A 52,303-nucleotide genomic window follows, 5' to 3' on the forward strand; every position below is an offset into this window, starting at 1 on the left:
GCCACTTGTCGAAACCTTGACGATTTCGCTCCAACACTGGCTAAGTCGATGGGTTTTGACTATATTGCCGTTTCAAACAGGCGGGTGTAGTTCAATGGTAGAACTTATAACGCCGCTGCACGCCGCGTATTATCTGGCCTTCAGAGCCTCCCCATCTCACAAAAGCCGTTTCATCTCACAAATCATCACTTGGCGGGCCTGATCATCTGCTTTTTCCGGCGGTAGTGTTTCCGTGTCATTGCCGGGTCAGAGTGGCGCAAAAGCTCCTGGGCACGCGCTTCATTTTCGGCATCACTGCCTGCCTTGGCTCGCAAATCATGCCTGGTAAATGGCACCTCTAGATCGGTCTCTTTGATGGCCTTTGCTATAGACCCCCGCCATGCCCGGTCGAATGATTCACAGCGACCATTGGCGCCCACGTAGCAACCGCCATTGCTATTCGGGAACAGGTAAAGCGACGGCTTGGGCTTGGCTGCCCGCGCCTGGTCGATGGCCTCCCTGAGCGCTTCTGTCATTTCAAAGGGGTCATCCTTTCCGGTCTTGCTGTCCTGGACGTGAAGCGCGTCCTTTCCAATATGGGCCTCCATGATCCGAAGGGTGTCGGCCTTTCGGGTGCCGATAAGCAGCACAAGGGCCGCAAATGCCACCTGCTGTGGTTTCGCCACCGATAGCCATGCAGCAAGCTCCCAGTCCTGAACATAGCGGTCACGCTCTTTCTTGAGCCCGTCCCGCTTGCCGAAATACTTCACTTCACCGGTGATCTGGTTCTGTTCGATCACCCCCCAGCGAACACAATGGCGCAGCACCTGGTTCAATACCTTCAAATCAGTATTTGCCAGGTTCATGCTTCTGGCTCTGGATACGTTATCCATGTACTGGTACACCAGCTGCGGCTTGATCATTACCACCTTGTTATGGCCCAGGCCCTGCCGGATGCGCTTCAGGGCCGCGCTGTACGATGCCTGGGTTTGTGGCTTCAGGGTGGGCAGAACCTCCACCGTGTAGCGATCAACGGCGGAAGCGAGCACCTCTCCCGCCTCGATTTCCTTGATTGAGGCGAATTTGCGCAGCGCCTTCGGGTAGGTGTCGCCCAGCCGGTACCAGCTTTTACCATCAAACAGGTCTTTTTCGGATGGGTGGGGCCGGTAGTAGTAGGCCCCGAATTTGAACGCCCATCGCTTTGGTAGTCCGTTAGCCATAGAGGTTCTTCAGAAAGTCCGGATCAATGGTGCCCTTTTTCTCATCGGGCTCTTCGCCAGCCAGCTTGGCCAGCGCCTGTGGGAATACTACCGGCCATCCCTCATCGTCCATCGCGTGCGGAACTCCCATGGCCCGGAGGGCCTCAAGCTGTTTCGCCTTCCACGACCTGCCGGTTAACTCTTTCACCTGCTCTCTGCTTAATCGCAAGCCCATATCGTCTCTCTCAATCCAGTTTGCCGCCACGGCGGACGGCCTCGCCCTCATCCGGGGCGGCGGTGTGCTGTCGGGTGCTGGCGGTCTCAACGAAATACACAGCCACCCACTGCCGGCGGAATTTCTCCACCACCATCTGCTCAAAGTCATTGTCCGACTCAGGCACTGGGGCGCCGGATTTCCGGCGAACCACGGTATTGGTGACAGCCCAGAACTGGCAGGCAAGGCACTCTGCACAGGTCTGACTTCTGGCCTGCTGGTGGGCTTCATCTGCATGCGATCGGCCCCATCCAATCATGTCATCCATCAGCTGATTCTGTTCAGCGGTGGTCTGTGGTTGCAGCTCAGGGGGCAGGGGGAGGGTGATTTTAATGCTCATCGATGCGCCCCTTCCGTTTAATGATCTTTTCCATTCCCTTGGGCATGGCAATCAGGCCCTCATCCTCTATCAGCTTGTGCACCAGATCCCGGCTGACGGTCACAGTCAGCTCTTTACCCTGCAGGATGTGAGTGCTCGCCTTTTCCGCTTCCTTGCGTGCCTTCATATACCCCCAGCAGTGCCCCAGACTGAATGCCCAGACACATGAGAAAATCAAGGCAAGGGTCAGGTCATCCATGGGGCGCCTCCATGTTAGTAAGAGCATCTAAATGGTCCGCCCACGAACAAATTTGAATTCGCCGGGAAAATTGCAGCTTCTCGCCCTGCAGAATTTCGCGAAGTATTCTGGTGCTCTCAGCAAGCGCTGTTTCCAGAGCCAGAGCTCGATCTGTAGTGGCCGTGACCAGTTCCAGCCGGTCACTAGCCAGCTGCTCAAGGTACTCGAGCTGAGCAGTTAGCTGGGCATTGGCCTGGCGCTCCGATTCAAGAAGTTCTGGCTTGCTCTCATCGCGTAACCGCTGGGCTTCCTTCATTTCTTGGGTGCTGGCGGATCTGGCCGCATCCATACCGTTTCGAGCGGCTTTTGCTTGCTTGGCCAGGGTGGCGTCAACTACATCCGCCCGCCGGTACTCGATGGCATCTTTCGGGTCCATCCCCAAGCCGGGCGCGGGGTCGTCGCACCAGAGGTGGCCATGCTCGCTATCAGGGATCAAGTAAATCGTCTCAGGCGTCTCCACAATCAACCTCCTTGCCCGGGGTGCGTACGGGCACATAGCCGTGGGCTGACCGGTGAACATTGATCCCGATGACCGCAATGTCATGCTCACCAGGGCCGTATAGCGCCAGCATGGTGGCCTGCACTGACTCTGGGAGCTGGCTGACCGGCTGGCGGCTGAAATCCCGCACAGTGCTGCTCAGGCGGTGTTTCTTGCCATACCCACGGGAGAGGGTGGCCGGGCGACCGGGATAGCAGTTCTTTTCGTTCCAGCGCGGCCCATACAGGCGGTATTCGTTTACCTTGCTGCCATCGTCAAAGGCGTCGTAGTGCTCGGCCTTCAGGGGGATGAATAGGGGTTTCATTGGGCCTCCTTTCTTGAGCCTGAAGATGCAGAGGAAGCGAGAAGATCACGCTGTTTCAGCCTGTAAATCCAGTTTTTCCCAACCTGGATTTCGTCGGTGCTGGATTCCCACCAGGAAAGATTCTTTCGGCATCGCTCAATGGCGTCCCAGCTAACTTCTTTGCGTTCTGCCTGGTATCTCATGTGCCAGTTGCCGGGGATTTTGCTGTTCCCGCTTTTGTGCCCTACGTACCACAGCTCCCAGCCTGATTTTATGAGGCCCTTTATTTCGGATGCTTTGGTTATCATTTCCCCTCCTGTTTCTTACGTTTGGCTCTGGTCAGCTCTCGACTGACGCGGGGCAACCTTCCAAGCATGTCTTCTGGCAGCAGCCCTTCATTGCAGTGGGGGCAGCACGGGGTCTGGTCTTTGGTTCGCCAGATGGCATCGAGGGCTTTGACGGCACGGGAGCGGGCCGCTTTCGTCTCTGCCTCTTTCAGCGACTGCTCACGCTGAATAAGCCTCTTTACATGGCTATCCATGTTCTCGGTGATCACCTTGAAGGCATCGAATGGCTCAATTTCCTGTTCGCAGTCTTCGCACCAAATGCGCCGCTCTTGGGTGTCGTAGACCATGCTTCGATGTCGGCATGATTCGTATGGGCGTCTGGTCAGCCCTCTTGCTATCCGAACGTCGCCAATATCCACAACATCAACACCGTGAATGAAGTGGCCAGGTTCTATGGGCTTGTCGCTCATAAATCCTCCCAATAACGACCACCAGCGGGATCCAGCATGGCCATGCCAAAGGCCCAGATGCCGGACCCGAGCAGAATCACCAGCATCATTGCCAGGAAGGCCCAGAACAGGATCATCATTTCTTCTCCAGTAGGGCGGCGGCGCGGTCTTCCCCAAGGGCACGAAAAAGTCTGTCGCACAGCGTTTCTATGTCGCTAAACCACACCGTGTCAGTTACTGCTGGATCATTTTTAATGGCTTTGTAGGCATCTGCCGCGGCTGTCTCCAGCTCTGCAATGCGGGCCTTGGCTGCGGTGAGTTCGTCGGATTCGGCACGGGAATTCCATTTCTTCACCGCTTCCGCATGGCACCACTCGTGACTAAATCTCAGTGCCCCGACCGTCACTCCTTGTGTGCATCCTGGCGCTTTGCACCGGATTGTGACTTTTCGCCGTCTTGTATTGTCATTGCCAATAAAGACCGGCTCTGCGGCTTCAGACCCACAAAACGGGCACGGCTTCAGCTTATCCATCACTCTTCCTCGCTGGTGGGGTTGGCGATTGGTTCATAAACGGTGTCCAGCATTCCGCGCACAGCGAATCTACGAAGGGCAGACCGCAGCATCATCGTTTCGGATCGTTTATTTGCATCGAACGGCCTATCGGTTACCCAGATCGTGTTTGGTGGGAAGCCATGCACTTTCTTTATCGTTTTTGGGTAGCAATAAAGCAGGCCCCAGCCATTCGGAAGATCATCAATCGTTACCACACCGGGCGGGCATAGATAAAAGCGCCAGTCGCCCATTCCCTTTTCAGGCGACTCACGAAATAATTTTTTCTTGTCGGCATGGAAGTCGGCGCGACTGCTCTTGCACTCAATTAGGCAAGAGATGCTGTCTCTCCACCCAATAACGTCTGGCTGTTCGCCGTAGGCTGTAAATGCACGAAATTTGTCGTGCAGGGTTACGGAGAATCCTTGTTGTTGCAGCCACCTGTTCCCGCGAAGGCAAAGCTCATCATGCGTCATCACTCCACTCCCTCGCTATCGTCGCCATCAGATGACTGGCGGAGGCGGGCGATAAACTCTTTGAATCTCCAGCGCGGAATCTCAATGTATTCTTGGTCGTCGTACTCAGGCAGGAAAAGGCCACATTCAGCAGCGAACTGCTCTAGCGCCCCTGTCTCCGCCTCCCGCTTGGCATCACCAAAACCAGCAGCGATGTGCTCTTCAAGTGACACCAGGTCACGCCACCAATGCTGATCATCGTGTGGATAGTCAAAGCGACAGCACAGGGATGCATGAAACGCCTTGAAGGATCCATTCGGCAGGCCGACCATGGCGTCATCTATTGGCCGAGAATTTTCTGTAAAGGGCTTGGCATCACCAGAGCCGCTGGTCACATCCGAAATCACCAGTCCTGCAAACACGGCCAGCTTTTCTGTCATCTCATCGGGCGACATGCCGGCAGCCTGCGCTTTCTCTTGCAGGTATCTCGTCATTATGTCGTTTGCTTCCGGCCATTCTTTCTTGGCATCACCAGAAGGCACGGCGGTGAGAGAGATAATCCAGTCTTGAAGCTCTCGCAACTGCGGTGACCAGTACGCGCTTTCCACATAGGTGAACAACTTTGGGTAATCATGCTGCTTGCGCGTAATGAACTGTTCCGCCCCGGCTTGAGTCAGGTGCGTTGAAACAACCTCCTCGATCTCTTGGACAGGAACTCTTCTTAACTCTTCGGGCAGATCATCGCAGTCCAGGTCAAAGTGGCATTCGATGGCTTCTTTCCAGTCATCGTCGTGATTCTCTTCCGCCCACTGCTGACACCACTCTTCGTGGTTCTCGATAAGATATTCGTGTAACTCGCAAAGAGGGCGGTCTGAACGATATACAACACCATCATCACCGCAAATCTCGGTATGATGCTCTGAGCAGCCCTCAAGTGTGGGAAGGTAGCGATTGCACCGAACCTGCCAGAATGGGTGTGAGGTCATTCTGTTGGGCTGCTCTCTCATCTGCTTTGACATTTCAAGCAAGAAATCCGGCACAGCTACACGGGGTTCCATATCACCCTGCGCGGATTGCAGGGCGGCTTCATTATCCAGCAGCACGGCAATGGCATCGCGGGTATCGTCGTTATCATTGACGCCAAACCGCTGGGCCTTGCCTTTTTCGTCTCGAATATTATCGCGCAGCGTTTGCAGCGCCTCTCGAATCACATCAGTCATCGTATTGCTCCTGAAACTGGCGCCATGCCTGCTGCACGGCTTGGAATTGTTCGGTGGTGCCGCCATGGTCCGGGTGCGTGCTCTTGCGCTTTTGCTGGTAGGCAGCTCGCACGGTGTCGAAGTCAGCGCCCTGGGTTACACCAAGAACAGCCCACCAGGAGCTGGCATTGGTGCTGGCGGAGCTGGGCAGCTCCTTGAAGCCAGCGGTGGCCCGCTGCAGAATCTTGGCGCCCCCCCAGCGCTCAACGGCTCGCAGGGCATCCAGCGTCCCGGCGATTGCTGCGAGGTTGTCACCCAGGCGGTTGTACTGATCGATTGCGATGCACTGGTATGCCTCGGAATTCTGATCCGGACGCCAATACACGGCGGCACCGGTATCCTCCGGAGGGCGACGGCCTGAGTAGGGAAGGCCATCGCCGCGAACCGCCATGTTCGTGCTGATAATCACGTTCCAGGACGGGACGCCCATCTTGCGTAGGGCCTCCAGAACACGGGTGATGCCGTCAGCGATAGTCAGCCGGCGCCCCTGGTGTTTGAAATTGGCGTCCTTCTGGTCGCTGCTGGCGGTTCTGGACCAGCCAGCAGGCCAGTGGAGAGGGTGGTTGCTCACGTTCATTGCTGGGCTCCGCCGATCCACTGATACCCATCACCGCTGCGGAACTCAGAAACCAGACCTTCGCGCTGCATTTTTTCGATAAGTCTGGCAGCCCTGTTGTATCCGATTCTCAGCTTGCGCTGGATACGACTGATTGAAGGCTTTTCCTCGCGAGCAATCGTTATTGCTTCGTTCCACATGGATTCGGAAACATCTTCCGGTGCCGGCGGCAGAGGCTCCGGCTTCGATTCATGCTGCGCTTCGAAATATCCGTAAAGCCCGTCCAGAGCATCACGCAGGGCTTTGCCTTGCAGGCTGATACGGGCCTGAAGTTCTGCCACGACATCATCAGCGTCCAGCGCATCGATGTTCTCTTGCAGCAGGTCCAGCGCCCGGATGCGCTTGATCTCCAGCTTGTCGTTCACATCCAGTTCCAGGCTGTCCTGCCAGCAAAGGTTGATGCGAGTGGCCACCATGCCGGTTTCCAGATAGGCCAGGTTCTCTTCCTGAACCAGGTCAACGCCGGTGAACTTCACGGCGGCACCTTCGTCTTTGGTCCCCTTCAGGTCTCCGCGATCACCCAGGGTGAAGCCGTCCGGAATCAAGGCGGTGTCACGTAGCCAGTTGCTGAAGCTGGTGTGGGGTGCAGACGTGGGGGCCGGGTAGGCCACCGGCAGGGAGCCAAGGGCCTTGCGAAGTGCCGCCACCGCTTCTTCCGCACGGCTGGCAGAAGCAGAGTCCACCAGCAGGCGCTGACGCTCTTTGTCGATGAGCAGGTTGATCCGGCGAGACTGGGTGAATGCCCGGGGCATCAGCTCGAAGACGATCTGCTCCTTCAGTTCGGCTTTTTCTTTGCGTCCGACCTTGCGCCCTTCCTCTTGCTGGATCTGCTCAACCTTCTCATCGAGCATTTCCTTGATCACAGGCCCGGGCAGCAGGCGGGTGGTCTCCTGGTGGGTCAGAAGAATGAAGCCGTCCACTTCATAGGCCATGGCGTCATGGCCCTTAATCGGAGGAACAAAGCCATCAGTGCGAAGGGACTGGCTGCCGCAAGGCTGGCACTGGTTCTGGTACAGCTCTTCTTCCAGTTCGGCCACCGAGAAGGAAAACGGCTCATCAGCCAGGAAAACGATCAGGTTCTTAATCCACATAAGTCACTCCACACTCTGGGTTTGGTATTCGGGACGTTCGGCAGTCAGGATCACCACAGAAACCGTGGTGCCCTTGAATTCATTGGTGTAGATGCGGGACCACTTCATGTCCCAACCGGACAGGAGAGGCTGCCCCTTGGCGCTGGCGGGCAGGATGGCCACCAAGCGGCCATCTCTCTTCACTACTTTGCTGGCGGCCAGCAGGTGTTCTTGCCACCGGCCCTGGCTGTACGGGGGATTCATCACTACCCGGTCGTAACCGCCGCCGCGGTATTCGCCAGCCAGTTCAAGGAAGTCCAGGCATGCCATTTGGCGAGGAGGCCCAACATGCTGGTACCCCTTTGCCTTCAGCACTTCGCAGTGCAGCTGGCTGATCTCATAGCAGGTAACGTGCGCGTCTTCCGGCATGTGATCAGCCAGGCTGCCAATGCCGGCGCTTGGCTCAAGCCAGTTCATCCCCGGGGTGGCACCGGCAGCTGCGATTTCCACAGCATCCCGAGCAATGTTCTCGGGGGTGGGGTAGAACTGGTGTGTCTTCTGATCTGGCACGCAGCCGGCGGCCACGATCTCCCTGATTACCTCTGCCGGGTCATAGTCGAACCGGTAGTGGTCTCCCTCCGGGACACCGCCAATGCTTTCCAGAATCCGGACAGCTTGCTGGCGAACATGCTTGTCCAGTTTCTGGCTGTACTGGAATGCCCGGGTGTTGGGGATTCTGATGATGCGATCGCCATGGGGGTCACCGATTTTTCTAGCTTCTTCCATGCCTGTCAGAGCGCCAATCACAGCGAACGGCAGGGGCTGCATGATTTCTTTCCAGACCTTTGACTTGGCCCGCTTCACAGGCTTTCTGCGCAGGCTTTCTGGAATGGCGGAAGGGTAGAGGGTGGCCAAGATAGAGTTCAGCCGCCAAGCCATATCCGGGTGCACCTCAAGATGGGCGGTGCCCTTGAAGTACACACGAATGCGAAGAGCGCCACCGTCCACCAGCATCCAGTCGCCCACCTGCTGGTAAGCGGCATCAATAACTGCCCTGGTCGTGCCATGACGGGGCTCATCCCGACCCATGAACTTGGCGATAACCGCGCGCAGATCGTTCAGGTGTCCTTCAGACTTCCAGCATGTCAGGCCGATGCTGTCCTTCACGTACATGATCATTCGCTTGCCGAATGCCTGGGGGCAGTTAGTAACGTGCTCTCCGGACAGTGCCCGGAACATGCCGTCAACCTTCTCGGCCAGAAACTGGCTGCGCATGTTGAGCAGATCCATAATGGTTGGGCGCACCGTCTCTTCATCGAAGTCAGGGGCTTTCTGTTCGCGGATTTGGTCGTTCCAGTCATCCCGGCGCTTCTGCGGCATGTAGTCGTACACGTCCGTCATATTCAGCGCTTTTGCCCAGTACCGACTGTTCAGAGCGGCAATGGCGCCCTCTGCCGCAAACAGCTTGCCCGTATTCGTCGGCAGGCCTCTGGTGCGGTCAGTGTTCCCGTCGATAAACAGCGGCATCACCTGGGCCACTTCCGGGCCGTTGACGAACTCGGCAGCCTGTTCAACCAGGCTCCGCTCGCGCTGGTACTGAGCCAGAAGGTTGTCGAACAGGTCAGAAGAGGCGGGGGCAAAGAACTCTTCGCCTTCAATGAGAGACCCAGTATCAATGTGTGCTGTCATGCGGCACCTCCGAAGAGATCCATCTGGCCGACCATTTTGTTGGCGTCAGCAATATGGTTTCTGCGGCGATCAGCAGCCCAATTCAGCAGGGTGGCGCGGAAGCTGCGCTGGAATGGGTTGCCCCGGCGCGCACGGGCCTGTTCGATGAAAACGCGTGCCATGTATAGATCGTTCACCGTGCACCTCCAGGCAAAGCGATAGCGGTGGCAATATCCCGGACCCACACCGGAGTACTGCTCAAAATGAAGGTCTCACCGGTCATGGCCAGCAACATGGTTTCGGCCATAACAGAGGCGATGGCTTGGGCTGCCGGCGGCGGTACCGCGTTGCCGATACGCTCCCTCCAGGCGGAATCGCTGAGGCCGTCCAGCTCCAATTTCTCTACCGGATCCACCAGCCCCTGCAGGGCTGCCAGTTCAAGGGTGGTGAAGGGGCGGTGCCAGGTGCCGTCCAGGGCGCGGATCATCGCGACAAGGCGGTCGGTCTGGGCTGGAATAATTTCGGAATAATTTTCATCACTTTCTGTAAAGCGCGGGTCGGCTACTGACCACCGGCCATTGTCGTGGCTGGCAAAGCCGGACACGGCGCCGCAGCTTGCCGCCCAGGGCACAACGCCGTAGTGGCCACCGGTCAGGTAGTGGTCACCACGCTGGCGCTGGATGCCCGGGCGCGGGTCGGCCACGGCAAAGGCTCCCTGACCGGTGGTGCTACCCGAAATCACGGTACCGGCGGGACCGTTGAAGTCGGTGACCCGGTATTTGCCGGTGAAGCTGTTGCCGCGGGGATCGGCTACACACTGGCCGCTGCCGTGGGCGCTGGTGACGGCGCCGCATTCACGGGACCAGGGCACCACACGGAAACAGTTGCTGTGCTTGGCCGGGCCGTGGTGGCGAGGGTCCGCCACGCTGAAAGAGCCTTGGCCGGGGGACTGCTGGCCGGTGACGGTACCAGTGGGGCCATCCCAGCGGCGCACACCGTAGGCTTGCCCCTCGTTCCACTTGCCGCTGACAGCGAAACGCGGGTCGGCCACGGAGAAACTGCCGTTACTGGGTGTGTTGCGCCCGGCGACGGTGCCCATGGATTGCTCCCAGCCGTTTACGCCCAGGTACCCGGCCCGGTATTCGGGAACAATCAGATAGTCACGAAGGTTGCCATCTTCAACTGCCAGCTTGTTCAGGCTGCGCCAGTCGCTGCCGGCCTCGACAAAGGCCAGCCGAACCCATGTCTTCCACTGCAGGCGCGGGATGCGATGCATCGGTCCTGCCATGCCGTCACCGGGCATAGGCATATCGCCCAAGATGTCGCCCACGGCGCGAAGCGGGCGCTTCACCGGCTCGTACAGGAATGCCGGCACCTTCTCCTGGTGACGGGCCACCAGCAGGAAGCGTTTACGGCTCTGGGCCAGTCCGCCCAGCTCACCGCAGTCATGGGTTGTTTCTGCTACGGCATAGCCGTAGGCCTGCAGCAGGGCGCAGATCTGGTCCAGCAGCGGCCGGCCACGGTTTTGAATCCTTGGGACGTTTTCGAAAACAAAGAGCTCAACCGGATCATCCTTCCAGGCTTCCAGAGCCAACCACATGCCACGTAAAGTCAGTCCGTTCAGTGCCTGGTACTTCGGGGTCGCGCTCTTGCTCTGAGAAAGCAGGCCGCTGAAGCCCTTGCAGGGGGCGGAGAGGAAGACAATGTTGGGGTTCTCGCCACCGGCAGCGGCCCGGATGTCTGCCGGTGTAGCTTCCTTCCAGCCCTTGGGCGGCTCTTCGCCGTGAAAGATGGTGTATTGCTCACGGTCGAACATATCCAGAACGGTGCCCGGGACGCCGGCCAGTTTCTTGAAGTCGCGGATAGCGCCGGCATCCACATCCACGCCACCGATGCAGCGGAATTTTGCCTCAAGGGAGCCCACACGGGCGTGGCCCTTGTTGAAGCCGGCAGCACCGCCGCCAAGCCCGCAGAATAAATGAAAATGCTTAAACTCAATTTGCTTCATTTTGCGTCCTTATTCTGGATTCTCTGCTTTACTGGAATGGAAATACGCTGGCCCTCAAGCCGGTAATCGAAAGTGCGTTTGCGGCATGCAGAAGGCAGCCATGGGAAGCGCTTCTTAAGCGAGGCCTGCAATCTGGAGCTGTTTGCGTGGCGGAAGTGGCCCTCATAGCTGGCCGCGATTGCCTGAATAGCCCTGAACTCATGAGGGGTGGCGCTGATCTGGCCATCCTTGATGTGTTTTTGCTCCCACTCTGCGAATGCCCTACGGGCATGTGACAAGACGCGCTTTCGCACCAGGGTGTGGGAAGGTCGAACGATGTAGCCCAGGAAATCTATCCCATCGCTCAGTGGGCGAAGGCGGATGTCAGGCTTGAGCCGTAGGCGCAGCTCACGAGCGATAAAATCCTCAATTTCTGACTGCCACCGAGCTAGCTGCTCTCGGTCGTGGTGCACCAGTACGAAATCATCGACGTAGCGCAGGTATCGCTCGGCCTTTAGGTTGTGCTTAACGAACTGGTCCAGCTTGTCGAGATAGACATTGGCGAAGAACTGGGAGCTCAAATTCCCAATTGGGAGTCCGCATCCGTGCGCTGCGTTCTTCAGCCGCTTGTGGTGAGGCACCAGAGCGCGCTCTTCCTTGGTCCCGTGGTATTTCACGCCGGCATGCAGCGGGGGCCGGCGAAGCAGGGCATGCGTGGCTCGCATAACCTGCTCGGACGCGCCGGCCTGTGCCAGCTTCCGCTTCATGATCGCCCACAGAGTGGGGCGGTGGATTGAGTTGAAGAAGTTGTGAATGTCCAGTTGCAGATACCAACCGCCACCTTGACCGCTGTGCACCTGCCTCACGAACTTCTGAAGCCGATTAACGGCTGAATGGCTGCCTTTTCCCCGCCGGTTAGCGTAGCTATCGAAGATGAAGGCAGGCTCCCACAATGCCTCTAGTTGTGGCACCAGCCAGTGATGCACAACACGATCAGCAAAGTCAGGAGCGTGAATTTCCCTGGCTTTGGGGCGAGTGGCCACAAAGCAGGCGCTACGGCCTGGTTCCCAGGTGCAAGCATTGATGCTGCGTTGTAGATCCAGAAGGCCATCGGTCCACTTGGCATCGAAAGACAACTGGTTCTGGCTGGGCTTCTTTCCTGCTCTGGCTTTCCGCCAGGCGTCATAAAGGGCTCGTAATGTAACTGCCCCGTCACCGTGATACTCACCGGAACGAACCGCCCGAACACACGCGTTGTTGTTGCGGTGGTTGTTGTTGACATTGCCGTTGTTGAAGTTGACGACCCAAACAGCGGTTTTGCCACGCTCTTTCGACCCTGCCGGACAGCCTTGTTGGTAGTGCGACATCGTCATGATTTGGCCCCCGCATGACTGCTTGAGGCGGCGTGGCCACTCAGTATCTGAGCACGCTCCGGAGAGGCTTCGCCCTCCGGATTCTGGCTCTTTCGGTGAATCTGACGCTTCCAGCCGCCCGCACACCGGCCTACTTCCTCGGTGGCACGAATCAGCGACTCGAACTGCTTGAAGCTTTTGAAGGCGCGAAGCTGGCTGCCCAGTTGCAGGCTCAGCTTCAGTTCATCTATCGCCCATACCAGCTCTGAAACCCAATGTGACTGTCGATTACGATCACGCCAGGCGCGATGACACATGCGCACCACAGTCATAGCTTGGGCGCGCATATCATCGCCCAGCGTGTATTTGTGGTATCTCACGAATCCACGGACAACTTGCTCTATATCAACAAGCAGGCGCTCCGACTTTTTCGCAATTTCAGGCAATCGTTGAGTCGTCATAGCATCACATCAAAAATCAAAGAGTTACTGACCGGAACGAACCGCCCGAACACACGCGCCGTCGTTGCGGTGGTAGTAGTAGACAAGGCCGACGCCGAAGAGGACGACCCAAACAGCGGCGTCGTTAAAGGCGCAGGGAGTTGAGGTCCAGTAGCCACGGCTGCGGGTGTCAGGGAATTTTTCGGTATCAATAGCCGGTTCGTCGCGTGACAGATCAAGCAGCGGCTCCAGCTCCTGGCGAGTCGGCAGGCGCCAGCCAGGGCCAAGATCTGCAATCGCTTTCTCTGCCTTCTCGTAAGTGACGGCGTCACCGTCTAGGAGGGTATGGCTCCATTCCAGATTGCCTTGCGTGGCGGCTGGCTCGGAACGGTCCACCGTGATGGACATGGCCTCTCCAAAAAGTCCGATTTCAACGGATCGTTCCGGGGTTTTGATGATTAGCTTTTCCATGGTTATCTCCGCTATGGATGTTTTTTACTGCTTGCTTAGAAACTGAATTCCCATCGGTACCCGGCGGTGACCACGTTGAATCCGTGGTCTTTACCGGTCTCGATTGAACTGACGTGCTGGGCTTCGATCAGGAAGCCGCGGTATTCCACGCCGGCGACGAAAGAGCCAACGGTGTCGGGCAGATCCATCTTGTGGACGCTCTTGCGGCGCTCGCCTTCGTAGGTCCAGCGTTCCGTCATGCCGATCTGGTAGCCCAACCCTCCCTGCAGGTAGAGAGTTGGCTCAGCCACGGCGAAACAAGGAATAATGGCAAGCAGGGCTAAGGGAATTTTCATTTCGGGATCTCCCAATATCGCTACGCGACTTCCTTAAGTATTTCTTGGCTCATGCCAAGCACCCACTCGGCAGCGGTCTGCACGTTGACACCAAAGCGGTCAGCGATAACGTGCAGCAGCATCATGTCGCTGGGGCGCTCCGTTTCGGTGGATTCCGCCTTATATTCGGCGCGGGGCTCGCTTTTCACATGGGCGGGATTTTCTGGCTCAGGCGTAGTGACGGGGGATTCAGCAAGCTTGCGAGCCATTGATTCAGCCTCGGCCTGCTGCTGCGCTTCGCTCTCTGCTTTGGCCTTTTCCTCGGCAGCAATGCGCTGGCGCTCAGTTTCCAGGCGGCGCTCTTCTTCCTGCTTGTGGTTGCTGATTCGGTTTGCCACTTCCAGCTTCACCAACTCGCTGTCTTTCAGTGCCAGCTGCTGCCGGTCGGCAAACAGGAATTCATAGCCAGCGTCGGCAATAGTATTGGCGTTGGCGCGAATCAGGTCGGCAGCTTCATTGATAGCAATTTTTGCGCGGGCTACTTCGTTGTCCGCTGCATCCTGCAGGGAGGTGATGGTGCGCTTGCCCTTCATGGCAGCATTGAAATCGGTATCGACACGGGGCAGGGCGTAGCCGTCCAGCGTGGCCTGAACCTTGGCGCCGTGTTCTTCGACGGCCTGCTTGCCCTGCTGGGCAATTTCCAGTTTGATGGCCTGCTTCTGGCTCTTAACCAGTTTCTCTGCCATCAGGCGGTTATCGCGGGCCAGCTTGTGCAGCATGTCCTTTCGGCGCTTGGCGTTGTCCACGGCTTCAACCTGTGCCAGCAGTTGGGCTTCGGCGGAATCCAGGGCGTCTTCCGCCTTCTTCAGCTGCTTCACCTGGTTGTCCAGATCGGCAAAGTCCTGGTCGTTTTTCGGGTCCCGTACCAGCACCTCGTCAATGAAGTGTTTCAGGGCAGATTCAAAGCGGTCGAAGTTGTCCACGATGGACAGTTCGCCGCTTACCTGAACGGATACCGCCGGCAGGTCTTGAGTGGTGGCACCGGTAACTTCCGGCGCCGTCTCGCGGGGCTGGTATTCGGCCAGATCGGCCCGGAACTGCTCCCATCCAGATTCCAGTGCAGCAAAGCGGGACTCATCGCGCTCAATCCACAGGTGCTTGCAGTTTTCCTTGGTGCCATCAGAAGCCATGAACAGGATCCGTTCGGCACCGGAAAGGGCGAACTGCTGATCAAGCTGGATCCGGTAATGCTCGTCCAGCTCGCCGGCGTCAATCTGGGCGGCAAGGTCAGCATTCAGCCACTTGTGTTCCCAGCCGATTTTGCGGCACATGGTCAGGCCATCCATGGATGCGAGATACCCGCCCTCGGCATCATCAAGCACCACCGGGTACAGCTCGTCATCAATCATTGCGTCTGCAATGGGACGCGCTGCCGCTTCGGCCTTGTGGCCCTTATCGAACGCCTTTTGCTGGCGCTCGCTGGGCTCAGGAACCACGCCAGTGGCTTTCTGATCCATCAGGCCATTGCGAGTCTGGTATTTGCTCTTGCCCACCATCGCCGGCGCCTCACTGGCCGTGTCACGCTCTGCGCGCAGTGCCAGCCACTCCGGGGATCCCTGCTCAACTTTTACGAGTTTGCCGAGATTGAATTTCATGCTTCTGCTCCTTGCTTGAGGCCAAGAATTTGCTGGCGCTGGGATTCGGCCAGGGTGTATTTGGATTCCAGGAAGCCAATGATGTCTTGAGGGTCGGTGCCGCCTTCCACGCTGGCGCTGAAGTCGGGCAGCTTCTGCTCAAGGCGCCCCTGTGGGTATTCGGGAAGCTCTGACGCCTGCGCATCACGAGGCGGCGTAATGTCCCGTTCTTCAGGAATGTCCCGCGCCTCTTCGACCGTAATCAGGCCGCCCAGGGCATCGGCGAATTTGTCCCGCAGGGCATAGCCACGAGCACGCCACATCAGCATCCGCTTGGGGTACTGTTTCCATGGGCCTTGCTTATCCCAGAGGTTCGCTTTTTGGGCATCTGCCTGGCTGAAGGAAACGGTGTGCTTCTGTGCGTCACCCTTACGCCAGACGGTGCAAGTGGCTGTCATGGTCTGCTCGTCAAAGCTCTCTTCATGGCCGCCAAACTTCGGATGGTTCTGAACCAGCGCCAGAAGGGCATCGCCATAAATGGCCGGCTTCCCGTTAATGACGGCGATGTTCTGCAATGCCTGGATAGGGTTCAGGCCCAGCTCACTGCCCATCATCATGGCCACCAATGTGTCCTGTGGTTTGCGCTGGTAGTTCTTCGGCACCATTTCGCTGCCTGACAGCATTTCCGCCATCTGCATGGCTTCCTGCATACTGTTTGGCTTCAAGGCGAAGCCGTTGGTCTGCGCAATCGCGTTCATGTTTTTCTCCTGGCAAGGAATCAAAAAAAACAAAGAATTACTGACCGGAACGAACCGCCCGAACACACGCGTAGCTGCTGCGGTGGCCGTGGTAGACACCGCCGTCGTCGAAGTAGACGACCCAAACAGCGGTGTCATTCCAGGCACACGGCGTACTGGTCCAGTAGCAATCGTTCTTGGTGTCCGGAAAGGCGTCGGAGTCGATAGCGGGCTCGTGTTTGCTGTGATCTACCAAGGAGAACAGCTCGTCTACGGTGGGCAGGCGCCAGCCTTTCCCCAGGGCTTCTACTGCCTCCTGGGCTTTCTCAAAGGTCACGTCCTCGGCCACTGTGGCCTTCGTCCACTGCAAGCCGGTTTTGGTGTCTGTTACTACGCTGTGATCAATGAAACGCTGCATTTGAAATGCCTCTTTGCTTGAACAAAAAGGGGCGGGGAGCCCCGTGAAACAACAGATCAGCGCTGTCGTTCTGTTAACTGTTTCCAGAAGCGGTGGAAGCGATTCGGGTGGCGTGCCCGACGGGCTGCTTCCTGAATGTTTCGCTCACGCGCTTCGTGGGCATCGGCCAACAGTTGGCGGCCAACGGCGTTATCTGGGACTCGGGTTACCAGGCTCATGCGTCTGCTCCTTCAGCTGCTTTCTTGCGCTTGTTGATCGATGTGAAGCTGCTTTTGCCGGTGACGCTGCTGGTTACGCCGAACTTGCGAATGGAGCCGCCGGCAGCCAGGAAGGCTTCTGTCTGCTCCTGAATACGCTGGCGTTCCATGCGCTTGGCGAAAGGGGCCGTCTCTTTCATGCAGCCTCCTGGGGATAGATCATTAAATCCGCAGGCATCGGGGTAGGAAGACCAAATAGGTTGTTGATGGCTGCGGTAATAAGCGTCTGCCCTCGGTAGCAGATCAGGGTGACGGGGTGGCCGTGTCCGCAGAGGTGGAGAGCCAGCAGCCACCGACCACGCCATTCACCTTCTATTTTTTCGGCAGCGCGGCGGTCTACATTCGGATTGCACAACGCGCTTGCTTCCAGCACGGCAGTGCCTGTCAGGCGCTCAATGGCCATAAGTTCGTTCATGTCTGTCTCCTTGGATCCGCGCTGTTGTTGTCGTGTTGTTTGAGTAACGTGAGGCTAGTATGAGAAATCTCATAAGTGGTGTCAATGAGATAACTCATAAAAAATATGAGAAATATAAAGTAGGCCCAAAATGACCGGTTGAGGAGCAGCGGAACAAAGCTCAAATATCTGAGTCGAAGCCGACGGGCCCGGAATATCTGTGTTCTGGATAAAGTTCGCTAGCGAACTCTGTGCGGAGGGTGTGCCTGGTAGGGGAGGGTTGTGCTAGAACAATATGATGGACACAAAAAAGCCCGCTGAAGCGGGCTTTTTTGTGTGCGGCTGAGCTTAAGCTGCTTGCTTGGGCTCTTCTAGGTCTGCTACCGCGTGAAGATGTTTTTGGTAGGCAGATTCCAGAGTTGAATTAACTGACTCAATCAGAGACAGCGCTTCATTTAGCATCCCTTTTTTGTCGGTTTTTGTCATAGAAACGACCTCCTAGTTAATTGATCCAATTGATCTTGTAGTTCGCTCTCGTCCCCTTTGACTATGGCTGCAGCGATCTGTTTCACATGCATTGCATAATCTCTGGCTTTTTGAGCGGTCATATCACCGTCTTCATCGGCCAGCACTTCTAGGACTTGGCAAATCTTTTCAAGGTGATTAGCCACTTCATCGTACGAAGGGTTTTCCTTCTGCAAAATCGTGATGTGGAAATTCGAGCAATTTCTAAGCACCAAGTTAGCGGTGTGAAGTATACCCGAGTAAAGTTTATCCACAAGATCCGCGATTTCCTTATCTGTCATCTATACCAACCCTTTTTTTATAGTAAGTCTACTGAACGAAAGTACAGCGGTTCCATTCTTTAGGAAAAACAATAGGTTATGCTTTTTATTGTTTGTAAAAAAAACACGCCATAGCCAGAAATGACGATGAAGATGGCCATTTTTTCGACAGACGGACAGCGTGCTGTCCTACAATCTCTGGCAGCGAATTCGCTTAGTGCGAGATTTCGCGGCGAAAAATACTAGCAGAGAGCCTCGTGCCTGCCAAAGATATTGAGCCAAAAATAAGAAATAATCATTAGCCGCCTTTGTGCTGCCAATCCTGTGGCTAGTATCTGGCACCCGTCATAGCACCAAACACCATAGCGACGGCAAAGCCGAATAGAGCCAAGATCATCAGTGCGGGGATAGAGGCAAGCGACCATTTGACCATAAAGGTCACCATGGAGCCGAAAGGCATATCTATATCCACCACCTTTACGCGCTGAGCCTGGACCTCCGGTAAGTCACTGGTTTCGCCGGAAGCCTTCTCGGTTTGCGCCTTTGTCACGCCCCAGGCGATCAGTGCAACAACAGCAATGACGATCAAAACGGTCATTAAGCTCATGGTATCCCTTCCTTTTGTTATTCAGTGCTGACCAACTATTGGCTCACATTGGATCGTACTTGCCGATTACCACGCCACAAATAGACCAATCCCCGTCCACCTTGATGATGGGCTCTGGCCAGTCTCGATTGCCTGGTTTCAAGAAGTACTCACCTTCGGCCAGAGATAGCTGCTTGAGTGTGACTTTGCTGTCGCTATGGCGCTTGGCCACCACGTATTTACCCGGATCAGGTGCTTTATCCGGGTCCACGATCACCACCTCTCCGTTCCTTATGCGAGGATCATTGCTCTCACCCTCTACCTTCAAGGCATAGGTTCGCGGCCCGGCGCCTGGCGGACGGAAGGGCAACCATTCATCTGCATCCCCCGGCTCGAATGGGTCTTCGGCCTCGCAGAAATCACCCGCCCGCACGTAGCTGATAATGGGGATCTGGCCTTGGACGATGCCGGGGCCGGGGGATACGTCGTAGTCAGCTGAATTTTCCCGCACCGCTGTGGTGGGAACCATTTCGCCCTCCCCAAGCGTCAACCAGTCTGTCCTGACTCCGCAGGCTTTCGCTATATCGGGTAGACGTTTAGAGCTCGCAGCCTTGCCACGCTCAAGGTTCGAGATAACCGCCTGGTCCAACTTGCGGCCGGAAATCTGATACACCTTTTCGGCAAGCTCTTTCTGGGTCAGCCCTGCATGCTCGCGAGCGGCCACCATTCGCATCTGAATATTCATACCCGATCTTATATGAGGTGGCTCATACTCTTGCAAATGAGAGTTCTCATGTAATATCCTATGAGAAATCTCATATTCAGGACCGACTATGGACGACAACATCTATAAGCGCCTCGTTAAGCATTTCGGCACCCAGGAGGCCACTGCGCAAGCCGTAAAGGTTGATCAGTCAACAGTATCTGGATGGTGTCGGGAATTGTTTAAGCCAAAGCCTTCGGCCGCTGTAAGAGCGGAAAAGGCTACTGGGGGAAAATTCACTCGACAGGATCTTTGCCCAGACTTTCCTTGGGATGAAACAGCCGCCTGAAGCCGGGCAGTGCCGTGTTGTAAACGCAGCAGGCACAACTCCCGGTTAAGGCGCCTCTGGGGCCAGCACTCCACGATGGCCCGCATTTGAAGAATTGAAGTTTGTGCAATCAAGTTATCCATGGGGACCAAGGTAATGGACGAACTGAACAAAATCTTGGGGCAGGTGCCCCAGCTGGTCCGAGACCAGGGCTCGCAGGAAGAAAAGCTGGAGGAAATCTGGCGCATGCTGGGCCGCCACCGTAATGGCATGCAAGCCCGGGTAGCCGGTGATCTGGCTGAGAAGCTTCAGGGTCACAGCAGGGCGCCACATCTGCCAATCGATGACCCCCGCAAAGCCGCCAAGCGCCTTGGCGCCATGCTGAGCGGCCATACCTCCCTGCCCATGTCTGTGGGCTTCACATTCATCGACTGCCTTCCTGAGCCGTTTCAGTCGGCTGCCAAGGTGATGATTTTCCCTCGCGGGAAGAGTGCGGCGGCAGAACTGGTGGATGTGCTCAGTCTGGATCAGCAGCACGACGAACAGACCGATCATCTGCGCTTCAGTTTGGCCACGGGCAAGCACCTGGGTATGACCGCCGAACAGCTTGAAGCTGCGGCCATGGCGTTCGATGACGACAGCTCCAGCAGCAAGCAGGTGGCTGCGGCTCTCAGGGCTATGGCAGAGGACAAGCGGGGGGCTGCATGAGCTTCGATGCTGGCTTTCTCGTGGCCTGGCTCGTGCCTATTTTGGCCTGCGTGGTCTGTGAAGCCATTTGCGAACACCGGGAGCGGCATCACTGATGGCTGGTGACTGGATCAAGATGCGGACGAACTTACGGCGTCACCCCCGGGTGATCGCTATGGCTCGTCAGCTTTCGTTTGACCGTGAATTCATGAACTGGTGGACCGATCCCCAGCAGATGACATGTCGTGACGCCGTCACGGAAGTCGTCACGTTTGAGAACGTAACTCGCGTGACGGTGTGCGGTTTGCTTGAAGTGTGGGGCGCGGTCAATGCCGTGATCAAGTCGAGTGAGGCGGTCGATTTCATGACCATCATGGACCTTGATGACATAGCGGGCATTCCTGGATTCGGTGTTGCAATGGAAGCGGTTGGCTGGGTCTCAGAAGATGATGAAAACGGCTTAACATTCAACAACTTCAGTGAATTCAATACGCCAGATTCAGAACGCAAAAAGCCCAAGACAGACGCACAGAGAGCCCGTGAATATCGGGAGAGAAAGAAGCGTAATGGCGCCGATAAAGAACAGGATTCCGCTGCGTCACGAACGTCACAAAACGTCACGGGGAGAAGAGAAGAGAAGAGTAGAAGTAAAACATCTTCTACACCGGACGGGCGTGAAAAAATTTCCATGGCCCCCGATTGGACCCCCTCGGACGGTATCGCTGCCCGAATGACCATGGCCGGCATCCCTGCCGGTGACCTGACTCAGGAATCCCTGGGCGAATTCAAATCCTACTGGCTAACCCGATCCGATCAGCTCACCCAGTCGCAGTGGGAACACAAGCTGATTCAGGCCCTTCAGTCGCGACGGAGGAATACCCATGCAGCAGGCTCACGATCTAGCAAAAACGGCCATGACCGGGACTCGGTCGAATCCGCAATCGAAGACACCGACGACAGAAGCTGGGCAGAGGGCGTCAACTGATGAGCTCACCACGGTTGTCGATGAAATCTTTCGGGTGTTCCGCAGAACCTGGCCACGGCGGTTTCCAACGATCTGGAAAACGGGTGACGACCTGCGTGAGAGCAAACGGCAGTGGTTGCTCGCATTTCGTGACGCGAGCGTGACGCCCGTGATGCTGCGTATCGGTTTGGAGGCAGTGAGGAAGGAATCCTGGCCACCGGATAACCCCGGTGCGTTTCTGGCCCTTTGCAGGATGGACCCGGCGACGGTGGGTGCACCAGATCTGGAGTCGGCCTGGAAAGAGGCCAGCAACCGATCCCCGCACAGTGAGTGGCTTCCTTGGAGTCATCGCTGTGTGTACTGGGCTGCCGTTTGGACCGGGCAGACGGACCTGGCAGAGCGGGGCCAGTACATGCGCAAGATCTTTGAGCGTGAATACGATCGCGCTCTGCAGCAGGCCAGCAATTTGAGCGAGCCCCCACTGGGGCGCCTTCCAAGCAAGACATCGAAGCAGGTGCAGGCTGAGCGAGAACAGGCCGCCAGCGAGCACCTGCCGGACATCAAAGCAATGGTCAGGGGGTGGTGATGTCAGTCGCACAAACGAGCGTTAGCACATATCACGATCACGTCCAGGGCGGGAAAGAGCTGACCCAGTGTGACCAGATCGTTCAGTGGTTATCCACCCAGAACAAGGCCTGTACGCGCCGTGAAATACACGAGGGTACCGGTCTTGAGTACGGCGCTGTCTGCGGCCGGGTGAACAAGCTGGTGAAAGACGGCCTGCTAACTGAGCTGCAGCGGAAGATCGAAAACAACGGTTCGGGTAAGAAAGCAAAGCTGGTCCGGATCCCGATCAAAGAGCAGCAGCTGGGGCTTTTTCAGTGACGGTGGCTGTTCGTAAGTCGCGCATGAAAGAAACCCTGCCCATGAGGGTGGGGGTGCTGGATAGAACCGGTGTGCTTTTGCCGGCGGACGGATTTTGCCAGAAACGGCTGCGGGAAAAGGGCCTGAAGGTCGGGGACATGGTAACCGTGCAGGTCCGCCGAATGCGCGAGTACTGGTACCACAAGATGGTCCACCTCTTCGGGGAGCTGGTGGCGCAGAACATCGATGACTTCCGCGGCATGACTGCCCATGACGTGCTGAAGCGATTGCAGGCAGAAGCCCAAATTGGGTGTGAGGCGGTATCAATCCGGGTGATGTCTACCGGCGATATGGCGGTGATGTATTACCCGCGCAGCCTGGCCTACGACGAAATGGACCAGGACGAATTTGAAAATGTGTTTACGGGGTTCTGCCAGCACGTGGTGGAGCACTACTGGCCGACGCTGGATCTGGAGAACATCCAGGCGTTGGTGGAAATCATGGGAGAGCAGGTGTCATGAGTCGTCCATCAGTTGATTTTGATTTATTCCGATTCGCCCGGGTGGGGACCCTGGCGCTGAAGGCCCGCGGCAATGTGCTTTCAGTGGCCCAGCATCCCCGTAAATGGTCCATGACGGTGACCGTGGAAGGTGAGCCCAATGAGCAGGGCGAAGCGATCCGGGATGAGTACACGTTCCGCAACAAGCGCCCCTTCATGCTGAACAAGATGCCCGAATACATCTGGGATCGGGTCGGCATCGACTGGGAGGGGCGGAAGGCCTCTGTGCAGGTGCATGCGGAGGTGGTGCGGTGAGAGACGCCTCCAGCCACTACGGGCCAGAGGACGCCGGCAGCGGGCAGCGCGGCATATGTGTCCACTGCCTCAAGGGGCCCACCCAGGAAGGCCATGACGGCTGTCTCGGAACTCTTCCTGCACCGGTTATGAATGCTTGTTGTGGGCACGGCAAAGCGCGCTTGGCTTATATCCAGTACTGGGCTGAAGACGGCACAGGGGGAAAAAGAATTTCCGGTGATGAAGCCATTCGCGAACAAGCCAGACTCAAGAAGGGCAGCCAATGAACAGCAGCAAAGCGCCAACCGCAGCCCAAAAACGCTGGCATGCCTGGCTGGCAAGCCAAGGCTGCTATATCGGCCTCGGACCGGCCTGCATCCATCACTGCGCCGGAAGTACCGCCAAGCACAACAAGGTGGAAATAGGCCAGTGGTGGGTCGTGCCTTTGAGCTATGAGGCTCACCAAGGCACACAAGGAATCCACGGAGACCTGTCGGTATTCGCAGGCCAAGGCCTGGGGAAAACCCGTAAAGAGATCGAGAAAGCCATCTTCGGACGCTTGGTGGCGCATTACCGGCGCCAGCATGGGGAATATCCGTGCCCGCCTGAGGTTGTCGCAGCTATCGAGGGCTACAGACGATGATAGCGCAGGGAAGGGAAAAGCAAAGGAGGATGGAGCATGAGCTATAGGCCGCTGATTACGCTAATGGAGGCTCGGTGTGCTCGCTGTGGCGCCCGCCCGGACACAGTAGATCCGCTTCCGCCAGGCTGGGGCTGGGATACGGTAGAGCCAAGCAATATTTGGCTGATATGCCCGGACATGTTGTCCGATGAGGGGTGCCCAAAGATGAGGGGTCATAAGAAATCCGGGGGTGCTTACCGTTGAGTGCAGCAGAGGAAACGCTGGCCCTGCACCTTATGGCCGAGAAGCTGAGCGGCTGGGATCGTGAATACCGCTTTGGCGCTATGGCTGTAGGAGGGCCAGGCAAGGGCCTTCGTAAGCGTCTGGCTGATGCAGGTTTGAGGGATTGGCGGTTTGACTTCGCTCACCCTGGGCTTGGCCTAGCCGTGGAAGTAGAGGGTATTACTCGATACGGGAAAACCAGCAACGGGAAAATGGCTTTAGGGCGCCACCAAACATCCAAAGGCATGGAAGAAGACCTGCGCAAGTATGACGCAGCCATGCGTATGGGCTGGAACATCTACCGGTGCTCCCCGGCAATGGTTCGTCAGGGGCATGCCATCGAGACCATAAAGCGCCTGGTGCAGGCGGCAGAGGAGTGTTCGTGATGCTGGGATTAACGGCCTTGTGCGTGATCTTGTGGCTGATGCTGGGTGAGTCGGTGCGTATGTCGTTGGTATTGGCGGCCCAAGTTATCGATGCCAAAAAAGGTGACTTTGTGAAGGATATTCCCAAGTCAATTTTCTGGCTGATTGGCCCCTTGCTTTTCGTTTACGTGATTCTGGTTCGGAAGGGAGAGGATTGATGGCTGATACGAAGAAGATGATCCATGAGGCCTACGGTATCCACAAGATGCAGCCAAATGGCTCTGGTGGTGATCCACAGTCGGCGCATAACTACGCCATAGGTAGAGGCGTATGGTCGGGTAAGATCATGGCGGCCGTAGAGAAGCAAGAGCGTCCCCTGGGTGACATTCTGATCATGTGCTACGCGCCGGAATGGGATGATGTGAACCTGAAGACGCTGCACCGGCATTTGCTGGCCGCCTTCATCAAGCGCCATGGTGACGACATCAAGCAAGATCGGACTTTCTTGAAGGTTAAGCGCCTGGCAGAGGTGGCAATTTTCAACTTTCAGCATGAATGCCGCGGCGGCCCGATGTCCGTGGAGCTTGTGTGCCAGATGATTGGTATCGATCAGAGCAACTGGTACAAGCGGCAATGGAAGTCATGGTGGAAATCCCTCGGGGACCAGCTGCATCGCTGGGAGCGCGAGGCCATCAGAAAGCCAGCGGAAGTATGCAAAGAAATCGTGGCGCTACGGCAAAGAGAAAGTGCGTAAATGACCGTAGTGCAAATGACCGTAGCTAATGTACAGTTTTAACCACAATACGAAACTGCCTCTGAAATAAGGCAGACACCTGTTCTCCTAAGGCAAACAGCAAAACCTTCCCCCAAATCCGACCCGCGAAAGCGGGTTTTTTTATGCTCATAGGGGCGCGGCCTGGAATCAGAACTGACACCGGCAATATCGGTGCTAGGTTTCTAGCCGGGGCCACCAGGAGCCGCATCTGACCAATAGCATCGTGTCAGGCCGCACCCCTATGGGATTAACCGATTGGCATGTAGCACAGCGGTAGTGCAGCGGACTGTTAATCCGTCGGTCGCTGGTTCGATCCCAGCCTTGCCAGCCAAACTCAGGAGGCCATCATGAAACTGTCCGAACTGAAGCGGCGCGGTAGTGATGGTTTTGGATCCGGTCACTTCGGCGCATCGCGTGGACCTCGCACACATAACGGCGTGGATCTGCTTGCCGGCACAGGTGAGGATATTGATTCACCAGTGGTGGGCACTGTTACGAAGCTGGGCTACCCGTACGGGGACGACCTCAGCTATCAATACGTGCAGATTAGCGTCGAGGATTATGATTTTCGCGTCTTCTATGTGGAGCCCAGCGTAAAGGTGGGCGATGAAGTCACCGCCGATACTGTAATTGGCTTTGTTCAGCACCTTGGAAGCCGTTACCACGGCATCCCGAATCACGTCCATTTCGAGATAAAAAAGGACGGGGATTATCTGGACCCGACGCCGACACTGATTGCGATGGGTGGGTGATGAACCCCGAAACGCTGGACAAGTGGCGCGTTGTGCCCCGCTTGCTGGTGCTGCTGTACGGCGTCGTGTGCTGGCAGACCTTCGACTGGTTCACGGCCTTAGCTGATCCGTCCGGGCCGCAAACGACATTTGCCACGGGCATCTGGGGTGCTGCTGCCGCCTGGTTCGGCTTCTACGTGAATAGCGGGAAGAGCCAATGATCGCCATCCCTCCGCAAGCCCAAGTTATTGGTGCCCTGGCGCTTGCAGCAGGGCTGGTGCTTGTCGGCTGGACGGCGAAGGGCTGGTACGAAGGTGATAGAGAGTTGGGCGCCCTGAAGGGTGAGATAAAGACCGCTTTGGCAGATGACAAGGCCCATAAGGATGCCATTGCCGAGCTGGACGCCAAATACACCCAGGAGCTGAACGATGCACAGGCTGAAATTGATCGGCTTACTGATGATCTCGCTGCTGGCCGTAAGCGGCTGCGCCTCAACGCAGTGTGTGAAGACAGCGCAACAGCCGCCGCCGGCGAACCTGATGCAGCCGCCCCCCGACTTAATGACTCCGCTGAACGGGATTATCTCCGTCTCAGGGAGCGAATCAGCACAGCCACAACGCAAATCCTCGGGCTCCAAGAGTACATTCGGACCCAATGCGCCGGCTGAGTAAATACGCACAGGACACGGCCCATGCAGCCGTCCTGGCAACGATCATCATTTTATTTTCATGGCTTGTGCTGGCCTACCTGGCTCGGCAGTGGTGGAGAAGTTTCCAGGATGACACATGAGGCGCCCAGCGAAATGGACAGTATCCCTCTACGGGTGAACGGCCTCGAGCGCGGTCAAGGCCTGCATGATCATCGCCTGCGCGTATTGGAAGAGGAGAGGCTCCCGCACCGCATGGCACTCACCGAACGAAGCGCGGAACAAGCCCTGAAGGGGGTTGATGACCTCAAGAGCGAGGTTACCGGTCTGCGTGATGATCAGGTGCAGGGCTTCAAGGAGATGGGGCAGGCCATTGGCAAGATCACCAGCCTCTTCAAGGGCGCGATGTGGGCGTTCGGCATAGTCGGAACCATTTTGGTGGCCCTGAATATCGCGGTGGATCTAGTGCCCAAGATTGACGCAATGATTATCGAAAAGAACCCACCGGTTGAACAGCAGCGATAAACCCAGCCATAGGCCCTTGAGGGGGTCGAGGAGCAAGCATGATTGAAGTTCGCATCACACCCATAGAGCGCTACCAGGTGACCTACTACAGCGAAGAGACTGGCTCGGACCAGGTGGCCACTGACCTGACCCTGGCACAGGCCGAGAACATCGCTGGTGCAGTGCATGCCCGGGCGGAAGCCGCCGGTATGAACGTGGCGCCTGTGGTGAAGGTGGAGGGCTGATGAGCCGCCGGTTCCTTCGCCTCAGTGTGAGAGTGACCGTACGCTGGTGGGTGCCGCTCTACATTCGAGGAGTGATCTTTATCAGCATGATCACCGGCAGGGAGCCGGACCCGGTAAAGGTTGAGTACTGGGTCAAAAAGGGCATGAAAACAGAGGTGGTCGAAGACTGATGGCAGCCCCAGAGGAGTTTTTCACCGGGGTGCTGCATGAGGACCTATGGGAAATCTGCATCGGTGAGAAGCTGGGCGAAGGTATGAGCAGGCATGTCTATGTCTGGGAGCCTGACCCCACTCTGGTTGTGAAGATCGAGACCCAGAGGCATCACTGGTACAACATCGAAGAATTCAACACCTGGAACGTGATAGAGCACACCAAGCATGCCCGCTGGTTCGCACCGGTAGTGGCGATTGCTGGGGGTGGCTCCATGCTGCTGCAGCGCCGTACCCAGCCCCTGAGACGTGATGAACTCCCGGCCAAGCTGCCTACGTTCTTCACGGACACCAAGAGCAAGAACTTCGGCTTACTGAATGGCCAGGTGGTCTGCCATGACTACGGTATTCACATGCTCCGGGAGCGGGGGATGAGTAGCCGAATGATTAACGCGGACTGGTGGGACCTTGAAGAAGAGTAAAGCCAAGATCACACGGCCGATGCCGCCGGAAGAGGCGCTGGAATTCGCGGAGTACGGACCGATGGTGCCGGACGCTGCTGTGGTGGACTGGATCCAGCGAGAAATCGTGAGCGAAAACGGTTCCCTGCATAACCCAGATCATGCGCACCTGGAGAATGCCACTCTCGGTGTGCTCTGGGCTGGTAGCGGTAACGAGAGCAAGGGGCGCAGGGTGATTGGCATGGCTGAGATACCCCGGTTCCTATGCAACCGTTGGCAGAAGGCGAGGCAAGAGCAGCAGATCAATGACTGGTTCGGGTTTATCCCCGATTTCCTGATCACCCTGGATGCTCACTACTGTGCCGAGGGTGCAGACGATCGCAGCTTTGCCGCTCTGGTAGAGCATGAGCTTTATCACTGTGGCCAGGCCACGGATGAGTTCGGTTCCCCGAAGTTCAATCAGGAAACCGGCCTTCCCACATGGACAATCCGGGGTCATGACGTAGAGGAATTCGTGGGTGTGGTACGCCGTTACGGGGTAGGCCACCCAGAAGGAAATCTGGCTCAGTTAGTAGCCGCGGGTAACGCTCAGCCGGAGGTCGCCAATGCCGACATCTCAAGAGCGTGCGGAACCTGTCTGCGCGCGGTTTCTTCCTGACCAAGCCTGACTGGTAAGTATTTATGGCCCGACTGAAGCCCGAACAAAAACTCTTCATAGTCCAGCGGTTGGCCTGTTTTGACACGCCAACCATGGTCGCGAAGGCGGTCAGGGAAGAGTATCAGGTGGAATTGTCGCGCCAAGTGGTTGAGGGATACGACCCAACCAAGTACGCCGGCAGGAACCTGGCGAAGAAGTACAAACAGGTCTTCGAGGACACCCGGGAGGCGTTTCTCGAGGACACCAGCGGTATCGCGATCAGCCATAAGGCGGTTCGGCTGCGGACCCTTCAGCGGATGGCAGAGAAGGCCGAAACCATGGGGAACATGGTGCTGGCTAAGGATCTTCTGGAGCAGGCAGCCAAAGAGGCGGGTGACGCCTATAGCAATAAGCGAGTGCTGGAACACAACAATCCGGACGGAAGGCTGACGCCGGTGATTAACCTGACGAGAAAATAATGCCCGATGGCGCCCTGGATCTGGAACTCCATGATCGACAGGGCGTGGCATTTGATTCGCTCGCCACAGAGATACTGTATGGCGGAGCGGCAGGGGGCGGTAAAAGCCACCTGATGCGTGTTGCGGCCATTATCTGGTGCGCAACGGTGCCGGGGTTACAGGTTTACCTGTTCCGGCGCCTTTCGGATGACCTGGAAAAGAACCATCTGCATGGCCCTGGTGGCTTCTTCGAGCTGCTGGCGCCCTGGTTCGATGCTGGCTTTGCCAAGTACAACGGCTCGAAGCACTTCATCAAGTTCTGGAATGGTTCGCACATCTTTCTGTGCCACTGCCAGCACGAGAAGGACAAGTTCAAGTATCAGGGGGCTGAAATACACGTCCTGCTGATGGACGAGCTGACCCACTTCACCGAATCGATTTACCGGTATCTGCGGGGGCGGTTACGACTGGGCACTTTGGACGTGCCCCCGGAAATGAAAGGCCTGTTTCCCCGGGCGATTTCCGGCTCTAACCCCGGTGGCGTTGGTCACAACTGGGTAAAAACCGCTTTTGTGGATGCGGACAAGCCACTGGCGATTCACCGGGTTAGCAAATCCGAGGGCGGCATGCTTCGCCAGTACATTCCCGCGAAGCTGGACGATAACCCGTCGCTTCTCGAGAACGATCCGGATTACATCGACCGCCTGGAGGGCTTGGGTAACCCGGCACTCGTGAAGGCAATGAAGGACGGCGACTGGAACATTGTTTCCGGTGGTGCGTTCGATGATGTCTGGAATGAGTCGCGGCACGTTAAGCCAAGGTTCAAGGTTCCGGCCAGCTGGCATGTTGACCGGTCCTTTGACTGGGGCTCAACGCACCCGTTCTCAGTGCTCTGGCATGCAGAGGCAGATGGTACCGAGGCGACCCTGCCGGATGGTAGCAAGTTCTGCCCACCGCGGGGCTCAATCATCGTTTGCCACGAATGGTATGGCGCCAAAGGGCCGAATGAAGGCCTGAAGCTGTCGGCCAAAGAGATCGCCGCCGGCATCAATGAGCGTGAGGAATCGCTTGAAAAGGGGGCATGGGTAGCCAAAAAGCCCAAGCCAGGCCCTGCTGATAACCAGATCAGTAACGTAAACGAATCGGACAGCGACAGCGTGGCCGCCAAGATGGCCAAGTCTGGCGTGAAGTGGACCGAATCCGATAAAAGCCCTGGTTCCCGGGTGAACGGGTTGGAGCTGATGCGCACGCGCCTCAAGGAGGCCGCCAAAGATCAGCCGGAGGATCCCGGCCTCTATTTCATGGACCACTGCAGAAAGATTATCTCCCACCTGCCGGTGCTGCCGCGCAGTGAGAAGAACCCCGATGACATCAACACCGATGCGGAAGATCACGATTATGACTCACTCCGCTACCGCGTGATGAACAAACGCAAGGCCGGCAAAGCCCGCCGAATCCGAGGACTCGCTTAATGCCAGTAACCAATCACCACGACGAGTATGAAAATCACTCGGAAGACTGGTCGCTGATGGAAGAGTCCCTCCAGGGCGAGTGGGCAATTAAGCGGGCTGGCACAGGGCGGCTGCCAAAGACAGCGGGGCAGATTGAAGCTGAGTGCTTGGCTCGCACTGAAGATTCAGAGATGACACCGGCTGAGGCTCAATCGCTTTATGCGGGCTACAAAGAGCGTGCCGAGTACCCATTGTGGGTAAAAGATAGCCTTCGCACGATGATGGGCCTGGTGGGGCGTCAAGAGCCGACTATCAAGCTGCCGGCAGCGATGGCGAGCCTTGAGAGTGAGGCGACGGCTGACGGGTTCAGCCTAAAGCAGCTTTTCCTTCGGACTGTATCGGCAACCCTTACGAAAGGGCGCAAACCTCTGGTGGCCAACTTTGACGGTGACGGCAAGCCCTACGTCAGTGCATACACGGCAGAATCAGCCATCAACTGGAAGGAAACGGCTGTTGGCGGGCGCAGAGATCTTTCTCTGGTCGTGCTGAAGGAGGCTCGCCCCAAGAGCCAAATCGATGAATTTTCACATGACGCTGAAGACGCCTACCGAGTTTTGGACTTGAATGACGGCCAGTATCGGGTCCGTCTTCTGGATGGTCAGGGCCAAGCCATTGAGGATGAGCAATATCCGGGGCGACAGGCCGGAGAGGCCAGCGAGGCACTGAAGTTCATTCCTCTGGTATTCGTTGGGTCCACCGACAACAGTGCTGATTGCGATGAAATACCGCTGCTGACCATGGCCAAAGCGGCACTGAAGTATTACCAGCTCAGCGCGGATTACTACACTGCGCTGCATTACACGGCTCATCCCCAGCCTTGGGTTTCTGGCCTTGATGATGATTCCGAGTTGCGGGTAACCGGCCCAATGGCTGCCTGGATGCTTCCAACAGATGGAAAGGCAGACTATCTGGAATTCCAGGGTGCTGGCATCGAGGCCACACGCAAGGCCATGGAAGCACAGAGAAATTCAGCTGCTGAATCAGGCGCTCGCGTGATCGATGTCCAGGGTGTCGAGTCCGGCGATGCTCGCAAGGCACGCCAGGATGACCAGCACACCAGTCTCTACAGCGTCGTCGTAACTGCCGCTGAGGGTATCGAGCAGGTACTCAAATACATTGCTACCTGGCAGGGATTGAATCCGGACCAGGTGGAATTCAGTGTTGAGCCGAAATTCAGCCGTGAGGACGTGGACTCGGCCATGATGCAGATCGTTGCGAACATGGTGATGGCCGGCGAAGTGCCCCGCAAAGTGCTGTTCGAGGTATTGCGGAAAGCACAGCTTACGGATCTGCCTGATGAAAAGCTGGAGGCGCTGCGCGAGACTGGCACTGCCCCAGACGATGAAGGCGACGATCCGCTGGTAGACGACCGAAACGAGTAATGGCAACCACCAAAGAAACTCAGCGTATTGCGCAAGAGCGGATGGTGGAAGCCATTACCCGGCACATGGCATATCTGCACCGGCTTTCCACAGGGCAAGCCAATAAAGCCATAGCTATCGTGAATCGCCTTGGCAGTGATCTAGCCAGGGATGTGGCGGATAGGTTGGAGGAATTAACGCCGGCCGAGATGAAGGCATTTGCCGCCGGCAAGTACACCACAGCTAGGCTCAAGGGCATTCGATCAGTGATCAATGGTTGGGCTGAAAAGCTCGGCAAGCAGCTCAACGAAGAGGTGTTGACCGGGCTGAAAGACCTGGCCGATAACGAAACCAGCTATGCGCACCGGTTGCTGCAGTCGGTACTGGAGAACCCGATTGCCGCTGCGCCGGGTGCCGGCGTGGCTTACGCCGCAGCCATGGAGCGGCCAGCCATGGGCCAGCTGGTCACGGAGATGCTTGAGGAAATCCCTGAGCGGACCAGAAAACAGGTTTATTCGCGGATTCGTCAGGGTATTGCTCAAGGCGAAACCAATGGCCAAATCGTTCGCGGGCTTCGGGGCACAAAGGCCCTTCGGTACCGTGACGGCATATTCCAGACAACCCGGATTGCAGCTGAGCGGGTGGTGCGCACTGGCGTAAACCACGTCAGCAATACGGCTTATGCTGAGACCTGGGAAGCCACCGGGGTGGATGAGGTGGTTGATGTAGCCACTCTGGATGGCCGGACCAGCAAGTACTGCGCCAGCATAGATGGCCGCCGGCACAAGGTTGGGACAGCTCACCCAAGGCCGCCATACCACCCGAATTGCCGCACGGTACAGATTCCGAGCCTTGCCGCTGACATCATGGGCGAGAGGCCTTATGTTCGGGCCTTCAAGCCGATTGGGCAGATACCGAAAAGCCAGCGCAGCAAGGATATGGTTGGCCGGGTATCTGCGAAGACCCGGTACCCTGACTGGTTTGCCAGGCAGCCGGCCAACTTCCAGAGAGAATGGCTTGGCGATACCCGGTACCAGCTCTACAAGAAAGGCGAATACAGCATTGACCGGTTCGTTGACCCAATAGGCCGGCAATACACCATTGCAGAGCTTGAGGCACGTGACTCAGAGACCTTTAAGGAGGTGTTCGGTAGCATGGCGGCATGAAAATTCAGCCATGTGACCCCGATTTCCTTATCTGGTGGCAAAACTTCGTCCTGATACAGGCCGGGGTCGGCACCGCACAAAATCTGTTTTTGGCGTCGTTTCATTGGCAGTTCTCGATGGAGCTGCAGATTCGCCTCGGAAACCTCAAATAGACCGGCAGCGCCGGTCATCCAACCAACCCGCTCCGGCGGGTTTTTTTATGCCTGCCGGCAGCGCCGGCGAACTGATAACGGGCTGCGCCCGGGAGTGAGTAATGGACGAACTTATCAAAATGCTTGAGGCCCTCATCGTTGACGAAGGCGAGCGGCAGAAGGTCATCGATGAGATCAAGAAGGATCGAAATGGCCTGGAATCCAACAAGCAACAGGTGCTGGATGAGCTCAAGACGGAGCGCGCCAGCCGCAAGAAGCTGGAAGGCACCGTTGAAAGCCTGAAGGGCGCCTTTGGTGACCGCACGCCGGAAGATGTCAAAGCCATGATGGACCGGCTGGAGAATGACGAACTGGCCCGCCTGGCTGCCGAAGGCAACACGGAAAAGCTGCTGGAGAAGCATAAAGAGCGCTGGGAGGCTGACCGGAAATCATCTGAGGCAGCACTCCAGAGCCAGATTGATGAGTTGACCACTGAGCGAGACAAATTGAATTCCGAGCTCAGCAAAGAGCTGATCGACAATCGCGCCATGGCTGCCGCCACGAAAGCTGGGGTGATCCCTGAATCCCTGGACGTGGTGAAGATGCTGGCCAAGTCCCAGTGGAAGCTCGAAGAAGGCGAGCCCGTTCTTCGCGATGAAAAAGGCGAAATCGTGACCGGCAAGAAAGGGGCGCTCACTTTTGAAGAATGGGCCACTGAAAGTCTCCGCGAAACTCACTCCTATCTGTTCCCGCGCCCGAGTGGTGCGGATCTGCGAGGCAATAACGGCAACCAGGGTGGCAAAACCAACCCTTGGAAATCCGATTCCATGAACCTGACAGAACAAGCGCGGATCATCCGCGAAGATCCGGCCAAGGCTGAACGAATGAAGGCTGAAGCTGGAGCGTAAAACTCCTATCGGGTCGGTGGCTGCGCTGCCGACCGCAACCACGGCTGCGCCGACCCCTTAGAAACCATCGACTCAAAAGGTATTTGAAATGGCTGATACAAAGATCGCGGACGTAATCGTCCCGGAAGTGTTTAACCCGTATGTGTGGCAGCGCACCGTTGAACTGACCCGCATGCGGATGGGTGGCATCGTTTCCAATGATGCAGAGCTGAACCGTCTGGCTGAAGCTGGCGGCAGCTCCATCAATATGCCTTTCTGGAATGATCTGGAAGGTGACGATGAAATTCTCTCTGATAGCGACGCGCTGGACCCGGCAAAAATCACTGCTGGCCAAGACAAGGCTGTCTTGCATATGCGTGGTAAGGCCTGGGCAGTGAATGACCTTGCTGCCTCCCTGGCCGGCGACGACCCGATCCGTGGTGCCGCTGACCTGGTTGCTAATTACTGGGTCCGCAAGCAGCAGAGCGTGATGATCTCCTCTCTGCAGGGTGTGTTCGCTGATAACGTGGCGAATGATGGCAGTGACATGGTGCTGGATATTGGTATTGCTGATGGCAACAACGCAGCAGAGGCCAACCTGTTCAGTGGTGAGGCCTTCATTGATGCTGAAGCCACCTTCGGCGATGCCATCAACTCCGTGGTTGGCGTCGGTGTTCACTCCGTCATCTACAACCGGATGAAAAAGCTTGGCTTGATCGAGTTCATCCCGGATGACGAAGCGAAAGGCCAGATCGCTACCTTCCAGGGCAAGCGTGTGATCGTTGACGACACGTGCAAGCGGGTTGCTGGCGGCACCTCTGGCTTTAAGTACACCAGTTACTTGTTCGGTAACGGTGCCATCGGTTACGGCGAGGGCCGCCCGAAGACTCCGACTGAGAATGACCGGGATTCCCTGGCGGGTGTCGATTACCTGATCACCCGTCGTCACTTCCTGCTGCATCCCCGTGGCATCAAGTTCACCAACAGCTCTGTTGCCGGCGCTGCGCCGACTAACGCTGAGCTGGAAGCCGCCGGTAACTGGGATCGCGTTTACAACCGCAAAATGGTTCGTATCGCTGGCCTTATCACCAACGCTTAAACCTGAACTGCTGGGTGCCTTCGGGCACCCAGTTCTACCGAACAGGAGATATACCTATGGGACTGGCCGCATTTAATCGCCTGCGCCGTATGGCGCGGGAAGAGCCGCAGGTGCCTGAAGAAAAGCCCGAAATCCTTGTTGGGAGTGACAGCTTCGAGTCTTCCTATGAGATCGAAGGCCAGACGGTGCTGCTGGGCGATCTCGTCCGATCAGCCTTCGAGAATTCCGAGCTGACATTACAGCAATGGAACGAGCTGCCTGACGAAGAGCGTGATGCTCTCATCGAGGCAGTTCTGGCAGTTATGCAAGCAGCCGCCGCTGGCTCCGAGGAAGGGGACGGCGATAAGGATCAACCTGACACCAGAAACGTTGAGCCCGGCGAAGCCAGTACGGAATCTGAACAGACGGGTGGTGCAGATGCCGGTGTTGCGGGCGAATCCGATGGTGGCGATAACGCCAGCCACGAAGGTGGTGCAGGCGGTAGCGTCGAGAATGCACAGACTGACGAGCGCGAGCAGCTGGCGGCCGAGTACAAAGAACGCTTCGGCAAGAATCCTCACCCGGCGATGAAAACCGAAAACATCCGCAAAAAGCTGGAAGAGCCTGCGCAATGATCGAATACGTCACTGTTTCTGATGTCGATACCATTCTCGGCTCTGGCTGGGAAGATGGTGCGGACAAGGATGCTGCTGTGTACCAGGCCAATACCTACTTGAACACGTATCGGTTCAAGACCTGGGAAGAGCAGCCAGAAGCGGTGACGCATGCGGGTGCTGTGCTGGCCAAGGAATCGGCAGCCGGCAGCCTGTTTGCTGATTCTGCAGCTGCTGTGAAGCGGAAGAAAGTCAAAGCTGACACGGTGGAGACTGAAACCGAGTTCCAGGATGGATCGGTGCCGCAATCCGGAGCCATGAAGTTCGTTGATTCACTGCTGGCGCCCTGGATTGCCAAGCGTGGCGCCGTTCAGATCCTGAAGAGGCTGTAATGGGTATCCGTGAGGATGTGCAGTCCGACATGGCCGAGGCCTTCGATACTGATCTGGCCGATGCTGTGCGGGCTTTCACCTTGACCCGGGTAACCGGTACCAATTACGACCCGATCACTGGTGATGAGACCAAAACCACCGAGACCTTCGACAGCCGCGGCGTGTTCGGTGGGTTCAAGACTGAGCAGGTGGACAATCAGCACATTCTGGCCACGGATGAAGAGCTAACAGTGCTCCAGAACGAGCTCGATACGACCCCGGAGATTGGTGACGACATCACCGGCAAGCGGGTGATGAATGTCTGGCAAGACCCAGCAAAAGCTACTTGGACCGTCCAGCTGAGAGACGCATGAGCTTCCTGACTGATGTAAGCGGTTTCGTAGAAAGGGCATCTGAAGCTCTGAACAAGACTGCTACACAGGTGGAAATTGAGGTCATGACCCTGGTGATTATTCGGTCGCCGGTGGATTCAGGTCGATTCCGTGGAAACTGGCAGACCAGTGTTGGTTCTGCGATCACCGGTGAAATTGACCGGCTTGGGGCTCAGCCCTCAATCGAGGAAATGCAGTCAGTGGTGAGGGCATTGAGGGGAGGGCGGGTGTCCTTCATCTCCAACAACCTGCCGTATGCCAGCCGGCTTGAGTTTGATGGATGGTCGGACCAGGCCCCACACGGCATGGTTCGCCGTACTGTATCCGAGTACCAGAAAATCGTTGATAACGCCGCGAGGAAAAACCGCATATGAGATTCCTCGACATCCGCAATGCCCTGGTGCTCAGCTGGATTGATGGTGACTTCGGTCTTGATACAGCCTATCCCAATAAAAAGCATTCACCGGGCACAGACCCTTGGGCAGGCCTTTTCGTGGTGCCGGCCCAGCCCGGTGTTTCCACCTTGGGTGATGAAGGCATGGACCGGCATGACGGATTCCTTCAGATCGACCTGAACTACCCTTTGGATTCCGGTGATCAGGCCGCGATTGGCCTGGCTGACAAGATTGCTCGCCGTTACAAAGCAGGCCAGCGCTTCGATGCCCCGGCACTGAGTGAAACCCTGAGCCTTGATTTCGTTGCTCAGGAATACCTGGTCTGGGACCCGCTGAAAGTCCTGATTCGCTCCTGCGGCTATGAACAGCCGCGCCAAGTACAGAACTGGTCCCGAACGACAATGACGATTTATTACAGCGCCTGGGTCAGCCGGGCGACTGCTTAAACCCCACGGCCCGCCATTGAGCGGGCTTTTTTGTATGTCCCGACTGGAGGTTCCCTATGGGCTGCCCTGCAAATGGCTCTCGCCACTCTATGGCCCTGGTGGCCGAAACTGTTGCTGGTACCACTCCCGCAACTCCCGCTTTTACGCCGATTCGCCAAACCGGTACCACGCTGGCTCTGACCAAAGAGACCATCCAGTCTCAGGAGCTGCGTGCAGACCGGCAGATTGCGGACATGCGCCACGGCAACAAACAGATCGGCGGCGATATTAGCTGCGAGCTGTCCTTTGGCGGCGCCTTCGACACCATGCTGGAGGCGGTGCTCTGTGGCACCTGGGAAGAAGATACCCCGAGCGCCGGCACGGATGAGCTGAAAGCTGGCGTTGTCCGCCGGCCGTTCACCATCGAGCGCCACTTTGCGGATATTGGCCAGTACCTGCGCTACAAGGGCTGCGAGTTCAATACCTGGAACCTGACGGTATCGCCGAACGCAATCATCACCAGCAACTTCGGGTTGGTTGGTCGTTCCATGGATGACCCTGCCCAGACCGCTATCGCTGGCGCCACCTACGATGCGGGGACCACATCCAGCCCGTTCGACAGCTTCTCCGGAACCATCGAGGAAGGTGGTGCAGCTATTGCGATCATCACCGAGCTGTCCCTGACGCTGGAAAACGGTCTGACTCCGTTGTTCGTGGTCGGATCTGATACCGCCGAATGCGTCAGCATCGCCCGCTCGAATCTGTCTGGCTCAGTCACGGCCTGGTTCGAGTCCGAAGCGCTCTACGAGAAATTCCTCAATGAGACGGAATCCAGCCTGGAATTCACCCTGAGTGATGGCGCCAACGCCTACGCATTCACGCTGCCGCGCATCAAGTACAACAGCGGCCAGCCGGACGTGAGCGGCGAAGGTGAAGTGACCATCTCCATGGACCTGATGGCGCTCTATGACGCAACCGAAGAGAGCCAAATTGTAATCACGAAAGGTGCCGCGTAATGGTAGGAATGGATGCGTTTTTTACCCGGGATAAGGCAAACAAGGGCATCAAGGTGCCCTTGCGCACCCCGGAAGGAAAAGAAACCGAGCACTTCCTGGTGATCCGATCCCAGTGGTCCGATGACTTCCAGAAGGCCAAGGCAGAGGCCTATCGGGACGAGTTTGCGGCCATCGCGGGCAAGGGCGAGGTGAAAGCAGAAGATCGCACAGTGATTCTCGCGGCTGCCCTGGTGGCCGACTGGTCCTTTGACGAGGAATGCACCCCGGAAAACGTGCAGAATCTGTTGCGTAATGCGCCCCAACTGCGGGACATGATTGACCGCTACGCCTCCAACGATGCCCGTTTTTTCACGAAACCGTCCAGCGACTCTACGACTGGGCGGAAGGGCAAATAGCCCTCGACTTACCCGACGCCAAGACCGGCACCAGTCAGCGAGAACGACTGGAGCAGGTCTGGAAGCAAACCGGCAAGAAACCCAAGAGCCTGAAGATTGAGTCCCCCCCGGAAGGTATGGAGTACCTCTGGGGGTGGTTCTGTCAGCTGGGCGATTGCACTTTCACCGAGATCCACCACTGGGCAGCACTGAAGCAGATCCACCTCATCCCCTGGGAAGTGGACGTGCTGCGTCGTCTGGATCAAATCAGAGCGAAGGCCTGGCATGACCGAAACGGCAAGACTGGTACTGGCGGTTGATAGTACTGATGTTGATCGGGGCGCGAGCTCTCTGGATAAGATTGGCCGTCAGGCTGAGCGCACAGAGGGGAAAACGACCCGTGCAACTGACCAGATGTCCGGCGGATTCAGGGCCATGGGCGCTGCAATTGCTGCCGTGGCAGGCTCTGCTGCACTGCGCAAGATCGTCGGAGACCTAGCCTCATTCGACCAAGCCATGCGCGGCGTTCAATCCGTATCTGGCGCCACTGCCGAGCAGATGGCGGCACTGGAGGATCAGGCCCGAACGCTTGGCGCAACGAGCGTTTTCTCTGCTCAGCAGTCTGCCGAGGCTCAGAAGTTTCTGGCACAGGCGGGCTTCGAGGTTAACGAGGTCATGTCTGCCACGCCGGGCATCCTGGAGCTTGCGGCGGCGGCTGGCATGGACTTGGGCTCCGCTGCCGACCTTGCTTCCAACGCGCTGTCAGGCTTCCGGCTTGAGGCGACAGAGCTGGGGCGGGTTAATGACGTACTGGCGGCCACTGCCGCAAGTGCGAACACGGACGTAATGCAGCTCGGGCAGGCTCTGTCCTTTGCAGCGCCAATTGCCACGACCGCAGGCGTTTCGATTGAGCAAACGGCGGCAGCCATCGGCGCCTTGTCCGACTCGGGCATTCAGGCATCCCGCGCCGGCACCGGTTTCGTGGGGTTCATCCGCCAGCTTTCCAACTTAACGCCCCAGGCAGCTGCGGCGCTTGAGTCATACGGCGTTAGCCTTGAGCAAGTGGACATTACCACGCAGGGATTGCAGCCGGTCATTGATCGTCTGGCTGAGGCGAATATCTCCACAGCCGACGCCTTCAAGATTTTTGGCTCTGAGGCCGGCGCGGCGGCTCAAGTGCTGCTTGGCTCCAGTGAGCGGGTATCTGAGCTGACCACCACGCTGTCCGGTGCTGAAGGCGCGGCCAGTAAAATGGCCTCTATCTTGGGCGGCGGCCTGGCCGGCTCGATGAAGGCGTTTGGCAGCGCGTCTGCTGAGGCAGTCCTGCAGCTTGGAGACGGCGGCGTGGGCGGCGCACTTGAGTCGCTTATCGACACCGCCACAGGGGTAATCAGCGTTTACAACGGCATGCTTCCCCAGTTTGCCGAGGCCAACGACCTCAGCGCCGAGCAGGCCGCCAACCTGGAGAATCTGGCCGGGGCAGTCCAAGTCATTGCGGCAGCAGCAGGCGGGTATGCGGGCTACACCCTCGCAGTGAAAGGCGCCACAGTCGCCATGGTTGCATTCAACGCAGCCACCCGTGCCAATCCTGTCGGCCTTATCGTCAGCGGCCTCGCAGCAGCTTCGGCAGCCATCGGGGTATTCGGTAGTGGCACGGACGACGCCTCCAAGGCGGTTGCGCAATTCCGCCGGGAGCTGGACCAGACGGCTCCGTCCCTCGCCATGATGGTCACCAAGTACAGGGAGCTGAACGAGGTCCAGCGCGAAGGGCTGCGCATTGAGTGGGCGGAACAGCAGCGCGTTGCGGCGCAGGCGGTGGAGGCGGCATTTTATGACCTGCAAGTCGCCGCTCAGGATTCGCTGGATTTTGAGCTGTTCGACCGTGAAGGGAACCGTGAAAATATAGCGTCACTTCGAGAATTCTCCGCCGAAATGATGGCAGCCCGCGAAGAGGGCGAGAGCCTTCTGCCGCTGGTGAACGAGTTCGCAGAGGCTAATGGATTAAGCCCGGAAGTGGCGGACGGATTGCGCCGTTTCGTGGTCGAAATGGACAAAGCCGAAACGAAGGCGCTGAGCTTCGAGCGAGTCTTGAGCAGCCTTGGCGGCACCGCAGCCAGTACATTCACGGATGCAGCCAAGTCCGCCAGGTACGCATCCGAAATCTTGGATGAAATGAGTGGCGGGAATGATCTGGGAAGCGATTCCGGCGGCACCGACGCCATCCAGAAGCGCATCGACGCCCTGAACCTTGAAGCCCAGACCCTGGGCATGACCGCCACCCAGGCGGATCTATACAAGCTGAAGATTGACGGGGCCAACCAGAGTCAACTTGCAGCGGCTATGGCGGCATACGCGACTATCGATGCCTATGGTGCTGAAAAGGAAGCCATCGAGGCCAATCTTGAATCCCGGCGTGCAGCCGCTGAAATCATCGCCGAGATAGAAAGAGAGCGCTCGGAAAGGCTTGATCGCGGTGAACAGCTCATTGAGCAGTACATGACTGAAGAGGATCTGCTCCGTCTTCATCATGAAAGCCGGCTCCAGATTCTAGAGAATGCTCGAGAGGCTGACTTTGAGAATCAGGCTCGCTGGAATGCTGCTATAGAGCAGGAAAATAGCCGATTCAATGATGCCATGGAGGGCATGGACAGGGCCCGATGGATTGCACAGGCAAGCCTGGCGGCGTCGGGTCTGTCGGAAATCACTGGGATGATGTCCAGTGAGAACCGGAAGATGTTTGAAATCGGGAAAGCAGCAGCAATTGCTCAGACCCTCGTTAGCATCCCGGCTTCTGCGCAAAAAGCATACGACTCTATGGTTGGCATTCCATATGTTGGCCCGGCCTTGGGCGCGGCCGCAGCTGCCGCAGCCATCATTGCCGGTGGCGCGCGCCTCCAGGCTATCAAGTCAGCCCAGTTCGGCAGTGGCGGTTCGGCGGGTGGCGGTGGTGGCGGGGGTATCTCCGGTGGTGTGCAGACCGTTCCCGCTGCTCCGGCTCCGGTGCAGCTGGATGGCAGCGGAGGAGGAAGCGGGGTGACCATCAACTTTCAAGGCCCGGTAACTGGTCTGGATGAGGATAGCCTTACAGATGCTCTGGTTGGGAAGTTGGGGGAGAGGATTAACGATCTTGATTACGTTCTGATCAACAGATCCAGCCGCCAAGGGAGGGAGTTGGCCGGAAACTGAGCACCGGTTAGTATGATTCCGAAATAACGGAGGGAATCATGCGGATTATAATTTCAGCCATTCTGGCCTTGTTGCTTGCTGCGTGCGGTGGGTTGAAGCCCGGGGCCATATCGGTAAATGAAAAATTGCCGGCAATGGATTACAACAGCATCAGCAATCAGTATTCCGAGAGGCATACGCAGATTGCGGTACAAGGCGTGGTCGGCGGCGAAGATGTCTTAACTGTTTGGATGGATTCGTACAGGCCTAGTGATAGCTATTTCCAAAAGGTAATGTTTTCCAAGGATAAAATCGCTGCGTACACAAAATTGATTGATAAGTACCTTGAATGGTCGGATTTGGCAAAGCAGCGCGGCGACATGCTGGATAAAAAAATAGGATCAGAGTGGGGCCAGCCAGGAATGCGCAATAATTTTTCAATTTTCAGCGGTTCACCTGATAAACAGCTTTTGGTGATAACTCCTTGCATGTCAATGGGATGTGGAGATAAGGCGAGGCCACAATACTATGACCGGGACGGAGCGATTCAGCTTCGTCAGCTGCTCGTAAAATTCTATAACGATAAGTTGAAGATTACCGATGATTCGGTTTACCAATAGTGTCCCGCTCGGAATGCTGGTTTTCCTGATTGCGCCAGCACTTACCGCATGCAAATTATCTTGGGAAATGCCGGACGCAAGTAAATACATTCACGCTCAGGCAAAACAGGTTCCCGCCTACGCTGTGGGAACCTGGACGGGCGGGATGGGACCATTCGTGATGACCATGCAGGTGGATGCCGGCGGCACAGCGGTGATCTGCCACTCTTCGGGCCATAAAGAGGCTACAGGCAAGGCCAAGCATAAGGATGGCGTTTTTTATTTTTCTGATGGCGGCTATGCAGAGTTAAGGCAGGGTGCATCAGGAGAGCCAGAGTTGGTTTTGTCGGGGGATGATAACTTGCTATCTCAACTCCGAGAGGATTCAAGTCTCACCCTAGCAACCCCGTATTGCGCCAAGTTTTTCACGGAATTAGACGCCCAGTAACAGACTCAACCCCAAGAAACCCGCTACGGCGGGTTTTTTTATGCCTGGAGAAAACATGGCAGTAATCATCTACACGGCAAAGCGCGGCCTTGTTGCTGGGCATACTGCCGGCCAGCCCTATGAGCTGGAAGTGGGCATTGAGGGGGTTTCTCCAAGCTTCAATCGTGAGGAAAACACGCTCACCACGCTGTCTGGCAAGGACTTCACCACCTTCTACCGCATCGAGGAGCGGGACAGCTTCAGCACGGTGGCCATTAATGATGTGACGCTGCTTGCCCAGCTGCGTGAGTTCGTTATGTCCGTTGCAGCTGGTGAGCCCTTCACCATGGACCTAATGGGCGATCCAGGCAGCCCAGTGGCCCCGGTCAGCTACAGATTGCGCGGCAACCCCAGCAAGCGCCTGGTTAACTCCGCCGGTTTCTACTCCTACTCATGGCAAGTGAAGGTATTCGATGAGAACGCATAACAGCGCCTTTGGCACGCTGAATAATGGTGATGTGCGTGAGCCGCGTTTTGTTATCGAGTTCGACTTTGGCGACGGGGATTATCACTACTTCACCAGCCATGAGGTGGATGGGCTTGCCGGCGCCAATGTGACCGATGGCGTGCTGACCCGCGTGGACAGCACCAGCCAGAAGCTGGACCCGGACAAGGCCAACAGCAAAATCGGCTCGATGACCGTTCGCATTGCGGATGAGGGTCTGACCGAGCTGCAGCAGGCCAAGCTGAACGACGACAAAGGCTTGCGTGGAAAGCGTGTGCGTTATTACGCGGGTTTCTTGGGCATCCCGTGGTCGTCTTTCGCCCTGGTGCAGACGCAACTGATCCAGGGTGCCTCTTACAAGGAGCTGGAATACACCTTCAAGTGCGCTGACATCCAGCGGCAGATGCGTGATGACATCTTCGTCCTGAAGGAAACCACGCTCAGCAAGACCCTGGAGGCTGGCGCCACTGAAATTGAGCTGTATTCCGTCAATGGCCTGCAGCTGGTCAAGCAGCCTGTGAGCCCGTCCGGGCGGACGCTGGCCAGCGGTAAAAGCATCTGCCTGGTGCGACTGGAGGGTGAAAATGACGCCTTTGAAATCGCCATGGCGGAGGAAGTGGACGAAAGCACCAACACGCTGAAGCAGGTGACCCGTGGCGTTCTGGGCACCACGCCGCTGACTATTGAGGTAGATCCAGACGAAAAGCGCGACAACGCGCCCAAGGTCACAGAATACGTCTACTTGGACATGCCAGCGCCGATGCTGGCCTATGCGCTGCTGACTGGCTCAATTTACGGCTATCCCGGCGAATACCTGCCAGATCACTGGCACATGGGCGTTGGTGCTGAGTTTATCCGCACGTCCGAGTACCTGAACATTGGGGCGGACCTGTGGGATCTGGATAGCTTCGATGACGGGCTTTCTGCCTTGGTATCTGGGGTAGAGAAGGAGAGCGGTAAAAAGTTCATCGAAGAGCAGATTTTCCGCATGATGGGCTGTTACGCGCCTATCTACTCGGATGGCCAGATTGGTCTGCGCCGGATGACGCTGATCCCTTCGCAGAGCGGCTACGTTCGCGAGCTGAACGAGGATCATGTTCTGTCCCCGGCAACCCTGACCCATGACATGGGCGGGATGATCAACGACATTCTGGTCTACTGGAACTGGAACCAACGCAAAGAGGCTTACACCCGCGTAAACCGGCTGCTGGATTCGGGCTCTATCGAGCGTAACGGTCAATCGGAAACCCTTGAGATTGAATTCCGTGCCCTGAGTGCCGAGCGCCACACCTACACGACCATCAAGAACATTCTGGACAGCTTGCGGGATCGATACGCAGGGCCACCGCTTCGCCTGTCGCTAGACCTTTCCCCCGAAAACAACGTGCTGGAAGTGGGCGATATTGTCCGCGTGAATCTGGGCGGCATTAAGGACTACAGCACCGATCAGGTGGACGTGACCCTGAACCGTAACTTCGAGGTTCAGCAAGTCAAAGTGGACTGGCAGACCGGCAAGGTAACGGTTGACCTGTTTGGCTCCAGCCAGCGGGCCAGCGAATTACCGGTGGACCAGTTTGGGTCAGCGTTGCCGCTGAGCTGGTATCAGAGCGAAGGCACAGAAATCAGCGCGGCCAACTTCCCTGGTGCCGTGGTGGAGAGTGCCGGCGAACGCCACATCACGGCTGACATTACCCTGGATGGCCATGCTTCGATTTCCGACGACACGGCCATTTACTGGTGCCCGGAGGATCTGACCATTGATGGGGGCGTTACCGTCACCCTCACCAAAAACGTGCAGCTTCGTGTGGCTGGTTACTTCCAAAACAACGGCACGCTGGACGGTCGTGGCCAGGGCCAGCCGGGTGGGGCTGGTGTTGATGAGATCACTACAGACCCGTTTTATCAGGCTCAATACTTTAAGTGGGATACAGACAACAAGGGCCTGCCCGGGTATCTCCGAGCAGAATCATTGCCGCAAGCTGACGGGTTAATTACCCAGGCGAGCAATTTTGAGAATTACCGCTGGTATTACCGCTCCTACACCCCGAACCCTTATATCCAAATTATTGACTTCGATTTGCCGGGCTCGTTTGTTGATTTGGAGCCAGTTGGAGGCTTGGTGGTCAGTGCTGCGCGGACGGCACTGGAGGTGTCAGACGGTCAGCTGAAGGGGTTACCTGGCTATCTGTGGGGCGGCAGCGGGCACGGTGGCGGCGCTCTTTCCAAAATCCGGTCACCGCAGCTTCATCCTGGTGAGGGAATGCTTTACCTTGGCCCCGGTTCTGATGGCGGAAACTCCGGTGCCGGCCTCGCTATAATTTGCCGAGGCTTTGCTATTGGTGAAAACGGCCTGATTGATCTATCAGGTGGCGATGCGGAAACCCCGCCGAATTACTATCAGGCCAACAGCTGGTCGCGCGCCTATCCTGGCACTGGCGCCCCGGGCGGACCCGGTGCCCTCTACTTTGTCATGGATGGCGAAACGGCCATTCCCGGCGACCTGACGGAATCAAACTTCCACGCATTTTATGGTGAAGCAGAGGTTCCAGGTTATCAGGGTACCCGTGGAGGCAATGGCTTGGGCTTTATGGGGGCTACACTCCCGGGCGTTTATTCATTTTATGAAGGGTACAGCAACGAAATTGTTTCCCCGCTTTATAGCCCGCAGCCCACCCCGCTTAACGTGTGGCAGTCTGCCTATGTGGTCCATCAGCTTACTGGCACCATCGCGGTCACCCCGGACATTCCTGAAGAAACCGAAAACCCTGCATCGGTCACTATTGCCGAACTGACCAACACCCCACGCAGCGCCAATGCCAATCTGTCCACGATTGAGGTGGCGATAGAGCCGCCGGGCGTGAGCAGCTACAAGTACGCCGTGGTGGAATACCGCGAGAAGGGTGACACGGGCTGGTTTGAAGTCGGTCCGGCTTCTCCTGAAGTGGGCTTTGTCGTGCCCAGCGACGGGAAAACCTACGAAATCCGCGCCCGTGGCGTTTCGCTTGCGGGCAATGTTGTGCCTGATGCCCCGATCCAAGAGATCACCACAACCAAGGTGCTGAATGCGGAGCCGGGCGATGAGGACGTGGATGATGTGGTGGAGGTGCCCAACGTCCACGGGCTTGAGTTGTTCGAGCAGGGCAATGATGCCGTTTTTGGTGGCCGTGACGCCAAGTTCGTGTGGCGCAAGACCAGCGTAACGGAATGGCTGGAAATGGGCAGCGAGGGTCAGCTTGGTGCCTCTCGTGGCTCACTGGATCTGTACTTCAAGGACTACCAGGTGGAAGTCTGGGCGGATGGCTCTCTGGTGCGCACGGAGTGGGTGGTTGATCCCGCTTTCGTCTACACCTACGAGAAGAACGCCGAAGACTATGCCCGAGAGCAGGGCCAGGCGGGCGCGTGGCGTGCGTTTGAGTGCCGCGTGTACTGCCGGGGCCGCCAGAACCAACTCAGCGCACAGGCCGCGAAATTGCCCGTGGAGAACGTGGCGCCAGAATTGCCCGATGCAGTCATTGTGTCGGCCGGGTTCCGTTCTTTGCAGATCGATTATGACGCGCCTGATGATCTGGATTACAAAGAAACACGGGTATGGCTGAGCCAGACCTCAGGCTTTACGCCGGGGCCTGCGAATCAAGTGGCGCAAGCCTATGGCGGGCCTGTTGTCATTTCTGGCCTGGTGGACAACACGGAATATTACCTGAGGTTTGCGACCTATGACGCATTCGGACAGGGGGATATGTCCGCTGAGTATGCCGTACTCACACAGCAACTGACCGTCGGGGATCTGCCAGATCTGGAAACCGACATTGACCAGATTGAGGCGGATGTTTCCCTGTTGACCACGCAGGTGGCCGCTCAAGCCGATGAGCTGGACCAGCACTCTGCGGATTTGGCTCAACATTCGACCGAGCTGGCGGACCACGCTTCCGACCTCGCGCAGAATGCGCAAGATATTGCTGGCAACATCACGGCAATCGGGGCCTTGGATACTCGGGTAACGGATGCAGAAACCGGCATTTCGTCCAACAGCTCCGCGATCACTGGCCTCGATAGCCGTGCTACGGATAATGAAGGGGACATCAGCGCCAACGCCAGCGCGATTACCCAGTTACAGACTGACGTTACCGACGCGGAAAACGGTGTTACCGCCAACAGTTCAGCCATTGATGGTTTGGACACTCGGGTTACCGCCAATGAAGGCGGAATTACCGCTGTTGCCTCAGACGTCACAGCGCTCCAAACCGGCCTGAGTGATGCCGAGGCGGATATTGGCGCAAATGCTTCGGCAATCGATTCCCTGGATACGCGAGTAACGGATGCAGAAGGAGAAGTTTCGGCCAACGCGACGGCGATCACTCAGGTAGAGGCCGACCTTTCCAATACCCAAACGGATGTCTCTGGGAATAGTTCGGCTATCGATGCTCTTGATACCCGCGTAACCACCAATGAAGGTGAAATCACAACCGCTTCCAGCGCCATCACCAACCTTGAGACGGGGCTAACAGATGCAGAGGGGGATATTTCTGCAAATAGCTCTGCTATCGATACTCTGGATACGCGGGTTACCAGTGCTGAAGGTATAGTCAGCACACACACGAGCCAGATTACCGATCTGGAAACCGATGTCAGCAGTGCCCAGGGCGAGATCAGCACTAACACATCGGCCATCGATGGTTTGGACACCCGTGTTACGGATAACGAAGGGGATATTTCTGCACAGGCAGGGCAGGTCACTCAGCTTGAGTCCGATGTTACTGACCTGCAGGGCGAGACAGCGACTAATGCGACGGCGATTGACGGCCTCTCCACCCGAGTTGATGACAACGAGGACGGTCTAGCTGCGCAGGCCTCGGATATTACTGCTCTATACAGCAGTGTGGCTCGGGCTGACACACTGATATTTCGCCAGGCATCAGAGCCAACCACTGCGGATCTTGAGAATAATGACCCTCAGGCGCCAACCCTCAGCCTGAATTTCATTAACCAGGAGTTTCTGGTCTACGGAATCCCGGACGGGTCGGTATGGTTTCACACGGGCGAAGGTAACAAACCATACGTTTATGAGGGCGGGTCCTGGGTTGATACACAGGACCAGCTCACGCTCACCAATGCCACGGCAATCCAGACACTCGATACTCGGGTAACCGATACCGAAGATGCCACCACGGCCAACGCAACTGCCATCACGCAACTGGAAGCAGGCCTCACTGATGCGGAAGCTGGTGTCACCGCAAACTCTGGGGCAATTGATTCGCTGGATACCAGGGTGACCAGTGCAGAGGGCGAAATCAGTGCGAACAGCACGGCCATCACTTCTCTGGATACAGACCTAACCGACGCGGAAACAGGCATTAGTGCAAATGCCAGCGCGGTGGATTCCTTGGATACGCGGGTAACCAGTGCCGAAGGATCGATCAGCGCTCAGGCTACCGATATTTCCACCTTATCCACCACCGTGGATGGCCACACTGCCAGCATCAGCCAGCAAGCCTCCAGTATTGACGGCATTGAGGCGAAATACGTGCTTCAGGTGGACGGTAACGGGAAGGTAACAGGCATCGAGCTGGCCAGCGGTGCTGGTGGTAGTTCAATGATCGTGCAGGCCGACACTTTTGCGATTATACCTTCTGGTGGCACTCCTATTTCGGTAACCCCGCTCGAGGGGCTTAACGTAACCCCAGAAAAAATGGGTTACTTCGACGGGTTAAATTGGACCTCTTACATCGATTCCGCTGGGGGGTTCTATTTTGGCGATGGTGGCGACCAGTATTTTAAGAAAGACGGTGCTGAGCTATCGATTGGTATTGATACAGTATTCAATGGCCTTGACTCCTTTAACGGCAAGAAACTGTTTATCCACACCTTTTTTTGTCAGTCCTACATCCCGGCAGCCAAGCGACCGGCAACCGGTTCTGCTGTAGCGGATTGGACCGCTAGAGGCTTTAAATTGGAGGTGGTATCCGACTCGCCAGGCAACGCGGAGATGTATCACCACCTGCCAGAGATCGCGGAACTTGGGAAAGATGTGACCCTGATCAATCGATTCAGGGCTAAGGCGGGCATCGGGCAGAATTCCATTTCAAATGGGAGCTACAGTCCTGGTGATGTTTTTTCCAGTGTCGCTACGGTCGATTTCTTTGATGGCATCGTTAGCATTAAACGGACCACTGTTTGGGAGTATGACAGCCCTGATTCCCCCACAGGCGGAAAGCGAAAGCGAACAATTACTCTCGAAGTGAGCGTTATTGTTGACTACTTGGGCACTGTAGAAACACGCACGGTATACAGCAACGTCGCGGTGTTCCGCTACACGGCAACATTCGACAGCTTCCCTATCCCGGCCCGTTATCTTGTGGATGTCGATATTGCTGGCGATTCTCTTACGGTCACCGATAACGATCTGTTTGATGAAACCTTCACTATTGACTACACCGGTAGGGCTTCGGATTTCCTCGCCCCCAGCCTCTACTCCCCTGGTACAGGCATAGAAGAGTACCCACAGCTGCGAGCTGAGCTGGATTGCGCTGGCACTAACCGCCAGGGCAATGCAGCGATTCTTGTCACTGATTTTGCCTTTGTAGAAATTTAACCCTCTTGGGTGAATGCTCCACCAAATCCAATGAAAAGATCGTCTATCAGTTCCAAGACAAATGTAATCAGGAGAAATGTAATGGGTATTATCAAAGCAGTTATCGACAAGCAAACCAACATGGAAGCCAGCTACTGGATTCCAAACAGTGTCCAACAGAAGTTGGTGAGCGAGCAGAGCGTGGTCACCATGCAGGGATTTAAGGACAAAGACTCTCATGAAGCAGGGTGTAAAGGCTTTGCTGTAATTTCCGTGAATGTGTCTGCAATTGCCGCCGGCAAGAACGCGGAAGAAATCGGGAAATGGTGCTGCCAGGCACTTGTGAACAACGAAGGGAACCCCTTTACCGGCGGTGAGATCGCGTAGGTTTTCTGTCCTGCGACCACTCAACATTCCATAGAAGTCAACAATACAGGGCGGCATAGCATGCAATACAAAGCAGGCACTGCCACGGTGGTGAGCGGCAGCGAGGCTGTCTCTGGAACAGAGACGCAGTGGCTTTCGAACGTTCAGCCGGGTGACAGTTTCGTTATGGCGGGCGTGGGTCTGGTCTATGACGTGGCCAGCGTGGACAGTGACACCCAGCTGACCCTGACCGCGCCATACGGCGGCACTGGCAAGACAGGTGCCTATGCTGTTCAGCGTGACTTCACCTCCGATGGCATCCCAGAAATGGCTCAGGGTGACATTGAGACGGCGGCGATCTTCACCCGAGCAATGCGGAAGTTGCAGGGGCTGCTGGGCCAGCTTGGCGGCGTTGCCGGAACCGGCGCAACGATCTATCCAAGCATTGCCGCCGGGAAGGCTGGCACAAGCGACACCGAATACTTCTGGGTGTCCGATAGCGGCACCTTGAAGCTGTACCAGAATCAAACCGGAACGGGCGTAGAGCAGGGCGAATACCCAAACAGCACAACCCTACAGGAAGCGGTGGATGCCCTTGCGGGTTATGAAGAAAGGGTGCTGGCGTTAATCCAGTCCCTGCACGGTGATCTTGGCTCACTCCGCCTTGATTTTATTAACCAATCCTACGTTGTAGAGGGCTCATAAAATGACCTTAGCAACCCGCAAGTTTGAAGACATAATTACATTCTCCCGCGCCAGCGCTGCAACCTACTGGGATGCAAATGGAGTGTTGCAGACAGCTGCTGTTGATGAGCCGCGCCTTGATCACGACCCACTAACCGGGACGCCCCTTGGGATCCTCATTGAGGAGCAGCGAACAAACGAAATATTCGTTTCAGATGGGCAAGCATCTGATTACGCAACAAAAGACAATGTCTCCGATGCCAACGGACCAGTTCCATGGCTTTCCAATGGCATTCTTTTCGACAACCAAGGTGGCACCGTAGTCTCATTCGCTTACAGAGATTCGTCGAATCACACACCATTCGTACAAGGTGATGTTGTGGTTATGATCGCTGTAATCAGAATGGCTGACGGGGGGGAGCCGGTTGTCGCGTCTGGATCTGGAGATGGATCAGGAGACTTTGTTCCCTTAATGAATACAGGCACAGCCGGCCCGACTATAGACCTTAAACCTTTGGGAGATGGGGGATGGATCTTAACTGCCATCGCATCGGTGCCTGGAAGCCCCAGCAACAGATATGGACTGGTAAAATACGCAGGGAACTCGAATAAAAGCTTCACTGCTCAAGTGATTCAGCTTGAAAAAGGACTCTATCCCACCAGTTATATTCCAACATCAGGAGGGGCAGCAACTCGATCAAGAGATGTTGCCAGGGCCGAAGGTGCCCAAGACTGGCTTCTAGAATCAGAATTCACAGCGCTTATTAAATGCAAGCCAGTAATGAAGGGCGCGGCGGGCTCACCTTTTTTGCTTACCGATGGCGGCAATCGACGCATTTTCTACCGGGCTGGCGGCGTTGAGGTGAATGTATCTTCATATGATGGCAGTACAATTGTAAGCGGCCCATCAGGTCTTTCTCTAGGAGAGGATAATAAGCTGGGCTTTTCTGTAAGGCCAGACTCACAGGTGGTTATCGCTATTAACGGAACGAGTGCGACTCGTCTGGCGCCAAACGGTCTTTCCTTCTCTTCCTTCAATGTTCTGGATTTATTCGCCACCGAATCGGGCTGGATTTCCAGCCTGCAAGTATTCAAGCATGCTATGGATGCAGAAGAACTTGAGGGATTAACATCATGAGCGACTTTTATTTGAGGGCTGAAAGTGAAGCTCAATTTCTTCAGGCGCTTGTGACGGCCGAGCTGACTTACTCTGACGGGAGCCCGACTATCGCTGGCGTCGGCTGGGCCATGGATATTATAGGAGCTATTCATGCTCCAACGGGCGAAATAGCTGAAGACGAAGGAGGGCATCAGTACCCCATCATGCAGCCAGTGCCGGGCTATCACGCCAACTACAGGGGCGACGAGCTGCCGGAGGCCTTGGCACAGTTTGAAATACCGGCCCCTGATAACCCCGTTCGCGTTTGGGCGTGAGCCCGCCGCAAATCGCTGACACGTCTGTCGCTGGCTGAAA

General features: G+C 56.7%; 74 protein-coding genes and 1 tRNA gene. 43 read left to right on the forward strand and 32 right to left on the reverse strand.

Annotated features, from left to right (window positions below; translation table 11 throughout):
• Window positions 1–185: 185 nt before the first annotated feature.
• The 31 genes from AXW11_RS09415 to AXW11_RS09565 all read right to left on the reverse strand — a co-directional run bounded on the left by AXW11_RS09415 (window position 186) and on the right by AXW11_RS09565 (window position 19,325).
• Complete coding sequence (locus AXW11_RS09415) at window positions 186–1,199, reverse strand: tyrosine-type recombinase/integrase (protein ID WP_286792122.1); 1,014 nt, start codon at window positions 1,197–1,199, stop codon at window positions 186–188.
• Window positions 1,192–1,464 (reverse strand): DUF4224 domain-containing protein, encoded by a 273-nt coding sequence (locus AXW11_RS09420; protein ID WP_353743718.1) that lies wholly within the window; start codon window positions 1,462–1,464, stop codon window positions 1,192–1,194. Before AXW11_RS09420 ends, AXW11_RS09415 begins: the two co-directional genes overlap by 8 nt.
• Window positions 1,424–1,792, reverse strand: coding sequence for a hypothetical protein (locus tag AXW11_RS09425; RefSeq protein ID WP_286792124.1), 369 nt, complete (start codon window positions 1,790–1,792; stop codon window positions 1,424–1,426). Before AXW11_RS09425 ends, AXW11_RS09420 begins: the two co-directional genes overlap by 41 nt.
• Complete coding sequence (locus AXW11_RS09430; protein WP_286792125.1) at window positions 1,782–2,030, reverse strand: hypothetical protein; 249 nt, start codon at window positions 2,028–2,030, stop codon at window positions 1,782–1,784. The genes AXW11_RS09425 and AXW11_RS09430 overlap by 11 nt, the downstream gene beginning before the upstream one ends.
• A complete protein-coding gene (locus AXW11_RS09435) occupies window positions 2,023–2,529 on the reverse strand; it encodes a hypothetical protein (RefSeq protein WP_286792126.1) in 507 nt (168 codons plus the stop codon). The genes AXW11_RS09430 and AXW11_RS09435 overlap by 8 nt, the downstream gene beginning before the upstream one ends.
• Entirely contained in the window at window positions 2,516–2,872 is a 357-nt protein-coding gene (locus AXW11_RS09440) for a hypothetical protein (RefSeq protein WP_286792128.1), read from the reverse strand. Before AXW11_RS09440 ends, AXW11_RS09435 begins: the two co-directional genes overlap by 14 nt.
• The gene (locus tag AXW11_RS09445) at window positions 2,869–3,159 is read right to left on the reverse strand and encodes a hypothetical protein (RefSeq protein ID WP_286792130.1); all 291 of its coding nucleotides are present in this window, start codon (window positions 3,157–3,159) and stop codon (window positions 2,869–2,871) included. The genes AXW11_RS09440 and AXW11_RS09445 overlap by 4 nt, the downstream gene beginning before the upstream one ends.
• On the reverse strand, window positions 3,156–3,608 hold the full coding sequence (locus AXW11_RS09450; RefSeq protein WP_286792132.1) for a hypothetical protein: 453 nt from the start codon (window positions 3,606–3,608) through the stop codon (window positions 3,156–3,158). The genes AXW11_RS09445 and AXW11_RS09450 overlap by 4 nt, the downstream gene beginning before the upstream one ends.
• The gene (locus AXW11_RS09455) at window positions 3,605–3,727 is read right to left on the reverse strand and encodes a hypothetical protein (RefSeq protein ID WP_286792134.1); all 123 of its coding nucleotides are present in this window, start codon (window positions 3,725–3,727) and stop codon (window positions 3,605–3,607) included. Before AXW11_RS09455 ends, AXW11_RS09450 begins: the two co-directional genes overlap by 4 nt.
• On the reverse strand, window positions 3,724–4,119 hold the full coding sequence (locus tag AXW11_RS09460; protein ID WP_286792135.1) for a Lar family restriction alleviation protein: 396 nt from the start codon (window positions 4,117–4,119) through the stop codon (window positions 3,724–3,726). The genes AXW11_RS09455 and AXW11_RS09460 overlap by 4 nt, the downstream gene beginning before the upstream one ends.
• Window positions 4,119–4,613, reverse strand: a complete 495-nt coding sequence (locus AXW11_RS09465) for a hypothetical protein (RefSeq protein WP_286792136.1) — start codon at window positions 4,611–4,613, stop codon at window positions 4,119–4,121. The genes AXW11_RS09460 and AXW11_RS09465 overlap by 1 nt, the downstream gene beginning before the upstream one ends.
• Window positions 4,613–5,812, reverse strand: a complete 1,200-nt coding sequence (locus AXW11_RS09470) for a hypothetical protein (RefSeq protein WP_286792137.1) — start codon at window positions 5,810–5,812, stop codon at window positions 4,613–4,615. The genes AXW11_RS09465 and AXW11_RS09470 overlap by 1 nt, the downstream gene beginning before the upstream one ends.
• Window positions 5,805–6,428, reverse strand: a complete 624-nt coding sequence (locus AXW11_RS09475) for a J domain-containing protein (RefSeq protein WP_286792138.1) — start codon at window positions 6,426–6,428, stop codon at window positions 5,805–5,807. The genes AXW11_RS09470 and AXW11_RS09475 overlap by 8 nt, the downstream gene beginning before the upstream one ends.
• Complete coding sequence (locus AXW11_RS09480) at window positions 6,425–7,558, reverse strand: recombination-associated protein RdgC (protein WP_286792139.1); 1,134 nt, start codon at window positions 7,556–7,558, stop codon at window positions 6,425–6,427. The genes AXW11_RS09475 and AXW11_RS09480 overlap by 4 nt, the downstream gene beginning before the upstream one ends.
• A gap of 3 nt (window positions 7,559–7,561) precedes the next feature.
• Complete coding sequence (locus AXW11_RS09485; protein WP_286792140.1) at window positions 7,562–9,226, reverse strand: class I SAM-dependent methyltransferase; 1,665 nt, start codon at window positions 9,224–9,226, stop codon at window positions 7,562–7,564.
• Entirely contained in the window at window positions 9,223–9,402 is a 180-nt protein-coding gene (locus tag AXW11_RS09490) for a hypothetical protein (RefSeq protein ID WP_286792142.1), read from the reverse strand. Before AXW11_RS09490 ends, AXW11_RS09485 begins: the two co-directional genes overlap by 4 nt.
• Window positions 9,399–11,213 (reverse strand): DNA cytosine methyltransferase, encoded by a 1,815-nt coding sequence (locus tag AXW11_RS09495; RefSeq protein ID WP_286792143.1) that lies wholly within the window; start codon window positions 11,211–11,213, stop codon window positions 9,399–9,401. Before AXW11_RS09495 ends, AXW11_RS09490 begins: the two co-directional genes overlap by 4 nt.
• Complete coding sequence (locus AXW11_RS09500; protein ID WP_286792144.1) at window positions 11,210–12,565, reverse strand: RNA-directed DNA polymerase; 1,356 nt, start codon at window positions 12,563–12,565, stop codon at window positions 11,210–11,212. The genes AXW11_RS09495 and AXW11_RS09500 overlap by 4 nt, the downstream gene beginning before the upstream one ends.
• Window positions 12,562–13,005 (reverse strand): four helix bundle protein, encoded by a 444-nt coding sequence (locus tag AXW11_RS09505; RefSeq protein WP_286792146.1) that lies wholly within the window; start codon window positions 13,003–13,005, stop codon window positions 12,562–12,564. Before AXW11_RS09505 ends, AXW11_RS09500 begins: the two co-directional genes overlap by 4 nt.
• Before the next feature lie 24 nt (window positions 13,006–13,029).
• Window positions 13,030–13,455, reverse strand: a complete 426-nt coding sequence (locus AXW11_RS09510; RefSeq protein ID WP_286792147.1) for an Lcl C-terminal domain-containing protein — start codon at window positions 13,453–13,455, stop codon at window positions 13,030–13,032.
• Window positions 13,456–13,490: 35 nt separating this feature from the next.
• Window positions 13,491–13,790, reverse strand: coding sequence for a hypothetical protein (locus tag AXW11_RS09515; RefSeq protein ID WP_286792148.1), 300 nt, complete (start codon window positions 13,788–13,790; stop codon window positions 13,491–13,493).
• A gap of 20 nt (window positions 13,791–13,810) precedes the next feature.
• Entirely contained in the window at window positions 13,811–15,424 is a 1,614-nt protein-coding gene (locus AXW11_RS09520; protein WP_286792149.1) for a YqaJ viral recombinase family protein, read from the reverse strand.
• Entirely contained in the window at window positions 15,421–16,161 is a 741-nt protein-coding gene (locus AXW11_RS09525; protein WP_286792150.1) for a recombinase RecT, read from the reverse strand. Before AXW11_RS09525 ends, AXW11_RS09520 begins: the two co-directional genes overlap by 4 nt.
• Before the next feature lie 37 nt (window positions 16,162–16,198).
• The gene (locus AXW11_RS09530) at window positions 16,199–16,558 is read right to left on the reverse strand and encodes an Lcl C-terminal domain-containing protein (protein ID WP_286792152.1); all 360 of its coding nucleotides are present in this window, start codon (window positions 16,556–16,558) and stop codon (window positions 16,199–16,201) included.
• Between the two features lie 56 nt (window positions 16,559–16,614).
• Entirely contained in the window at window positions 16,615–16,776 is a 162-nt protein-coding gene (locus AXW11_RS09535) for a hypothetical protein (protein WP_286792153.1), read from the reverse strand.
• On the reverse strand, window positions 16,773–16,955 hold the full coding sequence (locus tag AXW11_RS09540; RefSeq protein ID WP_286792155.1) for a hypothetical protein: 183 nt from the start codon (window positions 16,953–16,955) through the stop codon (window positions 16,773–16,775). Before AXW11_RS09540 ends, AXW11_RS09535 begins: the two co-directional genes overlap by 4 nt.
• Window positions 16,952–17,230 (reverse strand): hypothetical protein, encoded by a 279-nt coding sequence (locus tag AXW11_RS09545; protein WP_286792157.1) that lies wholly within the window; start codon window positions 17,228–17,230, stop codon window positions 16,952–16,954. Before AXW11_RS09545 ends, AXW11_RS09540 begins: the two co-directional genes overlap by 4 nt.
• A gap of 327 nt (window positions 17,231–17,557) precedes the next feature.
• On the reverse strand, window positions 17,558–17,695 hold the full coding sequence (locus AXW11_RS09550; protein ID WP_286792158.1) for a hypothetical protein: 138 nt from the start codon (window positions 17,693–17,695) through the stop codon (window positions 17,558–17,560).
• Window positions 17,692–18,015, reverse strand: coding sequence for a hypothetical protein (locus AXW11_RS09555; protein ID WP_286792159.1), 324 nt, complete (start codon window positions 18,013–18,015; stop codon window positions 17,692–17,694). Before AXW11_RS09555 ends, AXW11_RS09550 begins: the two co-directional genes overlap by 4 nt.
• 307 nt (window positions 18,016–18,322) lie before the next feature.
• The gene (locus AXW11_RS09560; protein WP_286792161.1) at window positions 18,323–18,601 is read right to left on the reverse strand and encodes a hypothetical protein; all 279 of its coding nucleotides are present in this window, start codon (window positions 18,599–18,601) and stop codon (window positions 18,323–18,325) included.
• A 43-nt stretch (window positions 18,602–18,644) separates the two neighbouring features.
• Window positions 18,645–19,325, reverse strand: a complete 681-nt coding sequence (locus tag AXW11_RS09565) for a helix-turn-helix domain-containing protein (RefSeq protein WP_286792163.1) — start codon at window positions 19,323–19,325, stop codon at window positions 18,645–18,647.
• An 88-nt stretch (window positions 19,326–19,413) separates the two neighbouring features.
• Here AXW11_RS09565 and AXW11_RS09570 point away from each other — a divergent pair, with 88 nt between their 5' ends.
• The 33 genes from AXW11_RS09570 (at window position 19,414) to AXW11_RS09730 (ending at window position 38,536) form a co-directional block, all read left to right on the forward strand.
• Window positions 19,414–19,632 carry a transcriptional regulator gene (locus tag AXW11_RS09570; protein ID WP_286792164.1) on the forward strand — a complete coding sequence of 73 codons (219 nt, stop codon included), beginning with the start codon at window positions 19,414–19,416 and terminating at the stop codon, window positions 19,630–19,632.
• A gap of 135 nt (window positions 19,633–19,767) precedes the next feature.
• Complete coding sequence (locus AXW11_RS09575) at window positions 19,768–20,319, forward strand: hypothetical protein (RefSeq protein WP_286792165.1); 552 nt, start codon at window positions 19,768–19,770, stop codon at window positions 20,317–20,319.
• Window positions 20,320–20,413: 94 nt separating this feature from the next.
• Window positions 20,414–21,283, forward strand: a complete 870-nt coding sequence (locus AXW11_RS09580; protein WP_286792167.1) for a DnaT-like ssDNA-binding domain-containing protein — start codon at window positions 20,414–20,416, stop codon at window positions 21,281–21,283.
• Window positions 21,213–21,848, forward strand: a complete 636-nt coding sequence (locus AXW11_RS09585) for a replication protein P (protein WP_286792168.1) — start codon at window positions 21,213–21,215, stop codon at window positions 21,846–21,848. The genes AXW11_RS09580 and AXW11_RS09585 overlap by 71 nt, the downstream gene beginning before the upstream one ends.
• Window positions 21,848–22,147, forward strand: a complete 300-nt coding sequence (locus AXW11_RS09590) for a hypothetical protein (RefSeq protein WP_286792169.1) — start codon at window positions 21,848–21,850, stop codon at window positions 22,145–22,147. Before AXW11_RS09585 ends, AXW11_RS09590 begins: the two co-directional genes overlap by 1 nt.
• Complete coding sequence (locus AXW11_RS09595) at window positions 22,144–22,647, forward strand: hypothetical protein (RefSeq protein ID WP_286792171.1); 504 nt, start codon at window positions 22,144–22,146, stop codon at window positions 22,645–22,647. The genes AXW11_RS09590 and AXW11_RS09595 overlap by 4 nt, the downstream gene beginning before the upstream one ends.
• Window positions 22,644–22,940, forward strand: coding sequence for a hypothetical protein (locus AXW11_RS09600; protein WP_286792173.1), 297 nt, complete (start codon window positions 22,644–22,646; stop codon window positions 22,938–22,940). Before AXW11_RS09595 ends, AXW11_RS09600 begins: the two co-directional genes overlap by 4 nt.
• A 262-nt stretch (window positions 22,941–23,202) precedes the next feature.
• Window positions 23,203–23,562, forward strand: a complete 360-nt coding sequence (locus tag AXW11_RS09605; RefSeq protein ID WP_286792174.1) for a hypothetical protein — start codon at window positions 23,203–23,205, stop codon at window positions 23,560–23,562.
• Between the two features lie 239 nt (window positions 23,563–23,801).
• Complete coding sequence (locus AXW11_RS09610) at window positions 23,802–24,209, forward strand: putative endonuclease domain-containing protein (RefSeq protein ID WP_286792175.1); 408 nt, start codon at window positions 23,802–23,804, stop codon at window positions 24,207–24,209.
• Complete coding sequence (locus AXW11_RS09615) at window positions 24,209–24,406, forward strand: hypothetical protein (protein ID WP_286792176.1); 198 nt, start codon at window positions 24,209–24,211, stop codon at window positions 24,404–24,406. Before AXW11_RS09610 ends, AXW11_RS09615 begins: the two co-directional genes overlap by 1 nt.
• Window positions 24,406–24,942, forward strand: coding sequence for a bacteriophage antitermination protein Q (locus AXW11_RS09620; RefSeq protein WP_286792178.1), 537 nt, complete (start codon window positions 24,406–24,408; stop codon window positions 24,940–24,942). Before AXW11_RS09615 ends, AXW11_RS09620 begins: the two co-directional genes overlap by 1 nt.
• Window positions 24,943–25,219: 277 nt before the next feature.
• Window positions 25,220–25,294 (forward strand) — tRNA-Asn (locus AXW11_RS09625).
• A 16-nt stretch (window positions 25,295–25,310) separates the two neighbouring features.
• Window positions 25,311–25,715, forward strand: coding sequence for a M23 family metallopeptidase (locus tag AXW11_RS09630; RefSeq protein ID WP_286792179.1), 405 nt, complete (start codon window positions 25,311–25,313; stop codon window positions 25,713–25,715).
• Window positions 25,715–25,915: a hypothetical protein gene (locus AXW11_RS09635; protein WP_286792181.1), complete on the forward strand. Its 201-nt coding sequence runs from the start codon at window positions 25,715–25,717 to the stop codon at window positions 25,913–25,915. Before AXW11_RS09630 ends, AXW11_RS09635 begins: the two co-directional genes overlap by 1 nt.
• On the forward strand, window positions 25,912–26,361 hold the full coding sequence (locus tag AXW11_RS09640; protein WP_286792183.1) for a lysis protein: 450 nt from the start codon (window positions 25,912–25,914) through the stop codon (window positions 26,359–26,361). Before AXW11_RS09635 ends, AXW11_RS09640 begins: the two co-directional genes overlap by 4 nt.
• A gap of 111 nt (window positions 26,362–26,472) precedes the next feature.
• The gene (locus tag AXW11_RS09645) at window positions 26,473–26,865 is read left to right on the forward strand and encodes a hypothetical protein (protein ID WP_286792185.1); all 393 of its coding nucleotides are present in this window, start codon (window positions 26,473–26,475) and stop codon (window positions 26,863–26,865) included.
• A gap of 38 nt (window positions 26,866–26,903) precedes the next feature.
• On the forward strand, window positions 26,904–27,089 hold the full coding sequence (locus AXW11_RS09650) for a hypothetical protein (RefSeq protein ID WP_286792186.1): 186 nt from the start codon (window positions 26,904–26,906) through the stop codon (window positions 27,087–27,089).
• Window positions 27,089–27,259, forward strand: a complete 171-nt coding sequence (locus AXW11_RS09655) for a hypothetical protein (RefSeq protein WP_286792187.1) — start codon at window positions 27,089–27,091, stop codon at window positions 27,257–27,259. The genes AXW11_RS09650 and AXW11_RS09655 overlap by 1 nt, the downstream gene beginning before the upstream one ends.
• On the forward strand, window positions 27,259–27,720 hold the full coding sequence (locus AXW11_RS09660; protein ID WP_286792188.1) for a hypothetical protein: 462 nt from the start codon (window positions 27,259–27,261) through the stop codon (window positions 27,718–27,720). Before AXW11_RS09655 ends, AXW11_RS09660 begins: the two co-directional genes overlap by 1 nt.
• A gap of 19 nt (window positions 27,721–27,739) precedes the next feature.
• Window positions 27,740–28,357 carry a putative metallopeptidase gene (locus AXW11_RS09665; protein WP_286792223.1) on the forward strand — a complete coding sequence of 206 codons (618 nt, stop codon included), beginning with the start codon at window positions 27,740–27,742 and terminating at the stop codon, window positions 28,355–28,357.
• Between the two features lie 23 nt (window positions 28,358–28,380).
• Entirely contained in the window at window positions 28,381–28,815 is a 435-nt protein-coding gene (locus AXW11_RS09670; RefSeq protein ID WP_286792189.1) for a DUF2280 domain-containing protein, read from the forward strand.
• Window positions 28,815–30,266, forward strand: coding sequence for a terminase large subunit domain-containing protein (locus AXW11_RS09675; RefSeq protein ID WP_286792190.1), 1,452 nt, complete (start codon window positions 28,815–28,817; stop codon window positions 30,264–30,266). The genes AXW11_RS09670 and AXW11_RS09675 overlap by 1 nt, the downstream gene beginning before the upstream one ends.
• On the forward strand, window positions 30,266–31,687 hold the full coding sequence (locus tag AXW11_RS09680) for a DUF4055 domain-containing protein (protein ID WP_286792191.1): 1,422 nt from the start codon (window positions 30,266–30,268) through the stop codon (window positions 31,685–31,687). Before AXW11_RS09675 ends, AXW11_RS09680 begins: the two co-directional genes overlap by 1 nt.
• Entirely contained in the window at window positions 31,687–32,832 is a 1,146-nt protein-coding gene (locus AXW11_RS09685; RefSeq protein WP_286792193.1) for a minor capsid protein, read from the forward strand. Before AXW11_RS09680 ends, AXW11_RS09685 begins: the two co-directional genes overlap by 1 nt.
• A gap of 253 nt (window positions 32,833–33,085) precedes the next feature.
• Window positions 33,086–33,871: a hypothetical protein gene (locus AXW11_RS09690; protein ID WP_286792194.1), complete on the forward strand. Its 786-nt coding sequence runs from the start codon at window positions 33,086–33,088 to the stop codon at window positions 33,869–33,871.
• A gap of 88 nt (window positions 33,872–33,959) precedes the next feature.
• A complete protein-coding gene (locus AXW11_RS09695) occupies window positions 33,960–34,949 on the forward strand; it encodes a hypothetical protein (RefSeq protein ID WP_286792195.1) in 990 nt (329 codons plus the stop codon).
• A 56-nt stretch (window positions 34,950–35,005) separates the two neighbouring features.
• Entirely contained in the window at window positions 35,006–35,563 is a 558-nt protein-coding gene (locus AXW11_RS09700) for a hypothetical protein (protein ID WP_286792196.1), read from the forward strand.
• A complete protein-coding gene (locus AXW11_RS09705; protein ID WP_286792197.1) occupies window positions 35,560–35,934 on the forward strand; it encodes a hypothetical protein in 375 nt (124 codons plus the stop codon). Before AXW11_RS09700 ends, AXW11_RS09705 begins: the two co-directional genes overlap by 4 nt.
• Window positions 35,934–36,287: a hypothetical protein gene (locus AXW11_RS09710; RefSeq protein WP_286792199.1), complete on the forward strand. Its 354-nt coding sequence runs from the start codon at window positions 35,934–35,936 to the stop codon at window positions 36,285–36,287. The genes AXW11_RS09705 and AXW11_RS09710 overlap by 1 nt, the downstream gene beginning before the upstream one ends.
• Complete coding sequence (locus AXW11_RS09715) at window positions 36,284–36,679, forward strand: hypothetical protein (RefSeq protein ID WP_286792201.1); 396 nt, start codon at window positions 36,284–36,286, stop codon at window positions 36,677–36,679. Before AXW11_RS09710 ends, AXW11_RS09715 begins: the two co-directional genes overlap by 4 nt.
• Entirely contained in the window at window positions 36,676–37,146 is a 471-nt protein-coding gene (locus AXW11_RS09720) for a phage tail terminator-like protein (protein WP_286792202.1), read from the forward strand. The genes AXW11_RS09715 and AXW11_RS09720 overlap by 4 nt, the downstream gene beginning before the upstream one ends.
• Before the next feature lie 56 nt (window positions 37,147–37,202).
• The gene (locus tag AXW11_RS09725; RefSeq protein WP_286792203.1) at window positions 37,203–38,141 is read left to right on the forward strand and encodes a phage tail tube protein; all 939 of its coding nucleotides are present in this window, start codon (window positions 37,203–37,205) and stop codon (window positions 38,139–38,141) included.
• Window positions 38,141–38,536 (forward strand): hypothetical protein, encoded by a 396-nt coding sequence (locus AXW11_RS09730; protein WP_286792204.1) that lies wholly within the window; start codon window positions 38,141–38,143, stop codon window positions 38,534–38,536. The genes AXW11_RS09725 and AXW11_RS09730 overlap by 1 nt, the downstream gene beginning before the upstream one ends.
• A gap of 8 nt (window positions 38,537–38,544) precedes the next feature.
• On the opposite strand, the gene AXW11_RS09735 is transcribed toward AXW11_RS09730, so the two are convergent.
• The gene (locus tag AXW11_RS09735; RefSeq protein WP_286792206.1) at window positions 38,545–38,739 is read right to left on the reverse strand and encodes a hypothetical protein; all 195 of its coding nucleotides are present in this window, start codon (window positions 38,737–38,739) and stop codon (window positions 38,545–38,547) included.
• On the opposite strand from AXW11_RS09735, the gene AXW11_RS20845 reads away from it, so the two are divergent.
• The 10 genes from AXW11_RS20845 (at window position 38,653) to AXW11_RS09780 (ending at window position 52,263) form a co-directional block, all read left to right on the forward strand.
• A complete protein-coding gene (locus AXW11_RS20845) occupies window positions 38,653–38,835 on the forward strand; it encodes a hypothetical protein (RefSeq protein WP_502690958.1) in 183 nt (60 codons plus the stop codon). The genes AXW11_RS09735 and AXW11_RS20845 overlap by 87 nt on opposite strands.
• Entirely contained in the window at window positions 38,801–41,701 is a 2,901-nt protein-coding gene (locus AXW11_RS09740; RefSeq protein ID WP_286792207.1) for a phage tail tape measure protein, read from the forward strand. The genes AXW11_RS20845 and AXW11_RS09740 overlap by 35 nt, the downstream gene beginning before the upstream one ends.
• 38 nt (window positions 41,702–41,739) lie before the next feature.
• The gene (locus AXW11_RS09745; protein WP_286792209.1) at window positions 41,740–42,300 is read left to right on the forward strand and encodes a hypothetical protein; all 561 of its coding nucleotides are present in this window, start codon (window positions 41,740–41,742) and stop codon (window positions 42,298–42,300) included.
• Window positions 42,281–42,727 (forward strand): J517_1871 family lipoprotein, encoded by a 447-nt coding sequence (locus tag AXW11_RS09750; RefSeq protein ID WP_286792210.1) that lies wholly within the window; start codon window positions 42,281–42,283, stop codon window positions 42,725–42,727. Before AXW11_RS09745 ends, AXW11_RS09750 begins: the two co-directional genes overlap by 20 nt.
• Window positions 42,728–42,782: 55 nt before the next feature.
• On the forward strand, window positions 42,783–43,193 hold the full coding sequence (locus AXW11_RS09755) for a hypothetical protein (RefSeq protein ID WP_286792211.1): 411 nt from the start codon (window positions 42,783–42,785) through the stop codon (window positions 43,191–43,193).
• Window positions 43,180–49,800 carry a hypothetical protein gene (locus AXW11_RS09760; RefSeq protein ID WP_286792212.1) on the forward strand — a complete coding sequence of 2,207 codons (6,621 nt, stop codon included), beginning with the start codon at window positions 43,180–43,182 and terminating at the stop codon, window positions 49,798–49,800. Before AXW11_RS09755 ends, AXW11_RS09760 begins: the two co-directional genes overlap by 14 nt.
• Window positions 49,801–49,881: 81 nt before the next feature.
• Window positions 49,882–50,166 (forward strand): hypothetical protein, encoded by a 285-nt coding sequence (locus tag AXW11_RS09765; RefSeq protein ID WP_286792214.1) that lies wholly within the window; start codon window positions 49,882–49,884, stop codon window positions 50,164–50,166.
• A 60-nt stretch (window positions 50,167–50,226) separates the two neighbouring features.
• Window positions 50,227–50,850, forward strand: coding sequence for a hypothetical protein (locus AXW11_RS09770; protein ID WP_286792215.1), 624 nt, complete (start codon window positions 50,227–50,229; stop codon window positions 50,848–50,850).
• A 1-nt stretch (window position 50,851) separates the two neighbouring features.
• Complete coding sequence (locus tag AXW11_RS09775; protein ID WP_286792216.1) at window positions 50,852–51,967, forward strand: phage head spike fiber domain-containing protein; 1,116 nt, start codon at window positions 50,852–50,854, stop codon at window positions 51,965–51,967.
• A complete protein-coding gene (locus AXW11_RS09780) occupies window positions 51,964–52,263 on the forward strand; it encodes a hypothetical protein (RefSeq protein WP_286792218.1) in 300 nt (99 codons plus the stop codon). The genes AXW11_RS09775 and AXW11_RS09780 overlap by 4 nt, the downstream gene beginning before the upstream one ends.
• Window positions 52,264–52,303 lie beyond the last annotated feature (40 nt).

The sequence above is a fragment of the Marinobacter sp. Hex_13 genome, assembly GCF_001566815.1.
GTDB lineage: Bacteria > Pseudomonadota > Gammaproteobacteria > Pseudomonadales > Oleiphilaceae > Marinobacter > Marinobacter salarius.

Bases quoted from the DNA above. Each gene is read 5' to 3' on its own strand.
- AXW11_RS09415 (WP_286792122.1), bottom strand. From the start codon at position 1,199: ATGGCTAACGGACTACCAAAGCGATGGGCGTTCAAATTCGGGGCCTAC.
- AXW11_RS09420 (WP_353743718.1), bottom strand. From the start codon at position 1,464: ATGAGGGCGAGGCCGTCCGCCGTGGCGGCAAACTGGATTGAGAGAGAC.
- AXW11_RS09425 (WP_286792124.1), bottom strand. From the start codon at position 1,792: ATGAGCATTAAAATCACCCTCCCCCTGCCCCCTGAGCTGCAACCACAG.
- AXW11_RS09430 (WP_286792125.1), bottom strand. From the start codon at position 2,030: ATGGATGACCTGACCCTTGCCTTGATTTTCTCATGTGTCTGGGCATTC.
- AXW11_RS09440 (WP_286792128.1), bottom strand. From the start codon at position 2,872: ATGAAACCCCTATTCATCCCCCTGAAGGCCGAGCACTACGACGCCTTT.
- AXW11_RS09445 (WP_286792130.1), bottom strand. From the start codon at position 3,159: ATGATAACCAAAGCATCCGAAATAAAGGGCCTCATAAAATCAGGCTGG.
- AXW11_RS09450 (WP_286792132.1), bottom strand. From the start codon at position 3,608: ATGAGCGACAAGCCCATAGAACCTGGCCACTTCATTCACGGTGTTGAT.
- AXW11_RS09455 (WP_286792134.1), bottom strand. From the start codon at position 3,727: ATGATGATCCTGTTCTGGGCCTTCCTGGCAATGATGCTGGTGATTCTG.
- AXW11_RS09460 (WP_286792135.1), bottom strand. From the start codon at position 4,119: ATGGATAAGCTGAAGCCGTGCCCGTTTTGTGGGTCTGAAGCCGCAGAG.
- AXW11_RS09465 (WP_286792136.1), bottom strand. From the start codon at position 4,613: ATGACGCATGATGAGCTTTGCCTTCGCGGGAACAGGTGGCTGCAACAA.
- AXW11_RS09470 (WP_286792137.1), bottom strand. From the start codon at position 5,812: ATGACTGATGTGATTCGAGAGGCGCTGCAAACGCTGCGCGATAATATT.
- AXW11_RS09475 (WP_286792138.1), bottom strand. From the start codon at position 6,428: ATGAACGTGAGCAACCACCCTCTCCACTGGCCTGCTGGCTGGTCCAGA.
- AXW11_RS09480 (WP_286792139.1), bottom strand. From the start codon at position 7,558: ATGTGGATTAAGAACCTGATCGTTTTCCTGGCTGATGAGCCGTTTTCC.
- AXW11_RS09485 (WP_286792140.1), bottom strand. From the start codon at position 9,226: ATGACAGCACACATTGATACTGGGTCTCTCATTGAAGGCGAAGAGTTC.
- AXW11_RS09495 (WP_286792143.1), bottom strand. From the start codon at position 11,213: ATGAAGCAAATTGAGTTTAAGCATTTTCATTTATTCTGCGGGCTTGGC.
- AXW11_RS09500 (WP_286792144.1), bottom strand. From the start codon at position 12,565: ATGACGATGTCGCACTACCAACAAGGCTGTCCGGCAGGGTCGAAAGAG.
- AXW11_RS09505 (WP_286792146.1), bottom strand. From the start codon at position 13,005: ATGACGACTCAACGATTGCCTGAAATTGCGAAAAAGTCGGAGCGCCTG.
- AXW11_RS09510 (WP_286792147.1), bottom strand. From the start codon at position 13,455: ATGGAAAAGCTAATCATCAAAACCCCGGAACGATCCGTTGAAATCGGA.
- AXW11_RS09515 (WP_286792148.1), bottom strand. From the start codon at position 13,790: ATGAAAATTCCCTTAGCCCTGCTTGCCATTATTCCTTGTTTCGCCGTG.
- AXW11_RS09520 (WP_286792149.1), bottom strand. From the start codon at position 15,424: ATGAAATTCAATCTCGGCAAACTCGTAAAAGTTGAGCAGGGATCCCCG.
- AXW11_RS09525 (WP_286792150.1), bottom strand. From the start codon at position 16,161: ATGAACGCGATTGCGCAGACCAACGGCTTCGCCTTGAAGCCAAACAGT.
- AXW11_RS09530 (WP_286792152.1), bottom strand. From the start codon at position 16,558: ATGCAGCGTTTCATTGATCACAGCGTAGTAACAGACACCAAAACCGGC.
- AXW11_RS09535 (WP_286792153.1), bottom strand. From the start codon at position 16,776: ATGAGCCTGGTAACCCGAGTCCCAGATAACGCCGTTGGCCGCCAACTG.
- AXW11_RS09540 (WP_286792155.1), bottom strand. From the start codon at position 16,955: ATGAAAGAGACGGCCCCTTTCGCCAAGCGCATGGAACGCCAGCGTATT.
- AXW11_RS09545 (WP_286792157.1), bottom strand. From the start codon at position 17,230: ATGAACGAACTTATGGCCATTGAGCGCCTGACAGGCACTGCCGTGCTG.
- AXW11_RS09550 (WP_286792158.1), bottom strand. From the start codon at position 17,695: ATGACAAAAACCGACAAAAAAGGGATGCTAAATGAAGCGCTGTCTCTG.
- AXW11_RS09555 (WP_286792159.1), bottom strand. From the start codon at position 18,015: ATGACAGATAAGGAAATCGCGGATCTTGTGGATAAACTTTACTCGGGT.
- AXW11_RS09560 (WP_286792161.1), bottom strand. From the start codon at position 18,601: ATGAGCTTAATGACCGTTTTGATCGTCATTGCTGTTGTTGCACTGATC.
- AXW11_RS09565 (WP_286792163.1), bottom strand. From the start codon at position 19,325: ATGAATATTCAGATGCGAATGGTGGCCGCTCGCGAGCATGCAGGGCTG.
- AXW11_RS09570 (WP_286792164.1), top strand. From the start codon at position 19,414: ATGGACGACAACATCTATAAGCGCCTCGTTAAGCATTTCGGCACCCAG.
- AXW11_RS09575 (WP_286792165.1), top strand. From the start codon at position 19,768: ATGGACGAACTGAACAAAATCTTGGGGCAGGTGCCCCAGCTGGTCCGA.
- AXW11_RS09580 (WP_286792167.1), top strand. From the start codon at position 20,414: ATGGCTGGTGACTGGATCAAGATGCGGACGAACTTACGGCGTCACCCC.
- AXW11_RS09585 (WP_286792168.1), top strand. From the start codon at position 21,213: ATGACCGGGACTCGGTCGAATCCGCAATCGAAGACACCGACGACAGAA.
- AXW11_RS09590 (WP_286792169.1), top strand. From the start codon at position 21,848: ATGTCAGTCGCACAAACGAGCGTTAGCACATATCACGATCACGTCCAG.
- AXW11_RS09600 (WP_286792173.1), top strand. From the start codon at position 22,644: ATGAGTCGTCCATCAGTTGATTTTGATTTATTCCGATTCGCCCGGGTG.
- AXW11_RS09605 (WP_286792174.1), top strand. From the start codon at position 23,203: ATGAACAGCAGCAAAGCGCCAACCGCAGCCCAAAAACGCTGGCATGCC.
- AXW11_RS09615 (WP_286792176.1), top strand. From the start codon at position 24,209: ATGCTGGGATTAACGGCCTTGTGCGTGATCTTGTGGCTGATGCTGGGT.
- AXW11_RS09620 (WP_286792178.1), top strand. From the start codon at position 24,406: ATGGCTGATACGAAGAAGATGATCCATGAGGCCTACGGTATCCACAAG.
- AXW11_RS09630 (WP_286792179.1), top strand. From the start codon at position 25,311: ATGAAACTGTCCGAACTGAAGCGGCGCGGTAGTGATGGTTTTGGATCC.
- AXW11_RS09635 (WP_286792181.1), top strand. From the start codon at position 25,715: ATGAACCCCGAAACGCTGGACAAGTGGCGCGTTGTGCCCCGCTTGCTG.
- AXW11_RS09640 (WP_286792183.1), top strand. From the start codon at position 25,912: ATGATCGCCATCCCTCCGCAAGCCCAAGTTATTGGTGCCCTGGCGCTT.
- AXW11_RS09645 (WP_286792185.1), top strand. From the start codon at position 26,473: ATGACACATGAGGCGCCCAGCGAAATGGACAGTATCCCTCTACGGGTG.
- AXW11_RS09650 (WP_286792186.1), top strand. From the start codon at position 26,904: ATGATTGAAGTTCGCATCACACCCATAGAGCGCTACCAGGTGACCTAC.
- AXW11_RS09655 (WP_286792187.1), top strand. From the start codon at position 27,089: ATGAGCCGCCGGTTCCTTCGCCTCAGTGTGAGAGTGACCGTACGCTGG.
- AXW11_RS09660 (WP_286792188.1), top strand. From the start codon at position 27,259: ATGGCAGCCCCAGAGGAGTTTTTCACCGGGGTGCTGCATGAGGACCTA.
- AXW11_RS09665 (WP_286792223.1), top strand. From the start codon at position 27,740: ATGCCGCCGGAAGAGGCGCTGGAATTCGCGGAGTACGGACCGATGGTG.
- AXW11_RS09670 (WP_286792189.1), top strand. From the start codon at position 28,381: ATGGCCCGACTGAAGCCCGAACAAAAACTCTTCATAGTCCAGCGGTTG.
- AXW11_RS09675 (WP_286792190.1), top strand. From the start codon at position 28,815: ATGCCCGATGGCGCCCTGGATCTGGAACTCCATGATCGACAGGGCGTG.
- AXW11_RS09680 (WP_286792191.1), top strand. From the start codon at position 30,266: ATGCCAGTAACCAATCACCACGACGAGTATGAAAATCACTCGGAAGAC.
- AXW11_RS09685 (WP_286792193.1), top strand. From the start codon at position 31,687: ATGGCAACCACCAAAGAAACTCAGCGTATTGCGCAAGAGCGGATGGTG.
- AXW11_RS09690 (WP_286792194.1), top strand. From the start codon at position 33,086: ATGGACGAACTTATCAAAATGCTTGAGGCCCTCATCGTTGACGAAGGC.
- AXW11_RS09695 (WP_286792195.1), top strand. From the start codon at position 33,960: ATGGCTGATACAAAGATCGCGGACGTAATCGTCCCGGAAGTGTTTAAC.
- AXW11_RS09700 (WP_286792196.1), top strand. From the start codon at position 35,006: ATGGGACTGGCCGCATTTAATCGCCTGCGCCGTATGGCGCGGGAAGAG.
- AXW11_RS09705 (WP_286792197.1), top strand. From the start codon at position 35,560: ATGATCGAATACGTCACTGTTTCTGATGTCGATACCATTCTCGGCTCT.
- AXW11_RS09710 (WP_286792199.1), top strand. From the start codon at position 35,934: ATGGGTATCCGTGAGGATGTGCAGTCCGACATGGCCGAGGCCTTCGAT.
- AXW11_RS09715 (WP_286792201.1), top strand. From the start codon at position 36,284: ATGAGCTTCCTGACTGATGTAAGCGGTTTCGTAGAAAGGGCATCTGAA.
- AXW11_RS09720 (WP_286792202.1), top strand. From the start codon at position 36,676: ATGAGATTCCTCGACATCCGCAATGCCCTGGTGCTCAGCTGGATTGAT.
- AXW11_RS09725 (WP_286792203.1), top strand. From the start codon at position 37,203: ATGGGCTGCCCTGCAAATGGCTCTCGCCACTCTATGGCCCTGGTGGCC.
- AXW11_RS09730 (WP_286792204.1), top strand. From the start codon at position 38,141: ATGGTAGGAATGGATGCGTTTTTTACCCGGGATAAGGCAAACAAGGGC.
- AXW11_RS20845 (WP_502690958.1), top strand. From the start codon at position 38,653: ATGGAGTACCTCTGGGGGTGGTTCTGTCAGCTGGGCGATTGCACTTTC.
- AXW11_RS09740 (WP_286792207.1), top strand. From the start codon at position 38,801: ATGACCGAAACGGCAAGACTGGTACTGGCGGTTGATAGTACTGATGTT.
- AXW11_RS09745 (WP_286792209.1), top strand. From the start codon at position 41,740: ATGCGGATTATAATTTCAGCCATTCTGGCCTTGTTGCTTGCTGCGTGC.
- AXW11_RS09750 (WP_286792210.1), top strand. From the start codon at position 42,281: ATGATTCGGTTTACCAATAGTGTCCCGCTCGGAATGCTGGTTTTCCTG.
- AXW11_RS09755 (WP_286792211.1), top strand. From the start codon at position 42,783: ATGGCAGTAATCATCTACACGGCAAAGCGCGGCCTTGTTGCTGGGCAT.
- AXW11_RS09760 (WP_286792212.1), top strand. From the start codon at position 43,180: ATGAGAACGCATAACAGCGCCTTTGGCACGCTGAATAATGGTGATGTG.
- AXW11_RS09765 (WP_286792214.1), top strand. From the start codon at position 49,882: ATGGGTATTATCAAAGCAGTTATCGACAAGCAAACCAACATGGAAGCC.
- AXW11_RS09770 (WP_286792215.1), top strand. From the start codon at position 50,227: ATGCAATACAAAGCAGGCACTGCCACGGTGGTGAGCGGCAGCGAGGCT.
- AXW11_RS09775 (WP_286792216.1), top strand. From the start codon at position 50,852: ATGACCTTAGCAACCCGCAAGTTTGAAGACATAATTACATTCTCCCGC.
- AXW11_RS09780 (WP_286792218.1), top strand. From the start codon at position 51,964: ATGAGCGACTTTTATTTGAGGGCTGAAAGTGAAGCTCAATTTCTTCAG.